This window comes from Halobacillus sp. Cin3 (assembly GCF_947311855.1).
Classification (GTDB): Bacteria; Bacillota; Bacilli; order Bacillales; family Halobacillaceae; genus Halobacillus; species Halobacillus kuroshimensis.
Genome location: NZ_CAMZMV010000004.1, coordinates 288357 through 346027, shown reverse-complemented (window position 1 = coordinate 346027; position 57671 = coordinate 288357). Strand labels below are relative to the sequence as shown.

Annotated in this window: 53 protein-coding genes and 1 riboswitch (1 of these 54 only partly in view); of the genes, 17 read left to right on the top strand and 36 right to left on the bottom strand. The window is 47.5% G+C overall.

The window, feature by feature from the left end; genetic code table 11:
• Window positions 1-394, top strand: partial view of a CAP domain-containing protein gene (locus tag QMA39_RS14815; RefSeq protein ID WP_281659196.1) — the 3' portion only. Its footprint begins 389 nt before the window's first position; only the last 394 of its 783 coding nucleotides appear in the window; its start codon lies beyond the left edge, outside the window; it ends in the stop codon at window positions 392-394.
• A 544-nt stretch (window positions 395-938) separates the two neighbouring features.
• Window positions 939-1202 (top strand): hypothetical protein, encoded by a 264-nt coding sequence (locus QMA39_RS14810; protein WP_027955822.1) that lies wholly within the window; start codon window positions 939-941, stop codon window positions 1200-1202.
• 37 nt (window positions 1203-1239) lie between these two features.
• Here the strand turns inward: QMA39_RS14810 and QMA39_RS14805 are convergent, their stop codons facing one another.
• Together QMA39_RS14805 and QMA39_RS14800 are read right to left on the bottom strand one after the other, a co-directional pair.
• Window positions 1240-2718 (bottom strand): methyl-accepting chemotaxis protein, encoded by a 1479-nt coding sequence (locus tag QMA39_RS14805; protein ID WP_281659195.1) that lies wholly within the window; start codon window positions 2716-2718, stop codon window positions 1240-1242.
• Window positions 2719-2730: 12 nt separating this feature from the next.
• Window positions 2731-3498 (bottom strand): SDR family oxidoreductase, encoded by a 768-nt coding sequence (locus tag QMA39_RS14800; protein WP_206934035.1) that lies wholly within the window; start codon window positions 3496-3498, stop codon window positions 2731-2733.
• Between the two features lie 191 nt (window positions 3499-3689).
• On the opposite strand from QMA39_RS14800, the gene QMA39_RS14795 reads away from it, so the two are divergent.
• Window positions 3690-4793 carry an NADH:flavin oxidoreductase gene (locus QMA39_RS14795; RefSeq protein WP_281659194.1) on the top strand — a complete coding sequence of 368 codons (1104 nt, stop codon included), beginning with the start codon at window positions 3690-3692 and terminating at the stop codon, window positions 4791-4793.
• Window positions 4794-5333: 540 nt separating this feature from the next.
• On the opposite strand, the gene QMA39_RS14790 is transcribed toward QMA39_RS14795, so the two are convergent.
• Window positions 5334-6071, bottom strand: coding sequence for a DUF3784 domain-containing protein (locus QMA39_RS14790; RefSeq protein ID WP_281659193.1), 738 nt, complete (start codon window positions 6069-6071; stop codon window positions 5334-5336).
• A gap of 121 nt (window positions 6072-6192) precedes the next feature.
• Between QMA39_RS14790 and QMA39_RS14785 the strand changes: the two genes are divergently transcribed.
• Window positions 6193-7830 (top strand): DUF2207 domain-containing protein, encoded by a 1638-nt coding sequence (locus QMA39_RS14785; protein WP_281659192.1) that lies wholly within the window; start codon window positions 6193-6195, stop codon window positions 7828-7830.
• Between the two features lie 10 nt (window positions 7831-7840).
• Here the strand turns inward: QMA39_RS14785 and QMA39_RS14780 are convergent, their stop codons facing one another.
• The gene (locus QMA39_RS14780) at window positions 7841-8737 is read right to left on the bottom strand and encodes a LysR family transcriptional regulator (RefSeq protein WP_281659191.1); all 897 of its coding nucleotides are present in this window, start codon (window positions 8735-8737) and stop codon (window positions 7841-7843) included.
• Window positions 8738-8849: 112 nt separating this feature from the next.
• On the opposite strand from QMA39_RS14780, the gene QMA39_RS14775 reads away from it, so the two are divergent.
• The gene (locus tag QMA39_RS14775; protein WP_206934339.1) at window positions 8850-9404 is read left to right on the top strand and encodes a flavodoxin family protein; all 555 of its coding nucleotides are present in this window, start codon (window positions 8850-8852) and stop codon (window positions 9402-9404) included.
• A 440-nt stretch (window positions 9405-9844) separates the two neighbouring features.
• Here the strand turns inward: QMA39_RS14775 and QMA39_RS14770 are convergent, their stop codons facing one another.
• Window positions 9845-11137, bottom strand: a complete 1293-nt coding sequence (locus QMA39_RS14770; protein WP_281659190.1) for an NCS2 family permease — start codon at window positions 11135-11137, stop codon at window positions 9845-9847.
• 59 nt (window positions 11138-11196) lie between these two features.
• A riboswitch (purine riboswitch) is annotated at window positions 11197-11297 on the bottom strand.
• A gap of 224 nt (window positions 11298-11521) precedes the next feature.
• Here QMA39_RS14770 and QMA39_RS14765 point away from each other — a divergent pair.
• Window positions 11522-12316, top strand: a complete 795-nt coding sequence (locus QMA39_RS14765) for a helix-turn-helix transcriptional regulator (protein ID WP_281659189.1) — start codon at window positions 11522-11524, stop codon at window positions 12314-12316.
• A gap of 39 nt (window positions 12317-12355) precedes the next feature.
• On the opposite strand, the gene QMA39_RS14760 is transcribed toward QMA39_RS14765, so the two are convergent.
• The gene (locus QMA39_RS14760; protein WP_281659252.1) at window positions 12356-13123 is read right to left on the bottom strand and encodes a SurA N-terminal domain-containing protein; all 768 of its coding nucleotides are present in this window, start codon (window positions 13121-13123) and stop codon (window positions 12356-12358) included.
• Between the two features lie 396 nt (window positions 13124-13519).
• On the opposite strand from QMA39_RS14760, the gene QMA39_RS14755 reads away from it, so the two are divergent.
• Window positions 13520-13777 (top strand): hypothetical protein, encoded by a 258-nt coding sequence (locus tag QMA39_RS14755; RefSeq protein WP_027955811.1) that lies wholly within the window; start codon window positions 13520-13522, stop codon window positions 13775-13777.
• A gap of 39 nt (window positions 13778-13816) precedes the next feature.
• Here QMA39_RS14755 and QMA39_RS14750 read toward each other — a convergent pair whose 3' ends face one another.
• Window positions 13817-16018, bottom strand: a complete 2202-nt coding sequence (locus QMA39_RS14750) for a Z1 domain-containing protein (protein WP_281659188.1) — start codon at window positions 16016-16018, stop codon at window positions 13817-13819.
• 70 nt (window positions 16019-16088) lie between these two features.
• On the bottom strand, window positions 16089-16523 hold the full coding sequence (locus QMA39_RS14745; protein WP_206934023.1) for a YkvA family protein: 435 nt from the start codon (window positions 16521-16523) through the stop codon (window positions 16089-16091).
• Between the two features lie 224 nt (window positions 16524-16747).
• On the opposite strand from QMA39_RS14745, the gene QMA39_RS14740 reads away from it, so the two are divergent.
• Window positions 16748-18007 carry an ATP-grasp domain-containing protein gene (locus tag QMA39_RS14740; RefSeq protein WP_084163161.1) on the top strand — a complete coding sequence of 420 codons (1260 nt, stop codon included), beginning with the start codon at window positions 16748-16750 and terminating at the stop codon, window positions 18005-18007.
• Window positions 18008-18037: 30 nt separating this feature from the next.
• The gene (locus tag QMA39_RS14735; protein WP_027955808.1) at window positions 18038-19999 is read left to right on the top strand and encodes a hypothetical protein; all 1962 of its coding nucleotides are present in this window, start codon (window positions 18038-18040) and stop codon (window positions 19997-19999) included.
• 44 nt (window positions 20000-20043) lie between these two features.
• Here the strand turns inward: QMA39_RS14735 and QMA39_RS14730 are convergent, their stop codons facing one another.
• Together QMA39_RS14730 and QMA39_RS14725 are read right to left on the bottom strand one after the other, a co-directional pair.
• On the bottom strand, window positions 20044-20355 hold the full coding sequence (locus tag QMA39_RS14730) for a hypothetical protein (protein WP_281659187.1): 312 nt from the start codon (window positions 20353-20355) through the stop codon (window positions 20044-20046).
• 84 nt (window positions 20356-20439) lie between these two features.
• The gene (locus tag QMA39_RS14725) at window positions 20440-21648 is read right to left on the bottom strand and encodes a GNAT family N-acetyltransferase (RefSeq protein WP_281659186.1); all 1209 of its coding nucleotides are present in this window, start codon (window positions 21646-21648) and stop codon (window positions 20440-20442) included.
• A gap of 119 nt (window positions 21649-21767) precedes the next feature.
• Between QMA39_RS14725 and QMA39_RS14720 the strand changes: the two genes are divergently transcribed.
• The gene (locus tag QMA39_RS14720; protein WP_281659185.1) at window positions 21768-22640 is read left to right on the top strand and encodes an arginine deiminase family protein; all 873 of its coding nucleotides are present in this window, start codon (window positions 21768-21770) and stop codon (window positions 22638-22640) included.
• Between the two features lie 139 nt (window positions 22641-22779).
• On the opposite strand, the gene QMA39_RS14715 is transcribed toward QMA39_RS14720, so the two are convergent.
• Window positions 22780-23631: a pirin-like C-terminal cupin domain-containing protein gene (locus tag QMA39_RS14715; protein WP_281659184.1), complete on the bottom strand. Its 852-nt coding sequence runs from the start codon at window positions 23629-23631 to the stop codon at window positions 22780-22782.
• 60 nt (window positions 23632-23691) lie between these two features.
• The gene (locus tag QMA39_RS14710; protein WP_027955798.1) at window positions 23692-24120 is read right to left on the bottom strand and encodes a MarR family transcriptional regulator; all 429 of its coding nucleotides are present in this window, start codon (window positions 24118-24120) and stop codon (window positions 23692-23694) included.
• 241 nt (window positions 24121-24361) lie between these two features.
• Here QMA39_RS14710 and QMA39_RS14705 point away from each other — a divergent pair, with 241 nt between their 5' ends.
• The 3 genes from QMA39_RS14705 to QMA39_RS14695 are packed head-to-tail and all read left to right on the top strand — an operon-like array spanning window position 24362 to window position 26907.
• Entirely contained in the window at window positions 24362-24907 is a 546-nt protein-coding gene (locus tag QMA39_RS14705; protein WP_206934010.1) for a DUF4247 domain-containing protein, read from the top strand.
• 23 nt (window positions 24908-24930) lie between these two features.
• Window positions 24931-25353 carry a DUF350 domain-containing protein gene (locus QMA39_RS14700; protein ID WP_027955796.1) on the top strand — a complete coding sequence of 141 codons (423 nt, stop codon included), beginning with the start codon at window positions 24931-24933 and terminating at the stop codon, window positions 25351-25353.
• A gap of 18 nt (window positions 25354-25371) precedes the next feature.
• The gene (locus tag QMA39_RS14695) at window positions 25372-26907 is read left to right on the top strand and encodes a polyamine aminopropyltransferase (protein WP_027955795.1); all 1536 of its coding nucleotides are present in this window, start codon (window positions 25372-25374) and stop codon (window positions 26905-26907) included.
• 100 nt (window positions 26908-27007) lie between these two features.
• Here QMA39_RS14695 and QMA39_RS14690 read toward each other — a convergent pair whose 3' ends face one another.
• From QMA39_RS14690 to QMA39_RS14620, 15 genes are all read right to left on the bottom strand, one after another.
• A complete protein-coding gene (locus QMA39_RS14690; protein WP_206934008.1) occupies window positions 27008-27415 on the bottom strand; it encodes a nuclear transport factor 2 family protein in 408 nt (135 codons plus the stop codon).
• A gap of 137 nt (window positions 27416-27552) precedes the next feature.
• Window positions 27553-28422 carry a TatD family hydrolase gene (locus tag QMA39_RS14685; RefSeq protein WP_281659183.1) on the bottom strand — a complete coding sequence of 290 codons (870 nt, stop codon included), beginning with the start codon at window positions 28420-28422 and terminating at the stop codon, window positions 27553-27555.
• Window positions 28419-31514 (bottom strand): GNAT family N-acetyltransferase, encoded by a 3096-nt coding sequence (locus tag QMA39_RS14680; protein WP_281659182.1) that lies wholly within the window; start codon window positions 31512-31514, stop codon window positions 28419-28421. The genes QMA39_RS14685 and QMA39_RS14680 overlap by 4 nt, the downstream gene beginning before the upstream one ends.
• 219 nt (window positions 31515-31733) lie before the next feature.
• Window positions 31734-32339, bottom strand: a complete 606-nt coding sequence (locus QMA39_RS14675; RefSeq protein WP_281659181.1) for a sortase — start codon at window positions 32337-32339, stop codon at window positions 31734-31736.
• 27 nt (window positions 32340-32366) lie between these two features.
• The gene (locus QMA39_RS14670; RefSeq protein ID WP_281659180.1) at window positions 32367-33890 is read right to left on the bottom strand and encodes an alkaline phosphatase; all 1524 of its coding nucleotides are present in this window, start codon (window positions 33888-33890) and stop codon (window positions 32367-32369) included.
• A 185-nt stretch (window positions 33891-34075) separates the two neighbouring features.
• A complete protein-coding gene (locus QMA39_RS14665; protein ID WP_035532270.1) occupies window positions 34076-34255 on the bottom strand; it encodes a hypothetical protein in 180 nt (59 codons plus the stop codon).
• 70 nt (window positions 34256-34325) lie between these two features.
• Complete coding sequence (locus QMA39_RS14660) at window positions 34326-35168, bottom strand: cupin domain-containing protein (protein ID WP_281659179.1); 843 nt, start codon at window positions 35166-35168, stop codon at window positions 34326-34328.
• A gap of 101 nt (window positions 35169-35269) precedes the next feature.
• Complete coding sequence (locus tag QMA39_RS14655) at window positions 35270-36718, bottom strand: protein adenylyltransferase SelO (protein ID WP_244877758.1); 1449 nt, start codon at window positions 36716-36718, stop codon at window positions 35270-35272.
• Window positions 36719-36965: 247 nt separating this feature from the next.
• Window positions 36966-37703: an amino acid ABC transporter ATP-binding protein gene (locus QMA39_RS14650; protein ID WP_027955789.1), complete on the bottom strand. Its 738-nt coding sequence runs from the start codon at window positions 37701-37703 to the stop codon at window positions 36966-36968.
• A gap of 12 nt (window positions 37704-37715) precedes the next feature.
• Window positions 37716-38417: an amino acid ABC transporter permease gene (locus QMA39_RS14645; protein WP_027955788.1), complete on the bottom strand. Its 702-nt coding sequence runs from the start codon at window positions 38415-38417 to the stop codon at window positions 37716-37718.
• On the bottom strand, window positions 38404-39240 hold the full coding sequence (locus QMA39_RS14640) for an amino acid ABC transporter substrate-binding protein (RefSeq protein ID WP_281659178.1): 837 nt from the start codon (window positions 39238-39240) through the stop codon (window positions 38404-38406). The genes QMA39_RS14645 and QMA39_RS14640 overlap by 14 nt, the downstream gene beginning before the upstream one ends.
• A 191-nt stretch (window positions 39241-39431) precedes the next feature.
• Window positions 39432-40619 (bottom strand): sodium:proton antiporter, encoded by a 1188-nt coding sequence (locus QMA39_RS14635; RefSeq protein WP_281659177.1) that lies wholly within the window; start codon window positions 40617-40619, stop codon window positions 39432-39434.
• An 89-nt stretch (window positions 40620-40708) separates the two neighbouring features.
• Entirely contained in the window at window positions 40709-40831 is a 123-nt protein-coding gene (locus QMA39_RS14630) for a hypothetical protein (RefSeq protein WP_277988105.1), read from the bottom strand.
• 30 nt (window positions 40832-40861) lie between these two features.
• Window positions 40862-41326 (bottom strand): divergent PAP2 family protein, encoded by a 465-nt coding sequence (locus QMA39_RS14625; protein WP_027955785.1) that lies wholly within the window; start codon window positions 41324-41326, stop codon window positions 40862-40864.
• A gap of 73 nt (window positions 41327-41399) precedes the next feature.
• On the bottom strand, window positions 41400-42386 hold the full coding sequence (locus QMA39_RS14620) for a DUF3231 family protein (RefSeq protein ID WP_281659176.1): 987 nt from the start codon (window positions 42384-42386) through the stop codon (window positions 41400-41402).
• A gap of 283 nt (window positions 42387-42669) precedes the next feature.
• Between QMA39_RS14620 and QMA39_RS14615 the strand changes: the two genes are divergently transcribed.
• A complete protein-coding gene (locus QMA39_RS14615) occupies window positions 42670-44007 on the top strand; it encodes a sugar porter family MFS transporter (protein WP_281659175.1) in 1338 nt (445 codons plus the stop codon).
• 175 nt (window positions 44008-44182) lie between these two features.
• A complete protein-coding gene (locus QMA39_RS14610) occupies window positions 44183-45703 on the top strand; it encodes a BCCT family transporter (RefSeq protein ID WP_340689475.1) in 1521 nt (506 codons plus the stop codon).
• 83 nt (window positions 45704-45786) lie between these two features.
• Here QMA39_RS14610 and QMA39_RS14605 read toward each other — a convergent pair whose 3' ends face one another.
• From QMA39_RS14605 to QMA39_RS14565, 9 genes are all read right to left on the bottom strand, one after another.
• Complete coding sequence (locus QMA39_RS14605; RefSeq protein ID WP_281659174.1) at window positions 45787-47199, bottom strand: ABC transporter substrate-binding protein; 1413 nt, start codon at window positions 47197-47199, stop codon at window positions 45787-45789.
• Between the two features lie 16 nt (window positions 47200-47215).
• The gene (locus QMA39_RS14600) at window positions 47216-48028 is read right to left on the bottom strand and encodes a carbohydrate ABC transporter permease (RefSeq protein WP_281659173.1); all 813 of its coding nucleotides are present in this window, start codon (window positions 48026-48028) and stop codon (window positions 47216-47218) included.
• Window positions 48025-48894 carry a sugar ABC transporter permease gene (locus QMA39_RS14595; protein ID WP_281659251.1) on the bottom strand — a complete coding sequence of 290 codons (870 nt, stop codon included), beginning with the start codon at window positions 48892-48894 and terminating at the stop codon, window positions 48025-48027. Before QMA39_RS14595 ends, QMA39_RS14600 begins: the two co-directional genes overlap by 4 nt.
• Window positions 48895-48968: 74 nt before the next feature.
• Window positions 48969-50096, bottom strand: coding sequence for a sn-glycerol-3-phosphate ABC transporter ATP-binding protein UgpC (gene ugpC, locus QMA39_RS14590; RefSeq protein ID WP_281659172.1), 1128 nt, complete (start codon window positions 50094-50096; stop codon window positions 48969-48971).
• Window positions 50093-50695: a glycerol-3-phosphate responsive antiterminator gene (locus QMA39_RS14585; RefSeq protein WP_281659171.1), complete on the bottom strand. Its 603-nt coding sequence runs from the start codon at window positions 50693-50695 to the stop codon at window positions 50093-50095. The genes ugpC and QMA39_RS14585 overlap by 4 nt, the downstream gene beginning before the upstream one ends.
• Before the next feature lie 274 nt (window positions 50696-50969).
• Entirely contained in the window at window positions 50970-52169 is a 1200-nt protein-coding gene (locus QMA39_RS14580; protein ID WP_035532266.1) for a DUF819 family protein, read from the bottom strand.
• A gap of 206 nt (window positions 52170-52375) precedes the next feature.
• Complete coding sequence (locus tag QMA39_RS14575) at window positions 52376-52837, bottom strand: flavodoxin (RefSeq protein WP_281659170.1); 462 nt, start codon at window positions 52835-52837, stop codon at window positions 52376-52378.
• 3 nt (window positions 52838-52840) lie between these two features.
• Window positions 52841-53224 (bottom strand): hypothetical protein, encoded by a 384-nt coding sequence (locus QMA39_RS14570; RefSeq protein WP_281659169.1) that lies wholly within the window; start codon window positions 53222-53224, stop codon window positions 52841-52843.
• Between the two features lie 482 nt (window positions 53225-53706).
• On the bottom strand, window positions 53707-55896 hold the full coding sequence (locus QMA39_RS14565; protein ID WP_206933975.1) for an ATP-dependent helicase: 2190 nt from the start codon (window positions 55894-55896) through the stop codon (window positions 53707-53709).
• 200 nt (window positions 55897-56096) lie between these two features.
• On the opposite strand from QMA39_RS14565, the gene QMA39_RS14560 reads away from it, so the two are divergent.
• Both QMA39_RS14560 and QMA39_RS14555 read left to right on the top strand, forming a co-directional pair.
• Entirely contained in the window at window positions 56097-56270 is a 174-nt protein-coding gene (locus QMA39_RS14560) for a hypothetical protein (protein ID WP_169516211.1), read from the top strand.
• Between the two features lie 59 nt (window positions 56271-56329).
• On the top strand, window positions 56330-57652 hold the full coding sequence (locus QMA39_RS14555) for a LysM peptidoglycan-binding domain-containing protein (protein ID WP_281659168.1): 1323 nt from the start codon (window positions 56330-56332) through the stop codon (window positions 57650-57652).
• Window positions 57653-57671: the final 19 nt, after the last annotated feature.

Below are 57671 nucleotides of genomic sequence, written 5' to 3'. Positions count from 1 at the left end.
GAACGCCTCTTCTGACGTATCCGCTTTTGAAAAAGAAGTGGTGGAACTGACAAACCAGGAACGTGAAAAGCAGGGACTTGAACCACTGAAGCTTGATACAGCACTAAGTGGAGTCGCTGATGACAAATCTCTGGATATGCAGAACAATGACTATTTCTCCCACAACAGCCCGACGTACGGTTCTCCATTTGATATGATGGATCAATACGGCATTGATTACCGTACAGCCGGTGAAAACATCGCAATGGGGCAGACGTCTCCTGAACAGGTTGTCGAAGGCTGGATGAACAGCCAGGGACACCGAGAAAATATTATGAACCCTGACTTCACCCACATCGGTGTAGGTCACGCCGAAGAAGGCAACTACTGGACACAAATGTTCATTGGTAAATAACAGCCGATAGAAAAAAGCCACCGGATTTCCGGTGGCTTTTTAGCTTATAGAGAAACCTTTTTTCTAGTGACTCCAAAGGGGTGGTCATCAATACTTGGTCATGGATAGGATTTTTCCCACGCAGACGGCAGTAACGCAGCCGGTTCTGGTCTATTGAAACGGCGAAGAAGCTATGCTCAACGTTCACTTTTATCATAGGGTAAAGCTGTTTCCCCACAGGCATCGTCTTGAGGAGCGCTCAGTGGTGACGCCTGCGGGAACAGCGTGAGCCGAAGATCCACTTGGTCCAATGGTTTTCTTGACCAAGTTAGCTGAGGCTGTGCCCGCGGCAGGCATCCACCGATAAGCGGAACGTGTCCCCCTCAACACGACATGCGGACAACTCTAACTGGATGACACGGATTTTTCTATATCTATCGGGTAGGTCTTTCGTCCAAAATGACTTTTTTTCTTTTTTATGGGAAGAAAAAGTATTGCCTTTTGTCAGAATATTTCATAAAATCAATCATACTTTAACTATATCAAATAAGAAGGAAGTGTTCGTTTGAATAAACATACAGTGAGCCACCTCTATCATGTCTGCCCCCTGTGTCAGGGAACAGGGGCTTATAAGGAATATGATGACAGCAAGGCCAATATGATTATGGATCATTACAGCCGCGTCAATCATGCCAGTGAGAAAGCGGCTTGGAAACTGGCCGTCGAGGAAACCAGTTATGAAACCAAGTGCAGCCGCTGTCACGGAAGCGGTCACGTATTGAATGATGAGGGAGAGGAAGTGTACAAGGCACTGAAGCAGTTCGCTTGAATCCTCCACGGAAGACGGGCATGAAGCCCGTCTTTTTTTATAGGTTCTCCTCCAACAGATGAACAGCACGGTCTGTTGTTTCTTTCATGGTATCGGCGATTTTCCCATTATCAGCCGTCAACGACTCCACTGTTGCACTCATCTGCTCCATCCCGGCGCTCGACTCTTCGATGACGGCTGCCAGGTCTCCGCTCCAGCGATCAATTTCCGTACTGCTTTCTACAACCCGGCCCGCCGCTTCATTCGTTTGATCAAAGCTCTGATTGATGTTTATAAGCACGCGGCTCAGCTCCTGGAAGGTGCCGTGTATATCTGTAGAAGAAGATTGTATCGAAGACATCTTCTCTACACTCACCTCCATCTTGGATAAGGTTTCCGTATTGTTCTGGCTGACTTCAAAAAGATTTTCAGTGATTTGATCAGCCGCCCGCTTGGTTACTTCTGCAAGCTTGCGGATTTCTTCAGCGACAACAGAAAAGCCCCTGCCGGCTTCCCCTGCTCTCGCAGCCTCAATGGACGCATTTAAAGCGAGAAGATTCGTCTGCTCTGAAATTTTCTTAATATCTTTAGAGAAGCTGTCGGTTTCCTTTACTTTTTCACTAAGTGTATAGAAGGTTTCTTTCAAGTCATGGATAAACGCGTGAACCTCCTCCACCCCTTTGGTAAACCTATGTACCTTTGTTTTTCCTTCTCCGGTCAATTCCCCTGCACGGCCGGTCTCTTCCTTCAAAGTCTCCATAAGACCGCTCAACTCTTCCATTTCGGAACGCGAGGAACTGGACTGGTCGGAAATGGCTGTAATCTGTCCGCTCTGATGATGACTTCCAGCCGCTACTTCCTGAATGGCATGCCTCATTTCTGCCTGCGATACACGATTCCGCTGTACATGCTCGTTCACTTTGGACAAATCATCAATGATCACACTTACATGCTCTTCCAGTGTACGGCGTTTTTCCAGTTCCACCTTGGAGCGTTGTTCGGCTTCCTGAAGGAGCTTTCTGATAAATGTATCCTGGCGGTTGCCAAGGTAGATCAAGACTCCGAGAAGAAGACCCATGAGGATGTAGACCAAAAGGATTGTCGGTGCCTCCTCAAGAATGGCGTCCTTGTTGACCGTACTTAAAAAAGTGCCTGTAAGAATCGTGACCAATCCGAGTCCATATCCAAGCGCAAAGACAGCCGCCTTGTAATGAACGACAGAAAAGATGGCCAGGAAATAACTTACTAATATAATGGTCCATCCCCCGCCCGTCACCCATATCCCGGCCATTGTAAATACCTGGACGAGAACGACGCTGACGTAAGGGAACCAGCTGTCTTTTTTCATAACAAATGTAAGGACCGTATACAAAAGCGTATACAAAAGCGTTTCTGCGCCGAACATCGCCACAGCCGCCATGTCTTGTTCTACGAAAGACTTCAAAAAAGCAACCACAAGTGAGATCCCGAAACCAACAAATAAAAGGCCGTTCTTCTTCTTCATGTCCTTATGCTTCATTGCTTCTACGTTATTCATACTCACCTCTCCTTATGGCCGGATATCGGACTTAAACACAGTGAACCCGTCATCTGCCATGACCGTTGTTCCATTGATGGAACGGGACGCATCAGAAGCTAAAAAGGCCACCACTCCAGCGACTTCCTCCGGCTCAATCAGCTTCCTCGTCAACTGCTGATGCTCCATATATTCCAGAAGGCCGGCTTTTCTATAACCGTCTACAATTTTCGTATTCACACCACCGGGTCCGATCGCGACAACACGTATGCCGTGTGGAGCAAGTTCTAAAGCCCCATGCTTTGTAAGCGTGACGACAGCTCCTTTTGCTGCCTGGTAGCCGGTAATACCAAGTGTTCCTGTAAATCCGAAAACAGAAGCATTATTGATAATCACACCCTGCACATCAAGCTCTTTCATTTTTTTCGCTGCAGCCAGCATTCCATAGTAGACCCCATGCTGGTTCACATCGACAACCGCGTGATAGTCCTCAGGGGTATGCTCAAGGAAGGGCTTATTGACGCCGATCCCTGCATTGTTGAACATAATATCAATCGTCCCATAGGCATCGACAGCGGTTTTCACCAACGCTTCCACCTGATTATAGACAGTCACGTCCGTTTTACAGAACACAGCTTCTCCGCCTTGTTTTCTTAATGCTTCAACGACCTGCTCTCCTTGGTGCTCATTGATATCCGCCAGCACCACCCGTGCTCCCTGGCGGATCATCTCCTCCGCAGCAGCTTTCCCAATTCCATCGGAACCACCGGTAATAACAGCCACTCTACCTTCTAAATTCATATGCTCATCTCCTAAAAAGTTCTATCTTCTACTATATCGGCAGGATGGAAGATTATTGAAGGATGACTGCCTCTAATGAAAAAAAGAAGCAGGGGTATGCTAGCTTATAGCTGGCTGAGCATTTACTTTGAATTTGAGACAAAAAGAACGTACCCTGAAAGAGCTTACGATAAGGAAAGGTGGCAGAAGAAATGCTTTTTGATTCATTCCATTTAGATAGTAAAACGCTCCAAAACCGTTATGTTGTGGCACCAATGACGCGGATCAGCGCAGAGGCTGATGGCCGTGCCAACGATACAATGAAAGAATATTACCGCCGTTTCGCTAAAGGCGGCTTTGCAGCCATTATCAGCGAAGGCATCTACACAGATCAGAGCTTCAGCCAGGGCTACAACAATCAACCAGGTCTTGCGACAGATATTCAGGCGGATGCATGGAAACCCGTGATAGAAGCTGTTCACGATGAAGGCTCCATCATGATTGCCCAGCTGATGCACGCGGGAGGCCAAAGTCAGGGGAATGCTTATACAGATGAAACCATCGCTCCATCTGCCATAGCCCCTAAAGGCGAACAGCTTGGCTTCTACGGGGGATCAGGTCCGTTCCAGACGCCTAGAGCGATGGATGAACCAGACCTGACGGAAACAAAAATGAGTTTTGTCGACAGTGCCAAACGCGCAAAAGCTGCTGGTTTTGACGGTGTGGAAATCCACGGGGCCAACGGCTATCTGCTGGATCAGTTCCTGACTGATTACTTAAACCACAGAGAAGACGCCTATGGGGGGGCTGTAGAAAATCGGCTCCGCTTCGTCCTTGAGGTCGTCGATGAGGTGCTTGCAGCGGTAGGCGAAGACTTCATTGTCGGTATCCGCATCTCCCAAGGAAAAGTAGCTGATCAAGCCCATAAGTGGGCCGGCGGGGAAAAAGAGGCGGAAGAAATCTTCGGTACACTCGGCAAAACAGGTCTTGACTATATCCACGTCACAGACGGTGATGCTTCTGCTTCTTCCTTCGGTGAGGGAACAAAAACACTGGCCGAAGCAGCAAAAACGTTCAGCGGAATTACAGTGATTGCCAATGGTCAACTCCAGGACCCGGAGAAAGCTGAAGCCCTCCTGACTTCTGGAAAAGCCCATCTCGTTTCAATTGGGACCGGAGCTCTTGCAAATCCGGATCTTCCAAACAAAGTGAAGGACAACAAAGAGTTGAATGCCTTCGATTTCGAGAAAATCCTCCTGCCTCAGGCAGAAGTGAAAGAAGTAGAATTGAACGATGAAATATACACGAAAGAATAAAAAGAAAGGCAGCGGATTCCCCGCTGCCTTCAGCTTGTAGAGAAACCTCTGTTTCTTTACAAGCTTTTTTCTTTCTTGCCGCCAGGAGCGAAATTGACAACGCTCCTTGGGAGTTCTTTAACATCGAAAAAGACTCTCCTTCACCCAGCTCACCCTTACTGGATGGAGGACAATCTTTTTCATGTTCCGGCAGGCGGCCGTGATCAGCGCCTGTTCTTCCCTTTTTGTTTTCCACGCAAGCAGCCATAGCGCAGCTCATGCCGTTCTTTTGAATCCGCGAACCTGCTTAGTGCACAATCTCTCTCCTCTATATTCTAACGTCGGCATGAGGAGCGTTCGGTGGTGATGCCTGCGGGAACAGCACGGACCGAAGATCCACTTGGGCAGGCGATCTTCCTGACCAAGTCAGCTGAGGGCGTGCCCGCGGCATTCATCCACCGATAAGCGGAAAGTGACCCTTTACACGACAAATGGACAACTCTAACTGGTTAACACAGGCTTTTTCTACAGCCAAAAGGCAGCGGATTTCCCGCTGCCTTTTTACTTCCCTTTATTCAGCTGCTCATCAAGGACTTCAACCTCTTCTCGGGTTTCACGACTCAACCAAAGCCCCTCTTCCCCCTTTTGAACATAAAGAAACGGCCCTTCGTTTTGGTCATGAATGAAAAGATGTGCAGGTCCATAAGGTTCCTCCAGACGGAACCGGCCCTTCAATTGCCCAGCTGCCGCAAAACCATTGGACTTTAAGATAACTTCTGGAAGTTCTTCTTCAATCGTAACCTGATCAATATTCTCGAGATCCCATTCCAAGCCGTACATCCCGGAAATCTCAAGGTGTGTTTCCGTCACCGTGACGTCGTTTTCCATCACGCTGAAATACGTTAAAATACCGATGCCTGAAATGACCAGAACGCCCAGTATCGATGTGATCCAAAGACTCCTTTTCCTCTTCCAAGGGACTTCATACATCTGCACGCGGACCGCGCCTCCCAGCACAACGAGGAGGAAGACAGCCAGGCTGATCTCCAATCCGTATGGAACCGGCAGCAATCCCATCAAAAAGACACCTGCAAACAGAAGGAAAAGAAGGAATAGCAGCCGCTCGACCGCTTTCACATACCCATTTTCCATCAGGATACGCTTTTCTTCCTCCGGACGACTGGAAAACCCAGAAATAAGACCATACTCCTTACGCTTCCCTACAAGGAAAGTCAGTCCACCCGTAATAATAAGAGCAAATCCCATGGCTATGCTGAAGGCTATTGTCCCTGTTTCCATTGGCAGGCCTCCTTCTTACGTCTTTTCTTTTATACGAAGCCGCTGCTCCGAACGTTCCAATCCATTTTTTTGAAACCCTTCCCTTTTCTTTTCCGTAACCATAAGAGAAAGCAGGTGACGAATGATGAAAAAGCTGATTGGATGGATGCTTGCTCTGCTTGTTTTTTTCATTCCGCTTCAAGCAGCCGCAGTAGAATTAACCATTGAGGATACGAAGATTAACGCAGACCTTAAGAAAAACGGGGATGTTCATGTAACCGAAGTCCATACCTACACCTTTGAAGGGGATTTCAACGGCATTACCCGGACACTGCTGCCTAAAGAGGGCACATCGATTACGAACGTCCAGGCCGAAGAAAAAGGACAGGAACTTCGTATCGAGCAGGAGGATCATACCTACAAAGTGTTTAGAGACGGTGACAATGAAACCATCACGATTGATTTATCCTACACCATTCAGGATGGCGTCGAGGTCTTTACGGATGTAGCTCAGTTCTACTATGCATTTTTCGATAAGAGCAATGAAAGTGACTACGAGCAGATGTCCATTACCGTTACACCCCCGGAAAAAGCAGAGGTAAGCACAGCGTATGGAGAAGATGCCGCATTTCAAACAGAGACCATACAAGATGATGGGGATGTCCTGTTTGATATGGGCTATGTAAGCAGTGGAACGAACGGAAATATCCGTGTCGCATACCCAGCAGACTTGTTCCCGGAGGCCGAGGCTTCTGACACCGCCATGCTGAGCAGCATCCAGAACCAAAAAGAAGAGCTGGATGAAAAGGCGGCGGCTCGTCAGGAAGCCGTCACCAATTGGAAATCGGCTGCCCCTTTTCTCCTAACTCTAACGGCAGCGGCTGCCATTCTCCTATTAGGAACAGCGCTTGTTAATCGTTCTGCCGTAAGACAGGAAGCTCAGCGACAGAACGTCGGAAACGGCTTTTTTCCGACGGAGGAAATGAGCCTGCCCGCCTTGATTTATTTCACCAATCATGGGCAGTTAACCCATTCAGCCGTTACAGCATCCCTGCTGCATATGATTGAAAAAGGCAGCATCCGACAGCATTCCGAACAAGAATTTGAACTCGTCAGCCGTGAAACAGACGAAGCCCACGAACAGCAGCTGATCACCTGGCTGTTTGATGATATAGCAGAAGGAAATCTGCTTCACGTGGACGACTTGGAAGCTTATGCAGAAGAAGAAAAGAACCAGGAACGTTACCGGCTGGCCTTTCAGAAATGGAAGGAAATCGTACGCCGGGAATACCAAAGCCTCAAACTTCGGAAAGAAAACACCTGGCAGCGGGGGACAGCGTTAGGGATGATATTTGTAAGTCTGGCTCTCACCTTTATCTTCGGTTACTACACACTGCTTCTGTCTATGTCAGTAATGATTGGTTTCTCACTCTTTTTCATCATTTATGCGATAGTGTACAGACCTTTAACTTCAAGAGGATGCCGTGTCCGCGAACAAGCAGAACCCTATAAGACTGGACGCCTGCAGACAGAGGGAGAAGACGAAGGCAGCGTCCCTGCTCTGCTCTACCAGATCGGCTTTGGAAAACAGAAGTCGCAGACAGAGGATCCTTCTTCTTCAACCAATCAGGCTGCTCTATTTCTTATACTGGCAGCAACCTTGGACTCCGGTTTTGACAGGGCGGACACCCACACCGCTGTTTCCGCTGCCTCCACATCAGGAACAAGCGGAGGGGGAGCTGGTGTCGGAGGCGGCGGTGGAGGATCCGGGGGTTTTTAAATCCCCTATCCTACCCTTCTTCCTGAAGAAATTCTCTTGATATATCGATGAAATCCTTTAATGGCGGAGAAAGCCATTTATCTTTATGCCACGCCAGCTGCGTAAACAATGGAGGCTGGGGGATCTTCCATCCCAAATCAACGATCCTTCCTTCAGTAAGTTCACGTTCAACGACCATATGAGGAAGAGCAGCAATTCCAAGACCGGCGATGACACACTGCTTAATCGCTTCAATACTCCCGAATTCCAGCTTATTAAAAGGATAGATTTCCGAAGCGGCACATGCTTGTTCCAGAAGGCTTCGATACGAGCAGCCTTCTTCTGTAAGGAGCAGAGGCTCCCGCTCAATATCACTTAGTTGAAAGGTTTCGTTGTCCTTCAACCGGTAATCCGCACCTGCAACAAGCTTAATATCCTCCTGCAGCAAGGGCTCTATCGTCAAAGACTCTTCCGGCCTGGACGTATCCATAATGAAGGCCGCATCCAGTCGTCCATCCATCAGATCCCTGCGGGCGTGAGCATCGGAGTGGGCAGGCTTAAAGATTAACTCCACGTTAGGATGACGGCTTTTGAAAGCCTTCAATACAGGTGGGAGCCGGTACGTACACTGACTTTCCTGGGCACCGATCGTAAGCCTCTCCCTCATCCCGTCTTCTCCGTTAAGCGCCAAACGGGCGTCCGAGCTGAGTTTCACCATCTTCTCAGCATACCCTTTAAATTGGTGACCGGCCTCTGTCAGCACAAGCTTCCTTCCGAGACGTTCAAATAATGGGCGTCCAAGCTGAACTTCCAGCGATTTAATCTGGGCGGTAACACTGGATTGGGCAAAATTGAGCATAGAAGCGGTTTTCGTGAAATTCAAGGTTTCTGCTGCCGTTAAAAATGTGACAAGCTGCTTTTCATCCATTTTGAACTCTCCCATCGTTTTTTTCGATCATAACCATTCAAATCATCCGTTTTTATGATTGGTAGTTTTAGTATAAGCTAAACGAAGAAGAGAAACAAAAGGAGGTAAAAGAATGAAGATTGCTGTACTGAATGGCGGAAGCCGCCAGGGCGGAAACACAAAAATACTTACGGAAAAATTGGTGAAAGGGCTGGAAGTCACCACTTTTCACCTCGAAGAATATACCATCAAACCCATCATGGACGGCCGGCATGACGAAGGCGGGTTTCACCCGGTGGACGATGACTACGAATCCCTGATGGGACAAGTGATGAGTCATGATCTTCTTATTTTTGCTACACCTGTTTACTGGTATTCCATGTCTGCGGCAATGAAACTGTTTATCGACCGGTGGTCCCAGACAATGCGGGAGCCTGAGTACGGAGATTTCCGTGAGCAGATGTCCAAAAAGCAGGCTTTTGTCTTAGCGGTTGGAGGAGATTCTCCTTATATGAAGGCTCTTCCGCTTCTACAGCAGTTCCAGCATATTTTCCAGTTTGTACACCTGCCCTTTTCAGGCTACGTGCTTGGACAGGCGAATAAACCCGGAGAAATATGGGAGGACCATCAAGCCTTATTCGCAGCAGATGAGATGAACAAAAAACTCCATACTATGATAAAGGCATAAAAAAATCCTGGAGCTGTAATGCTCCAGGATTTAGATTGTAAAGAAGCCCCTGTTTCTGTCCAGTGTCCCAGAAGCTGTCAGAAGCGGTTGTTCACGACCATGACCTTCCCTGGAAAACGACACTATAACTGTTCTATGGAGTCTGGAAAACTGTGCTCAACGTTCTCTTTGATAGATGGAAGAACTATTTCCGCTCTATCTATATGAACGCTGGCACGAGGAGTGTTCGGTGGTGACGCCAGCGGGAACAGCACGGGCCGAAGATACACTTGGACAGGTGATTTTCCTGCCCAAGTTAGCTGAGGCCGGGCCCGAGGCAAGCATCCACCGATAAGCGGAACGTGCCCCTCAACACGACATACGGACAACCCCGACTGGGTAACACGGAGTTTTTCTAAAGCCTGAATCCTGGAGCACCAATGCTCCAGGATTTTTCATTTTTATAGAAAGACGAAATACATGATAAACAATCCGCCTAGTGTGTACATAATCGGGTGAACCTGCTTCCATTCCCTCCGGGCAATCATCGCAAATGGATAAAGAATGAACCCAAGTGCAATTCCTGTGGCGACACTATACGTGAGCGGCATCATAATAATCGTAACAAACGCGGGTACTGTTACTTCCAGTCGGCTCCAGTCGATTTCTTTGACTTCCACGGCCATCAGCGCTCCTACAATAATCAGGGCCGGTGCTGTAACTTCAGGAGTAACGACGCCGAGAAGCGGCGAAAAGAACAAAGCAATAAAGAAACAGGCGGAAATGATGACACTGGTAAAACCAGTTCTTCCTCCGACAGCTACGCCTGCGGATGACTCTACGAAGGACGCTGTCGTCGATGTTCCGAAGATGGCTCCAAGAACACCGGAAGATGAATCGGCAAGCAAAGCACGGCCGGCATTCGGAATTTTATTATCCTTCATCATCCCGGCCTGGCTGGCGACAGCGATCAACGCCCCGGCTGTATCAAAGAAGGCTACAAAGAGGAAAGTAAAAATGACCGCAATGACTTCCGGCTGAAAAATATCCCCAAGGTGCTGGAATACGACTCCAAAGGTCGGAGCCATGCTTGGGACTTCCCCCACAATGGATCCCGGCACATCCACAAGACCGAAAACCATACCGATGATACTTGTCACGACGATTCCGTAGAAAATCCCACCGCGGATACCACGGACAAGCATCATCAGTGTAATAATAAAACCAAAACCTGCAAGAGCCGTCGTCGGCGATGTCAGGTTACCAATGGTAACGAAAGTCTCCTCATTGGAGACGACCAGTCCGGCATTTTTCAACCCTACAAAGGCAATGAAAAAACCGATTCCACCCGCAATGGCATGCTTCAAATCTTTAGGAATGACATTGATAATCTTCTCCCGGATCTTAAACAAACTTAAAATCATAAAGATAATGCCTGCAATAAATACCCCGGTCAGGGCCACCTGCCATTCGATCCCCATACCGATAACAACAGAAAAGGTGAAAAAGGAATTCAAGCCCATGCTTGGCGCGATACCTACTGGGAAGTTCGCCATGAGACCGATCAGCAGGGAACCAAAGATCGCGGATAAAGCCGTTGCTGTAAACAATGCTCCCTGATCCATACCAGCCTGACTGAGTATGATTGGATTAACAACCAGAATATAAGCCATAGACAAAAACGTGGTCACACCGGCCATCGTTTCTTTTTTTATCGTTGTCCCTCTTTCTTCAAACTGAAAGAAGTTTTTCATGGTGTTCCCTCCTATACAAAAAAACACCGGCAGCTGCCGGTGCGTATACCAAGGGAAAGGTCCATCTATTTTCCCCTTGTAGACGAGCTATTTCCGGTAGCTGGTAGAGACGCTCAGGCCGTATTCCTGAACTTATACAAGGTGTTTCGTCAATTAAATTATAGAGAGAATCATAACAACGGAAAAGTAGAGGGTCAATCCTTTTGTTTGATGTTCCATTATTCTCATTTTTCTTATAAATCCATAGTTTTTAAGGTTAAGAGCAGATGTAAACTTCTCGTTTCCCATTTGCAACGGTTCGTTGACAACCTTCCACTCTGACAGTATAGAAAATTATTCCATTGTTTTCTATACTTGATGTAACAAAGATGAAGGAGGCTTTCCATGAACTTTGGAGAAAAGCTGTTTCAATTAAGAAAGGAAAAGGGATTATCGCAGGAAGCGCTCGCTGAGCAGCTGCAGACCTCCCGGCAGGCCGTTAGTAAATGGGAGAATGGTCAGGGATATCCAGAAACAGAGAAGCTGCTGACCATTGGGAGCATTTTCAATGTGTCGATGGACTACCTACTAAAAAAAGAGTCAGAACGAGGGCCTGAGGTGGAACAGGGATATTACGTCAGCCGTGAAATGGCAGAAGCTCATTTCACCTACGTAAACTCCATGGGACGTTCGCTGGCCCTAAGCCTCAGCCTGTTCCTGCTTGGTTTAGTCCCATACTTTCTTTTTAAAGGATCACCCGAAATTCTTGCACTCATGATTGCAGGCATCGCTGCGGCAGGGAGCATCTTCTTTATTAAAGCCATGACGACCAAAGGCGCAGAAAACTATGAAATCATAAGCACCAGGGAGTTGACCTTTGACCCCGGGTTCAAAGCGGAAATCACAGATCGTTTTGAATCCGTTCGAACACGGCTTATCTCTTTTCTCATGCTCGGGGTAGTGCTAGCCGGTACGGGATTTGTCACCCTCGTGCTTGAAGAAAATGATGTGACCAACGGGGCTCTGGCTGTGTACTACCCCGTAATTACCATCATGTCAGCGGCCGGAGTGTTTATCCTTGCCCGTGTCATTGCTGCGTTCACGGCATACGACCTGTTGATCAATCATGAAAAACATAGTCAGAAGAGAAAGGAAAAATCCGCAAAGAAGCTGCGTAGGAAATGGAAGGAATGGATCTAATACGCAAAAAAAGCTGTCCATGTTGGACAGCTTTTTTTCTTATAGATTCACGGTAACGTCGCCTTCTTCACGAAGCTTGTCTACAAGCTTTTGTGTTTCTTCAGACTGCTTCTGAGTTTGAAGGTTCTGTTTAATCTGATCTTTTACATCTTCATACGCAGGAATTTCCTGTTCTGTTTCAGCACTTTCCTGCTGCTCGACGGCTTTGTCATATTCCGCTTTCACTTCATCATCAGTCGGAGCTTCTACACTGACTTCTTCCTCAAGAAGCTTATCGACTTTCAGCTGGGCACGGACCTGGGAAAGAACTTCATCTTCTTTCATACCCTGATTGCCAAGTTCCTCAAGGAATTTGTCCTTGGACTCCAACTGGTTCTGCTCGGCAAGGTCTGTCAGCATTTGATCAACTTCTTTATCTGACACTTCGTAATCCCGGCTTTCGGCTTCCTGCACAAGCAGTTCCTGGCCGACAAGATTGTCAGCGACATCTTTCTTCAACTGATCCTGATCAAGCTCTGTACCTGTCATTTGTGACTGCATAGCCATCTGTTGGAATTGTCCCTGGTACGTCGTTTCAAAATCCTCTTTTGTAATCTTCTCTCCATTGACTTCTGCGACTACTTCCGGAATGTTTTCAAGGTCCGGCTCAGGAGCTTCAGGCTGCTCGCCTTCCGTCTGTTCTTCCTGTGTCGTCTCTGTTTCTTCTTTATTATCGTCAGAGGCTCCTTCATCTTCCCCGCACGCAGCAAGTAAAGCAACAAAGGCAGCCAGCATTAATCCCAATAACCATTTTTTATTCAATGTCATTTCTCCTTTTTCATCTGGTTGTGTAAGCCATTGTAACACGCGACCGGCTTCTGTAAATAGAACGCAGCTGCTTGACTGTCCAGATTTCAGTTTGTTTGCACATCTGAAGACCGGGATTGCAGCTTTTACACGCAGAAGCGTGTGGATGGATATACAAATGTGGAAAGTTTGTAAAAAAACGATGACAATGTGTCACAGACCCTTCATCCATGAAAGGGAAGCCACTCGTTCTTCCATAGTTTAACAGGGATTCATATCTCTTAAAAGTCCTCTCTCATAAATAGGTCCTTTTTCACGTTTGATTTTTTCGAATAGTTGAAATTATCGACGTCCTCTTATAGTATAATGTCTATAAATGGTTTTCTAGTTTTTTGATTTCCGTAGAGGAGTGAGCACATGTTAAAGGAATCTGACTTCCCGACTCAAGAACTAAAAGAGCAGTGGATCAAAGTACGAAATAAAAAACTGGAGGAAATGGCTCAATACATCCAGCGGTACTTCCACCTTACGAAGGTGAGGGAAAATCCAAGCAGCTATGAGGTTCAAGGCTACTTTTACCAGCCTGGATTCGGAGAAGTGAGAATGGCGTTTGAGTTCAGTTACGAAAACGTCGCCAAATTCACGGATCTATTCGACGAACCGATTGAAAAATAGCAGACATTAAAGAAAGGACCTTATAAGAAAGGTCCTTTTTTAATGCTTTCCTTTCACGGTGCGGCCCGCATAAACCGTCGGAGCCGTTTCTGCCGGTACTATGAGGACCGGCCACCAAAACGGTGACCCGCGCCACCCCTGTTCTTTTTTCCCTTCCTGTCTCAGCATAATCAGTGCTGGGAAATTACGAGCAAGACGGCGTGCTTCCGCAAGTTCTCCTTCTCCACGCCCTGGAGTATCCGGGGAATTTTCATAACTGCCATCCTTCTTCAGGCGCTGGATGTTCCTGTTCTTCCTCGCAAGGACCCAGACAAACGCCCTTTTTTCTGATTCTGCGGTTAAATAGTCAAGAACCCCTTCATATTCATCCATGGAAAAGTCATACCCCTCTTCCATTTCCAGCGTCTCGTGAACAAGGCTGAGCAGACGTTTCGCTTCTTCGACAGGAACGAGATACGCTCCGTCCCGTTCTTTTAAGGCGGCCCTTTTCAATTGATCCACCCGATCATCCAGCTGCCGAACCTGCTTTTGTATATGAGTCTTATAACCAGTCTGGAACCCGACTGGCAGCATCCGTTTATGCGGCTTCATGGTGAGCACATTGGAAAGAAGGATTTTGTTCGGGCTGCAGGGGATGATTTCTTCGGTTCCATCCCTTTGGATAAAGACTACTCCCTGATCATGCCCCCCTCTTTCAAACGCCCGCCTGAGCGCTGAGTCGAACTCATGAATCCGTTTCATCACCGTATATATCCGTGCAGTCGTATAAAAACGGGTGACTGCAAGATCAGCAACAGGACGGGCCCCGTACATCCGGGAATGCTGCAGCACCGTGTCCTGCTGAAACGACTTCGGATTTCTTCCATAGAAAAACCCGATCAGATTATGGATGGTCACCCCGCGGTCCAGAATCTGTCCTCCTATAAATATATTCATAGGAGCACGCAGCTTCAACTCTCCTTTATAATCCAGGAGTTCCTGTACATCTTTTTCGGAATTGACCACACTGCTTACCACGTATTCTTCATTCAAAGAACGACGGACTTCCTCATAAACCTGCTTGAAATCCGGCCTCGGCGATTTCTTCAGTTTACTCACGGAACGGATCAAATCGTCATAAGCTTCACGGATCAGCGTTTGAAATGTGACGGTTTCCCTGTCTGCTCCTTCCGTAAGCAGCTTTTCAAAGCCTTCGATCAGCTCAGCCTGCCAGGCGTGGGCACTTTTGCCACGCTCTGTATGAATGATAAAGGAATACTTCTCTTCGCGTTTTCCCTTCAACCGCTGCTGACAGCGCCGTATGGACGCACCAACAATAAAGTTTACAACGGCCATTCGAATGTTGGAAATATTCTTCTGCTCCAGAAGCTGATCCATTTTCACCCTGCGTCCGTCCATCTTCTTCATTACTTCCAGTTCTTTTTCATTCACTTCATGGAAAAGATAGGAAGCCAGATGATCTTCTTTTTCACTCATTTCAAAGTAGACCTCCCCACCGATATACCGGTTATGAACGGGTACCAGTTCGGTAAAGGACGGACGGATCGGTTCAAACACCTTTCCCTTGTGGATTGTCATGTCCTCCGGCTGAAGATACAACGAATATGGAGTGGCAGTTACCTGTAGAAACGCCGTATGCTTGATTTTCTTACGGAGCTCATTGATCTTTGTCGCAATCACGCGCATCTGCTTTAGGTTTTGATCACGCTTATACTCATAAGCAACACTGGCAAAATCCGCTTCATCATCAATGAAGAGAACACGCTTCTCCTTTAACTCCGGATACTTTTCTTCAAGGGCAGTCCGCAGGCGTTCCAGGTTATGTGTCTCCTTCTTCACTATCAGAGCGAGCTTTTGATTCCACTCATATTTTCTGAGATTATCAGGCATGGACGTAATGTCATAGACTCTCATCGTATCCTGGTCTACAGCATCTGAAAATTCTTCATGAAGTCGGGCATACGTCTGGCGGACGAGGGCGTTCGTTCCTTTCGTTAAAAGGATGACGACATCAAATCCGTTATCATACATCAACCCCATGACTCCTATAAAGGTCCGGGTTTTTCCGGACTGCACTTTTCCAAGAAGCATCCCCGGCCGCTGTTCGGAAGTGGCTGATGACGTAAGCTTGGCGGCGGTACGGACCATCGTCTCCCGTACCGGCTGTTTATATTCATTTTTTTTATTCAAATATTTAAAAAAGGCCCCATCTGTCTTGAGGTCCTGCACGCTTCCAGTCATTATGAAATCTCCTTTTCGCAAAACAACATTATTATACAGGAGACTTCCACATAAAAAAAGCGGGGATGCCTTAAACACCGGCTTCCCCATCTTCCTCAGGATCCTTCAATTCATCCTTCGACACATCACGGCCGACAATTGTACTGACTTTTCCTCTTGCCTGTTCCTTCACATCATCATCGATATGGGAGAGGACTTGATAGACCGCATATAAAATGACGGCACTGTCATCAGTAAAACCAACCGCCGGAAGCACATCAGGAATGGCATCCACCGGCAGAATCAAATAACCAAGGGCGCCGGCAATGGTAAGCTTCGCCTTCTTCGGTGTATTCGGACTTTGAAAGGCATAGTATAACAACAGGCTGTAGTAGACGAGCTGAGTACCCAGACGACTGCTGTATGCTTTTAATTTCTTTATCGTTTCTCTTTCTGAAAAATACCCCCGGCTCCGTGCAATCATCTGCTTCGGACGTAGCTTCCTCCAAGAACGTGACTCCGACATGCTTTCTCCTCCTTTTTGTTTACTATTCACGAATTTCTCTTCTCTCAATCATTTCCCGGGAAATAGATTATTTTCGACAGGAAATAAGAGATTTGTAAAACCTTCACTAGTTTTGTCGAACCTCTATCTAACGCTTACAGTTTTCCCTCTACTTTGATACGTTTAACTTACGAATGTCAAAGTTTCCTAAATTTAGATTTACAATGACAAAGGAGAGGAATCGAATGGAATTGGATCAACTGGAATTGAATACATCAATCGAAGAGGCTGAAAAGACGAAGCCTTATTACACTGCACTGGTTGGCTGGAGTGTCCAAGCCATTGAAGCGGCCGCACGGATGAACCGACCGTTTATCGTCGTAGGTCCCGCGGAATTTCAACCGTATGCCGAGAAGCACGATATTCCTTTTGTAGGCTGGGACTTCAATAAACTGAATGAAGGGTCGGATCAATTGTACAAGCAGCTCAGGGACATGGGAGCCGAGCTGGCCGTCCCTTTATATGAAGAGTGCGTCGAGTGGGCCGGGGCGCTGAATGCCAGATTCAGAGAGGACCCTAAAGTCTTCAACCGCTCCCTTCTGCTTCGCGACAAAGGGATGATGAAGCGGAAAGCGCAGATTTCCGGTATTAAAGTCGGTGTGTTTGAAGAGGCAAGGGATAAAGAAGATGTGGAGCGCTTCTTGAAAAGAGTGAATGAAGCGTTATTGAAGCTTGAAGGCGACCACTTTGACCCGATTCACGTGAAACCTCTGGACAAAGCCGGATCTGTCGGTCACTTGGCGGTGTATACAAAAGAAGACATCAACCAGATTCAGGATACAGATTTTCCTCTCTTGATGGAAAGTCACCTGGATGGACAGGAATTCTCCTGTGAAGCGTTCATTCATAAAGGAAAAGTCCAATTCCTGAATATTACGGAATATGTCCGCCTCGGATATTCCAATTTCGTTCCTGCCTCTCCTTCTCTGGAAGAAAAACGCCCATTGATTGAAAAGGCCGTGCAGCAGCTTGTCGATGCCTTTGAAATCGAGTACGGGGTGATCCACCCGGAATATTTCATTACGCAGGATGGAACGCTCCACTTCGGTGAAGTGGCTGCACGTGTGCCGGGCGGACATATTTTCGAACTGATTGAGCGGGCATACGGTTTCAGTGCGTATGAAGCACAGATTTTATGCAGTGACCCAAGCACGACGGAGGAAGAACTTAAAGAATTCTTCCCGGATCCGTACGATTACCAAAACTATGCGGGATGCCTGATGGTTCATCCGAGCATCGAATATGTCGAGGATTTAAAGATTCCGGAAGAGCTTGAGGATCATCCCTATTTTGAAAAGCATGATATGTTCACACCGCCCCAGGGGAAAGTTGCGGAACGTGTCGGGTTTGGGAACCATTATGGAACCATCTTTTTTTTCGGACGTGACAGTGAAGAAATGCGTGACCTTCTGGAAACGTACGAAACGTATAATTTCTACATTTAAGCTCTCTCAAAAAGAGAAAGGAGTAGTCACATGCCTCAAACCACAGGTGCTCTTGCTGAACGATTCATTTACGCCCTGGACCAGCTGGCCCAGGCTCCTTCCTTTGTAAAATCGAAATATCAGACTGATGTCTATCAGGAAGCCAACCGTTTGATTGACGCAGACGATGGATTTGAAAACCTCTATCAGCATGCCGCACGTTTTGAAGAGGCCGGCGTTTTTCAGGATGGTCCATGGGAATCCGCTGAGAAACTTCAGCCTCCCCTCGTAGCCGGATCCTTGAAAGCCAAAGGGCTGCCTATGATTATCGAAGTGTTGAGCGAGCTGCGGATGCTTGCCATAGCTGAAGGAAAAGCTTCCAATACGAATGTGACCCGTACGATGGCTGAAGAGTTCCTAAATGAAGTCATGGTATTGAACCTGAACCTTCTTTTCCCAGATGCCAGCGAAAGTGCGCGGATTGAAAAGCATGAAAATGACGAAAAAGCTGAAAAACTTTTTACGTTTCTTTCCACACATTTATCGTCGACCGCACTCATTCAGACCCTTATTCACGAGATTAAACGGCTGACCGCTCAGCGCCCTATCATGATCAAGCGGATCGTATCCATGATCAGGATGGCCAAAGAAATGGTCAGTCAGGATACAGAGAAGAATGATACAACAGAATTGAAACAGTTCATATCTGCGATTGAAGGTCCCTCACCACTGAGCGGGCAGTTCAAAGATGTCCATGCGTACCGCAGCCAGCTGAAGACGATCCCAAGAGCTGACTTGATCTCAGAAAGTGTCGCGCTTGCCACATCGATGCGGGACACCGGTTTAGTCGCTCCCCATCATGCGACACTGCTGAGATTTTTAAGCAAGCAGAATCCTGGTCTGTTAACGTATGCCCTGAGCCTTAACAGTAAAGGCAGTGCCAACCTTGAAGAAAACCGGGAGTTAGTGATCCAGTTGATTCGCTCGTCCATTTTCCCAGGTACGAGACAAGCCGTTTACGGGCTGGCGATGATGCTTGAACGCGGTGTCCTCTCCCATTCACCCGTAGCTCCGGGACTGCGCAGGCTCATAGAGCTTGATATCCGGCCGGACGTCAGGAATGCACTCTATTCCACAACCAATACCGGGGAAGGTGTTACAGCCAACAGTATTCTCGTCGCCGGCACCATCCAGGTCCTCGGTCAGCCTCTGGGTGTCGGACAAGGATTTAATCCAACCTGTCAGGCTGCAAGAGGAATCAGCTTATGGGCCCAGCATGCCCCTGGATTCCTGCTCGAAATCATTCCACGGGCAGCCAGAGATGGGGACTTGGATTTCACTTTTGAAGGCGCTCAGATCCATTCCAAAGACTTAAAAGGCGGGCTTGCCCCCGACCTTGATAAAGAACTCGACCCTGTTTCCCTCGTACTCGTCCCGCACTTAGATAAAATTTACAGCGAGATGATGACGCGTGTCGCCCTCCGCGGAGAAGACGGCCACCGGTGGGTAAACCCGGCTTTTTACGGCAACTGGGTGCAGAAAGGGTTCAGCTCGGTCTTCGATCCTATCACAGGGTACGTTCTGGATTACAACGGGTTTATCAAGCTCTTCTATGCAACCCATCATCCAGACTACAATGACGACTATGAATTGATTTATCCAAATCCTGTCGGCATATTCATTACAAATGTCCATGGAAAGCTGCTCGGTCTTCATGCCGTTTCCATTACAAGGATCGCAAAAGACCCGCAGGGCATTTACCGTATCTACTTCTACAACCCGAATAACGACGGCTCCCAGAACTGGGGACAGAACATTGAGCCAAGCGTAAACGGGAGTGGAGAACAGGAAGGGGAAAGCTCGCTTCCTTTTGATGCATTCACATCAAGGCTGTACGCTTTCCATTACAACCCTTATGAACAGGGTGATGCCTACGCTGTCGAAAACACGATTGTACAGAATATACGAACGCTTGCACAGGAAAGCTGGGGCAGAGATTATACGTGGGTATAACAAAAACCCGGACTCATTTGATATGAGTCCGGGTTTTTAAGGTTTCATTCCTTATTCCCCTCCGTTCCAGGGAAATACTCTTCAAGTAATTCTCCTAAGGTTATTCCCCAGCGATCCATGATCCTCCGCTCAAATCGGGCAATGGAAAATTTTCTCTTCAAATCCAGCGCATGTTCCGACATGCCCATGAACTCAGCCAGAGCCAGCAATTCTTTGTAGGCAAGCTTTTCAGTCATCATCGTTCCACAAGCCTTACCATAGGCTTCATACTTCACCCGGGCTGCCTCCAGCACATGAATCAAGGGGCGTGTTTTGAAGTAATGAACAGCTTCTGCCCGTCTGTTCTTTTTGTTCACTCCCTCCACTCCGTTCCATCATTTTCCTTAATGTACTATATGTATGCAGAAGGCTCACTGTTCAACACTCCCCTTGCGTCAGAACTAGAAAAATGTCCAGCATTGCGGTTTTTCGGGATGGTTGAAAAGATCGACCGGCTTGGATACAGTGGCTCTGCCTGATTTTTCAAGTGATTGTAAGGACACACACCCCATCATTAAGGAGGAAAAAGAGCCGATATCAAGTTCTATATGAACCTCCGCTTCCTCTTTGGTCGGGGATGGTCTCCCTGCCGCAAACTGCCAGACACCTTCATAGGTTTCTCCAAGCAGACTGTCTTTCACTGTCCATCCCACCCGGATTGTATCTCTGCCGAAGGAATGATAGGTAACAGCATCCAGGAAAGCCGGGATATTCATAATGCGGTACATCAGTCCACGTCCCTGCTCAGCGGTTTTATGGTATATAGAATGAATTAAATGATTCTCTACGTGGACAGGATTATGTAATGTGAAACTGAAATCTTCATCAAACGTCGGAAATCTGACCGATTGGACCTGATCTTTCTGATTGTGCAGCTGTGTTACAAGAGTTTGATAAGCTTCCTTCGTCGTATAGAAGAAGTTTTTTATGTGCAGATCGTTTTCCAGGAAGTGCCCTCCTGCCTCGAATTCAAACGTCATATACCCTTCCAGTCTTCCTTTATTCCGAACCCCGATCGTATGCTGCTCCGGCTTCTCTAAAAAAGTAAAACCATAAGGAGGGATATCCGTTGCGCCGTGGATCCGGCCGGCCCAGGTCTGGTAGCAGGTATGAACGTCCTCTATATGATCGGCAGTGAGCATCTGAACATCCAGGCTCGATTCAAAACTCGGAAGGTGAGCAGGATGAAACTGATAGACAGACAACTCCGGGCCGATCCCAAAACCCATTTTTTGATAGAAGGACGGCTGAAAAGGGTAAAGGTGCGTCACTATACGTCCATCTTTTCTGGCATCCAGTAAAAACTTCGTAATGATCTGCTTGGCGTGTCCCTGTTTTTTGTAAGGAAGATCTACGGCTACTGTGCCTATCCCTGCGCCTTCTACTTTACGGTCATACACTTGAATTCTATGATCGTAAGCAAAATAACCTCCAATGAGGGAGGAGCCGTCGTACAATCCTACTGGATGGACATCTTCATACCCGGAAATTTTCCTGCGATGGGTGGTATAGCGCTCCTGATCCTCCACGGTCAAAAGGTTCATCCCCGGGTAACACCGGCGGGACAGGTCTGTAAATGCTTCAAAGTCCTTTAATTGTTTAAACTCCATCAAATACCTCCTTCATTATTCCACTCTACCATTTTCTCTCATTCCGCCTGGGAAATCTATTGTTTCGGCTGTTCAGAGATGGGGAAACATACAGCAACGAAAGAATGGAGGTTTGTCCCGTGAAAGATACGGCTGCTAGAACAGCATTCAACTGCTCCACTGAATACGGTCAACTGCTGGACGTACTCGTCTCGGAGCCCCGTCATATGAGAATCGAAGCTAAAATCAATGAAACACAGAAACATTATGAGGGAATACAGACGAATGTGGCGTTACAGCAGCACAGGGATTTTGTTCACCTTCTAAAAGAGGAGGGGATTACCGTGCACCAGCTTCCCTCTAAATCCAGCCTGCATGAACAAGTTTTCACAAGAGATATCGGATTTGTCATCGGTTCTCATTTCTATACCAGTTCTATGAAAGAAGATGTCCGCAAAGGCGAAACCAGTGAATTAACGGCCTGGATGAACAGCCGTGACACGAATGACATACGTACCTTTCACCATCCGATAGAGGGCGGCGACGTCCTCGTCGATGCAAATACAATCTGGATTGGTCACAGCGGGCGGACTTCGATGGAAGCTGTTCAAGAACTCAAACAGCAGGAGCCGGATAGAGATGTGAATGCCCTTTCACTTGCGGATGGAACCCTTCATCTGGACTGTGTATTGAATATCCTGGATGCTCACACAGCCCTCGCTTATCCAGAAGCGTTTACAGATGAGGGGTGGCAGTTGATTCAGGAGCGGTTCGAGGTAATCCCTGCTACACAGGACGAAACGTTCCATATGGGTCCGAATGTGCTTTCGATTGGCAGAAACAAAGTGATCAGCCTCTCCCGTCACACCCGGTTGAATGAAAGCTTGGAAAAGAAAGGGTTCGAAGTGCTCCCCGTTGATTTTTCAGAGATTATTAAATCCGGCGGGGCTTTCCGCTGCTGCACCCTCCCTTTGTATCGGGAAGACCCAAGAGATACCGTCGCCCAACTATAGAGGAAGAGCTGTTTTTAAAGAAGCAGAGAAGGTGGTGGTTTCCTTAACGAAACGCGAAAGTATGGTAAACAATCTCTCAGCAGGAACTTCAATAACAAAAGCCTGAGAGGCAGCTGCCTCTCAGGCTTTTTTACGTCCTTTATACAGCTGGAGGTCCGAATTTTCCATTTCGGAAATCTTCAAAAGCCTGCATGATCTCCTCCATGGAATTCATCACGAATGGACCATGCGGGACAATTTCCTCGCGGATCGGTTTTCCAGAATAAACAAGCACTTTGGTGCGCCGTTTTTTTGAACGGATCGTCAGAGTACTATCCTCTTCTCCATTTTCACGAAAAGTAAGCAGACCGGCCTCGTGCTTAGACATTTTCTGTCTCTCCACCCCTATTTCTGCCTCTCCTGCCAGCACGTAAACAAAAGCATTATGGTTTTCAGGCAGGGACATCGTATAGGAAGCCCCTTCTCCCATCGTCCATTCCGTCAACGTAATAGGAACGATGGAATCGAGAGGACCGGTCACTCCTGCGATATTTCCAGAGAACACTTTTACACTGCCTCCGCCAAAAGAAATGACAGGGGCATCCTCCTGATAGACGTTCTGATACAACGTGCCGGATTGCTTTTGATCCTTTGGAAGGTTCAGCCACAACTGAAGCGTATGGGCAATATCATCTTCCACCCCATCTTCTGCGTGACGGGCCGACCACCCGGCATTCATATACTGGACGTCACCGGGTTCAAGAATTTCACGCCCCCCTGCGTTATCAATATGCTCGAGCCTTCCATCCACAACATAGGTAACGGTTTGAAAACCTCTATGAGGATGGTCAGGAAAGGTACCCTTTTTGAACCAATCCTCCGCCATCAGGATGAATGGATCAAAATCACGCCACCGTTCAACAGGAAGCACCCAGCCTTTCTGCACAGCCGGAAACCCCATCTCAGTGTATTCCACTCTCCACTTCTCCTTGAGTTCTCTTTGGAATGTCATTCAACCATCCTTTCCCCCATTTAGTTGCTACACATACTATATCAACAAAAAAAGGGACGCTTACCCTTTTATATTGTTCAGGATTTTTGTCAGCACTTGATCCAGATGTTCCAAATCCTGCTTACTCAGCCCCTCCGTCACATCCGCGTTGAACGCTTCGGAAACAGGGACCACTTCTTCTTTCAATTTCCGCCCGTCCTCAGTCAGATACACCTCCAGGGAACGGCGGTCTCTAGGGCAGAATTTCCGTTCAATAAAGCCTTTCCCTTCGAGATTCACTACCATTCTGGCAATATTCGTCTTATCTTTTCCAAGTTTTTCAGAAAGCTGGTTTTGAGTCAGTCCGTCTTTTTCCCACAACAGCATCATGACTAGATTTTGTTCAGGTGCAAGGTTGTAGGGCTGAAGGCGTGATTTGATCTCACTTGTCAGTTTCAAGTCTGTCTGGTGGAGCTTGATGCTGATGTAGTCTTCTACACGTAAGTTCATGGCATCTCTTCTTTCCCTGTCTAAGCTGCAGTTCCTCTGTTCAGTATAAGGTCTGACACCTCTCGAAGTCAAAAGACCTGAACCATCATGAATGAAACATTATTGAGTCCTCGTTCGTACACAAGTATAATGAAAGAGGATGAAATGGGAAAATGTCCCTGGGCCCGCCTGCTTAACCCGGCTTTGAAACACCCACGGCTTTTTCAACCGAATTTTACTACGGCTGTCAGGAGGTGAACCAATGAAGCGATGGATCAGCTACAGTTTTTTTCTTCTATTGATCATCATGGGCGGTTGTTCCTCCGTGCAGGGAGCGGTTGACAACACGTATCCCCTGGAGGACATCGTCTATGACGACAGGGAAAACAAATCTGAAATATACCGGGCTTCCAATCAAACGGTAACTACGGTCGCCAATCAGATCATGGATACAAACGAACCGATGTACGAAGCCTCAAAAAACGGCCGTCATCTTATGATTTATGATGATCTGCTTGTGCAGGTTTTTGAAGACCCGAAAGATGCCAATGATTCTCTCGTCGAAATGTCTGGAGAAGAATTTGTACGTAACAACTACTCCACCGCCTTCTTTTCTGATTACGGCATAGCCCGTGAGGCTGAAAAGGAGTTTGATATGGATTTTGAATCCAGGGGTGGAGGATTCATATATACCGGGTACATCCTCCGCGGCGGTTATGTGAAGAACAGTGGAAAGCTTCCGACCTTGAGATATTCCTCAAATTCACCGGGTGGTATTCGCGGTGGAGGACCAGGTACAGGAAAATAATGAAAGACAGGAGTGTATGACCTATGTTTGCCTTCGAATTTTCAGAGATCCTTGACGCCACAGAGCTGCTGCTTACCCTTGTCTACTGGGTGCTCATGCTCCTTATTGCCGGGATCTGCATGGCCGTTTTTGAAAAATTCACCCCCTATGATGACCGTCAGGAGCTGCTGAACGGAAATGTGGCTGTCGGTACACAGTTTGCCGGTAAATTGATCGGCCTCGGCATCATTACACAAGCGTCCATTGCCCACAACTTGAGCATCTGGGGCGCAGCAATCTGGATTTTAATCGGATTTGTATTAATGATTGCCGGCTATTACCTCTTTGAACTGGTCACCCCTTTCAAAGCAGAAGACGAAATCCGTAAAAACAACGTAGCGGTTGCAATCGTTGCGGCTGCCGTGAGCATTTTCATCGGCTTTGCCGTGGCAGGCAGCATTACGTAAGCCTGCGGGAGGTACTATATGAACGCCCAGAGATACTTATATTTATCATCAGGAATTGTCTCCATCTGCGGAATCGTCTTTCAAGTTCTCTACGGGGCGGCTGGAAGCTACTTGTTCGGGGACAGTGTCCTTTACTACTGCATTACCATCGGCCTTTTTTTAATGGCCATGGGGATTGGGGCGGCTGTTAGTGAACGTTTGAAAAACCGGCTTGTGACTCGATTCGTACAAGCTGAATTTTTGATTGCCATCATTGGCGGTTTTTCTGTTTTTGGTCTGTTCTTTTTCTCTTCCTTCTTCGATCAGGGAACCGCACAGGTTTATTTGTATATTGTCATTTCCCTGACCGGTTTCCTGACCGGATTAGAACTGCCGATTTTAATCAGGCGTGTGCAGGACATACGGGCGGATATCAGTAAAAGCACGGCCCGTGTTTTATTTTTTGACTATGCAGGAAGCTTGATCGGATCCATCGGGTTCGCCCTTCTTCTGAGGCCTGCACTGGGACTGATCAAAACGGCCTTTTTAGTTGCTGCGATCAACGCAGTCATTGCCTTGTTCCTTACGTTCTATTTTCGTAAAGAAATCCACCGTCCGGCTCTTCATAAGCTGAGTGGTGTGCTTATTCTGCTTCTGCTCGGGTGGGGCTTCCTTTTTGGTGAGAAATACGCCGCAGCCTTTGAGCAGAGGGTGTATGCCGATCCGGTGATTTATGCTGAGGATACCCAATATCAGCGGATCATCCTGACCAAGGAGCCGAACGATGTACGTCTTTATTTGAATGGACAGCTGCAGTTCTCAGAAAGTGATGAGTACCGCTACCATGAAGCCCTTGTCCATATTCCTATGGCTCTTGCCGAACAGAAAAGGAACGTCCTTATCCTTGGAGGCGGAGATGGTCTCGCTGTTCGCGAAGTGTTGAAACATGAACAGGTGGAAGACATCACACTCGTAGACCTCGACCCGGAAATGACGGATCTGGCCAACACCCATCATGAGCTGCTCCGCCTAAATGAAGGGGCCCTCAAGGATGACCGTGTTAAGGTCGTTCACGCTGATGCTTTTCAGTATCTGCAGGAAAATGAAGAATTCTATGATGTCATCATCGGAGACCTTCCCGACCCGAACAATGAGGGATTGAATAAATTGTATACCACTCAATTTTATTCGCTCGTCCGTAACCATCTTGCCCCCGGCGGTAAAATCAGCATGCAGTCCACAAGCCCTGTTTTTGCACCTAAAGTCTTCTGGACCATCCACGAAACGATGAAGGAAACTGGATTGTATACGGACAGCTACCATCTGGATGTACCAAGTTTCGGAAACTGGGGGTTCACGCTGGCCTCACGGGAAAAAATCAATCTTGACAACCTGGAGGTCTCAGACAACCTGTCCTTCTTAAATGAGGAGACCGCACGCGCATTGTTCGCGTTCGGCAATGATACGGATGCTTTGATCGAGGAAGAGAACGGAGAGACCTTTGATATCCCAGTCAATACGTTGAACCGCCCCGTCCTCATCCAGTTGTATCAAAAAGCATGGCAGGATTATTAAATTCCAAAAAGAAGCACACAGCGGTGTGCTTCTTTTTTAATACATACAGTAATAAACGCGGAGGCGTTCCACCAAATGATGACGAATCCGTAGTTCAAAATCAGCTGGAGCTCGAGGGGAGTGGGATCAGGTAGGAGGTAATCTCCTTCAGCCGCGCCTTTTTTCCAGCACTTGTAAACAGATAAACATCGCAGAATCCATACTGCCTGCCGCTTTGCATGAGGATCGTTCCGTTCGCGGATCCGGTGCTTCCGTGCGTAATGATCTGATCAAAATGAAGCCCGCTGACTTTGTATTCCGTCATGGACTTCAGCTCCTCAGCAAACGCCGCTTTCCCTTGGATAACATTAGTTTCTCCAATGATCCTCCATATCACATCATCAGTCACCTGATCCAGAATATAAGCGGCATCTCCTGTTGCGAAAGCCTCGTTAAACGCCTTCAGCCATAGCTTCTTAGGCGCGTTCCCACAGTCTTCCACACCCGTGACGTCAACCGTATGTGTCATAGTCATCCTCCTTTTAAAATCGGCACACCCATGACGATCGCCCGCATTTCTCTTCTCCTCTGCCAATCATCGATAATTTTCTACTATAATAGTAGCATAGAAATCCTTATTCCATTCGAAAAAAACGAACGGTGGATTCACCGTCCGCTTGTTCCATTTTCAATAAAAGCCCGAAGCTTCGGAAATAACCGCAGCGCATTATCGTAAAAGACATCTTCCATATGACGGGAGGGAATCGAATCCCCGATGCATGCCGCATAATCCCCGATCGGCACAAGCGGCCAATCAGACCCGAACAGAAGCTTTTCATAGTGTTCACAGTAAGTGAGCGCATGACGGATGTGATCAAAATGCCTGCCCCGTCTTTTTTCTTCCACTTCCACTCCGGCTCCGACGATCCACCCGGAAAGATCTGCGTACATATTCGGATTTTTATAAACTACTTCCGCTCCCGTCAACACCCACGGATCCCCAAGGTGAGCCATCATAAACTGGACATCTCTTCTCATGACCGCCGCTTCATCAAGGGTAAGCGGATGGGAATATTTCAACAATCCCCGCTCGGAATACGTATCGCCGGTATGCAGGACAACAGGAACTCGATAAGCTGCAGCCAGATCATACACGGGTTGATAAACAGCATCACACGCATAAAAGGGGTAATAGCCTAAATAGATTTTCACCCCCACCGATTCTGGTTTCTGCAGTTCTTTTTCAAGGGCATCAAGCCCTGATCCATCGAGTCTCCATGGGTTAACTCCGGGGCAGACCGCCACTCGACCTGGGGTTTCTTCTAAATCCAGGAGCATCGGTGTCGATGCATGACGGGCAGGGAATTCCTCGTGCTCCGTTTCTGTCACTCCCATCCCGATACAAGCTTCAATACGGTTGTCTTTCATCTCCTTTTCCAATCCATCCGCACTATAATGAACGCGCGAAAGCTTTTCAGCTGTTTCTTTAAAGCTTTCAATGTTGGAAAAATGAATATGCGCATCTATGATCTTCACGAGGGAGAATCCTTTTCTGGAAACACCAGTCCATAAAAAAGGTGATGGGCCTGAGTATTTTCTTCACCTCCGCCGTACAGAAAGGCAGGAGAAGTCTGGAAAATACTACCTTCTACGGCACACCAGTTCTGTACAGACTCCAGGTACATCACATCCTGATTCACGTAGCTGCCCGCTTCTTTACTGGCTTGTGGATGAAGAAACGTCATCTTCTTCTCGTGCTCCTCAGAACCTATCCACACGGCTGATGTATTTTCCAATTCATATTCCTCTACACCGGCGTAATACGTATGGAAAACCCCGCTTCCCGGCAGTTTCAGATAACAGCTGTCCAGTTCCTTCCCTGGCTTGAGAAAAGTCTCAAGATTCACCTTCTCCTCATAAAACGTGCGATGCACAGGCGGGGCGATCTCAGCGAAGACCGCCAGGATAGGCACACCTGGGAGGGTAAGAACATACTGCCGGAGTGTCAGTCCTCTCATACTTTCATGTTCCTGCAAGGTTGTAGATAATAATAGGCCGCTCCACGTGTGGCCGAGTGAGTCCGTTTGGTCTGCCCGTGATATGCGGGTATCCTCTTTCATCATGGAATAAGCACTCACTTCCGGGAGCGCAAAACGCAGCCCGCCGCCCCATGGATTCCACCAGCTTTTCGGTCCCGCCTCCGGGTATTGATGATGAAACATTTCCTGACCCTCATACACCAACGAGTATATGCCGGGATAATACGACGCAGATGCATGGAAAGTAAATCCGCCATTATTCACGGTCCACACATCATTGCGGTTGGTGACCTCTACTGCCTCGTCCCCTGTTACAAGCTGGCAGGTGTGGAGAGCAGCTGCTTGTCCTCTGGAGCGGAAGCGGCCATGGATGGAATGAATCCCTGGAGACGAGTGCTCCATCATGATTTCCATTTTCGTCCGCTTTTGTTCAACTGTGGTTTCCTCGCGGTACGTTTCCCCGTCCTGACGAATCGTTAATGAGCCGTGAAGATACGGAGTCAACAAGGAGCGGAAGGTGTAGGGGACCCGTTCTCCTGCGCGGGATATAAAACGCTGCCCGGATGCTTCCAGCGCGAACAGCGGGTATTCCTTCAGGTGTTTCCCGTCTTCACCTTTAACAAGGGATCGCCAGTCTTTCCAGTCGGCTGTGGCATGGAAGCCGACTTTTATCGGGCCCAGGCTGCGTTTTTCCTGTTCCCCCAGCCCGCCTGTTTCATACACGATGGCAAAACGCCAGTCGTCTCCTCTTCCTCTGGCTTCCTCCGGCCAAGCAAGAGCTTTCGTGTCTCCGCAGGAGTTTTTTGAAAACAGCCATGGTTCCGAGATCTCTTTATCACGCAGGTATTCGGTAAAAGGAATCGATGCTTCCCTATTCACAGCGACTCCGTCTCTATAAGGAATGACCAGCTGCTTGTACATCGGGTAAACCGGAATCTGCAGGTGAACGCTTTTCTTCGCTGGTCCCTGGTTGATGATTTCGTGATGGACCTCCACCACACCATCGCCAAAAATTTTGATATACGTGTTGAGCAGAAGGCCTGTAAACGCTTGGGATTCTAGTGTCGTTTTCAAAACAAAAGCTTCTGGAAGTTCGATGAATTCCACTGTGGACGCTTCTTTTTTTGAAAATTCCTGACTGAAGGGTCTTCCCAGGTGAGGAGTCATCAGCTTCACAGGATCTTCGTTCGACCGAATCGATCCGACTTCAATAAACTGGTTCCGCTTCTCCATTTCTGCATAGTACGGACCATTAAAGCCAAACCACTTCGTTTCTGTTTCTCCTCCGAATTTAGCTCCATGGCCCGGGAAGGCGTAGGAAAGGATGGCGGTGAATTCAAAGGAAGGCCTGCCCTCTTCTTTGACAGCTACCGAAATCTCCTCCTTCAAAAATCCGTTTTTCCGAAGGGTGATGGGTACAGGAACGGAAGCACGAGAACCGCCGTCCACATCCACCTGTATGCTGGGTGTGTGCCACTCCAGCACGTTCTGATCCGGAAGACGGAGGGTCCATATAGAAGGCTTTTCCAAGTGACTTTCCAGATCCAGGTACAACGAATCCTCCTGTCCCGGTCTCCAGCTGGGCTGAACCGTTCGTACCGTGACGTTTCCTGCCTTGATTGGATACACGCCCATTTTCAATGGAACGGACCAACCGTTTATGTGGACGACCGCTTCAACTACAGGGTGGGTTTTCCAAGGACTCGGCTTCTGTTCCGGGACCGTCACCCCGACCTCCCCGTTCACCGTTACTTCCTTCTCCACCGTAGTGATCATCGGGACGCGATGGTCCACGAGTTCTGATGAAACCCCTTCTAAATGGAACGTGGCTGGGGCTGCCTGTTTGTTGACGACATGAATGCAGGTGGCGTATGTTTCATTTTCCCGTAGTTTAAAGTCAGGAAGATCCATCTGAATGGAAAAATCCTCTGTTTCAATCAAATGAATGCCTCGGCCTGTCCGTTCAAACTGGACCCTGACAAAACGGCCGTCCGGTGCCTGCCATTTATATTCATAAACGGTATGCCTTCCAGCCTTTTGTCCATCCGGCTTTACTTCAATCGGGCGCTGGCTGGTGCTGTACCAGTCATGCTCCTGAAAGAATGGACGGAGGACCTCCATTTGCAGCACCTGTGGAATGAAGTTCATCAAGTGAGTCGTATCATCCCGCTCCTCCCAGAAAAATCCGCATTTTTTATAGAGAGGGACCGCCTTAGTGTTGCCGGGCCATGTAAACAAGTCCAGGCGCGGCCATCCATAGGCTACCGTTTGATCGATCGCTTTCTTCAAGAGCTCCCGCCCGATCTTTCTTCCATGATAATCCGGATGAACGTTCAACAACGGGATATATAAAGCTTCCTGATCTTCCCTGTACTCCGACAGGCCACAGTAACCGACGACTTTATCGCCGTCGAGCGCAAGGAACAGGTTCAGGTTCGTAGAGGCGTTTTCCTTTTCCTTCACATCCTCCGCCGTCGTAACGACCAGGTCTCCCCCCCATTCTCCACGACTTTCGTTCCACATCTCAGCTGTACTTTCCGCCAATCCATCATGATATTCAACAATGGTTAGATCACCTATAGTCTTCAATACCGACTCCTCCAGTTCATGATTGATTCAAGACAATAGAGACGATTTACCTTCCTTGTCAAAGGGAGTGAGAATGTTCCTCATACGCATCAGCCTTTCTGTTATGTAAGAAATCACGATCTCTTTTAGTGTATGGTTTTCCATGCACAGAGTAAAGAATATTCAGAAAGGTTAACAAAAAGAAAAGCCTCTTCCCGATGGAAAGAGGCAGCGCTAAGTTTAAGGGAGTTCGTGTCTTTTTACAAACTCAGCCTGCACGATAAAACGTTCAGGAGCTGAGCCGATGAAGTCAAAAGGATAGCACGTCGTCAAGGTTAAAGTGGGAGAGTCTTTTTCTACGATGACAGACGTATCTTGTTCATCTGTCACCCAGACCCGGTTAATCTGGTACTCGTATTCATAGTCCCCTTCTGTAAGGTAAAGGAAGTCTCCGGGAACAAGACCGTCCAGGCCGCGGAAGACCGTTTCTCTGTGGCCAGCAAGCGCAGTATGCCCCTTTTCAGACGGAAGAGTCGTATACGAGGTATCATACAGGCCGACGCCTTTTTTCAATGTGCCGGCCTCTGTCCCGAAAAATACAGGATAACGCCTGCCGAGTTTAGGAATCGTAAGCTCTCCGATTTCCCCGCCTTCTTGATAGCTTTCAAGAGTTTCTGCTGCGACGAAATCTTCGGATGGAGACGATCCGCTCCCCGGAGAATAAGGAGCATCCTGCATCTCTGCATCATAAACAGCGGCACGGCTTTCCGACCACCATTGGAAGCCATTCCAAAATACCAGCACCAGTCCCAGCAGCAATAAGGCAACGCTCAGCTTTTGAATCATCGGATCTCTCCTTTATCCCGCAGTTTGTTACGCTTTCAGCTGTTTTCTTCTAAAGAAAAGAATGACACCTGCTGCCCCGGCGGCAACTGCGCCCGCCAGCAGACCCAACGGATAGGAAGTGGCTGTATCAGCCAGAGGGGCACCTTCTTTTTCCTCTTCCTCACTATTCAGCAGTTCAAAAATGATTTTAGCATTGTCCGTATTGTCAATAAATCCAGAGAAGCGATCCGAGGCCGGACCATAGGCATATACCGGAACATCCACACCTGTATGACCGTCTGTTGTCCACCCTGTACCGGACCGCTTGTTGAAGATGGCCTCGATTGCATTATCCACTTCTACCATTTTTTCCTCATCGTTTCCGTTATTTACAGCATCCTGAACGGAGGTGATCTCTTCTTCTGTTAATTCGAAATCGATAGACTCTGTCAAGGTTTTCTCTACGTCATCCCCTTCTTCCACAATCTGTCCGGCCATATAATCAGGCGTATGGGAAGCGGCATGAATGACATCGGGATCCCACTTATAAGGACCACCTTCTCCCAGGGAAAACCCGCCTGTAGAATGGTCCGCGGTTGTAACAACCAGTGTTTCTTCATCCTCTTCAGCAAAAGCCATCACTTCCTCGAAAGCTCCTTCGAAATCTTCCATTTCACTCATGGCAGCTACGACATCGTTATCATGTCCGGCCCAGTCAATCTGGCTTCCTTCAACCATAAGGAAGAAGCCTTCTTCATTGTTTTTCAGCTTTTCAAGAGCGGTTTCGGTCATATCAGCCAGAGAAGGCTGCTCTTCCGGACGGTCGATAGCTTTATCCAATCCGACAGGAGCAAAAAGGCCAAGCACTTGATCTGCTTCAGAATCTTCCATCTCCTCGGTCGTTGTCACATAGTCATAGCCGTCTTTCTGAAATTCTTTTGTCAGGTCACGGTCTTCACGAATAAAATAATCCGTTCCACCACCGAGAAGCACATCAACCTTATGAGCTCCATCAATCTGATCATCGAAGTAATCATCGGCAATGTCATTGTAATTCTGGCGGGACTCATCATGTGTTCCGTAAGCGGCTGGTGTAGCATGATTGATTTGGGAAGTAGCCACAAGTCCTGTGGACATCCCTTTTTCCTTGGCTGCCTCCAGCACTGTCTTTGTATCATCCTTCTCCAGATCTTTGGCAATGGCTCCGTTGTACGTTTTCACCCCGGAGGACATGGATGTAGCCGTCGCTGCGGAATCCGGAATATTCTCCTTTTCGTCCTCTTCCCCGCCATCGTGATAAGGGTCATGGGAATAGACCGACTGCATTCCAACAAGATAGGGATCAAAAGCCGTCGGCTCCATGTCCTTGGTGTCTGGATCATCTTTAAAGTAACGGTACCCGGTCGTATAGGCAGGTCCCATCCCGTCCCCAACCATGAATATGACGTTCTTCACTTCTTCATTGTGGTCTTCAGCACTTATGTATGATGGATAATCCACACTGCCAAAAAACAAGCAGGACAACGCTGTCACTGACAATACTTTCTTTGCAAGCTGTTTTTTCAAAATCATTCTCCTCCGTTCATGTGATTACATGGTTCATACTAGTAGCCTTATGTTAATAACAGAATAAGTAATGGTAAGAATTAGTTAATGCCATGTAATAATTATGTAAATCCTTTTTCCTAGTGTACCCGGAATCCATCCCTCTACTTCCGCATAAAAAAAGTACGTTCCCATACGGGGAAACGTACCTTTTAATGGTCTTTATGACTGGAATCTGCTGGTTTCACCGTTAAAGCGGTTGCAATGATAAAAAGACTGGTATTGATCCAGAGCATCACACCGTTCCAGTTGTTTTCAAAAAGGGTGACATTCACTAATGCCGTCCCCTGCATCATGAAAATAATCAGCAATAAAAAATACGAGAGCTTCATTTTATCCCCCCTGTTTATTTCAATTATTACAAAAGGGGGATCGAACCTCAAGGTTTCTCATGACAAACCTTTATTCTTCAGCCTCCGCAGCCAACGCATCCGCTTTTGTCTTATGAACCGTGCCGAATGGATGCTCTGGAGGGGCGTAGATGGAATACAGCTTCATGGGAACGTCCCCGGTATTTGTTACGTTATGCCACATTCCTGCTGGAATCATGATTGCATAGTCATCCGAAACTTCCCGTTCAAATGTAAGCTGGTCTTTTTCAGGTCCGATTTGTACTTTCCCACGTCCCTGCTCCAGACGGAGAAACTGATCAACATCCGGATGAATTTCAAGGCCGATATCATCTCCGACACCGATGCTCATTAACGTAACCTGAAGATCGTCCCCCGTCCAGATGGCTGTGCGGAACGTATCGTTTTGAACGGTCGCTTTTTCGATATCCAGCACATAAGGCTGACCGCCGAAGTCCACTGTAGATCCTGAGCCTTCCTGACGGTTCAACAATCTGTACCATCGGCCTGCTTCATCGGCATTGCTTTGACAGGCACGCTGAAGACACGGCTCACATGGGGTGCCCTGCAGTGCCCTGAACGCCTGCTGATCATAATTATAGTGATTGAGCTTCATTTCGTATGCTTTCTGCAGCCCATCCTGATAGGTCGTGAAAGCTGGCGGTGCGGCCTTGAGAGAAGGCTGTCTTCCTGTCACCTGGGTATAAAGGACAGTCTGCTCATTCAAAACAGCTGATTCTTTTTCAAAAGCCTGCCTGATGAGGGATTGATCTGCAGCAGGAGCATACGAAAAAAGGCGCTGATAAAATTGGGCGGCGGCCGCTTTGGAAGCGATGCTGTTCTGCAGAATATCTCCAGTCGTCTCTTGCCTGTTCATAGGTGGGTATGGATACACATGGATCTTCCCTTCCTTACAATCTCGCCCTATCTTATGCAGAGAGGGTCAGGAACGTACATCCATTAAAAAACCGGTCTCAAAGAAGAGACCGGTTTTCTTTATGTGCCGCAATACGTGCGGTACGGCTGATCCGACGGCTCTGGAGGCTGGGCGTAATCCACCTGCGCATCGGAATAGGCGTAAGGATTTTTCAATTGTTCCATCAGCTGATGCATCACCGAATAGTCATCCTCTTGAATGACTGCTTCCAACGCTTCTTCAACTCTATGGTTCCTGGGAATAATGGCAGGATTGGCCTTCTTCATTGTTTCAAAGGCGAGGTGCAGCGGCTGCTCCTGTCGTTCGAGACGTTTTTTCCATTGATCATACCAGCTTGAAAAAGCGACAGAATGATACATCGGCAGCTCTTCCGGTCGATCAAGAGTCAACGCTCTGAAGGTGTTTGTATAGTCTGCTTCCTGCTTTTTCATGATATCCAGAAGATCATCCATCAAAGCTCGATCCTGGCTTTCTTCACTTAAGAATCCGAGCTTATTCCTCATCCCGTTGACCCAGTATGTTTGAAAATAGGATCCATAGCGGCTGAGGATCTCCTGAGCCGTTTCCACAGCGGATTCTTCTTCGTCATCAAGAATCGGTATCAAGGCCTCCGCGAGACGGGCAAGGTTCCACTGACCAATAGGCGGCTGGTTTTGATAGGCATACCGCCCCTGAGCATCGATGGAACTGAATACTGTTTCCGGGTGGTACACGTCCATAAACGCACAAGGTCCGTAATCAAACGTCTCCCCGCTGATCGCCATGTTATCAGTATTCATCACCCCGTGTATGAAACCTGTCAGCTGCCATTTGGCAATCAGAGCCGCCTGTCTTTCCACGACCTTCTCATAAAAAGCGGCATACCGATTTTCGTCTCCTGCCACTTCAGGGTAGTGGCGCTGGATGGCGTAATCGGCCAAAAGCCGAAGCGCATCCACATCACCAAGGCCGGCAGCATACTGGAACGTGCCCACGCGGAGATGGCTGCTGGAAACGCGGGTTAAAACCGCTCCTGGAATTTCAATTTCCCTTTGGATATGTTCTCCGGTTGTCGTGACAGCCAGACTCCGATTCGTCGGAATACCAAGTCCATACATGGATTCACTGATCATGTATTCCCGCAGCATCGGGGCAAGTCCTGCACGACCATCGCCACGTCTTGAAAACGGGGTGCGTCCGGACCCCTTCAGTTGGATATCAAATCGTCTTCCCTTATTCGTGACCTGTTCCCCGAGAAGGACGGCCCGGCCGTCCCCGAGCATCGTGAATTGACCGAATTGGTGACCGGCATAGGCCTGGGCAATCGGGTCAGCTCCGTCTGGAAGCTCATTTCCGCTCCATATTTCCGGGCGTTGTTTGGAATCATCCGGAAGGCCGAGTTCTGCGGCCAGATCGTCGTTAAAAACGACGCAGGCCGGATTTTTGACTGGTGTCGGTTCCACTTTGGCATAAAAATGTTCGGGCAGCAGTTGATAGCTGTGCTTTAAGTTCCATCCTGTCTGTGTCATGGAATCTCCTTTATTCATAGTAGTGTTATCGTTAACCCTAACATAATTCTTCCCTTGATGCTTAAGATCTTTCATGTGGATAGTCACGCTCCTTTGGTGCCGTGGCAGGAGGCGGACAAATCCTGTGACTTGACCAATTGATGATTGAACAGGGCAGCGGTACGTCCATTTTACAGGATCCATCAAAAAAGACTGCCGAGAATTTTCTCGACAGTCTGCAGCTCTACTCAAAAAGCCGGATTCTTGTTTATTGTCCGATCCGCTGAAGAAACTGCTGGGTCCGCGGTTCCTTGGTAGAATGAAACACCTCATCCGGTGTCCCCTCTTCCACAATGGTTCCCTGATCCATGAAAATAACACGGTCCGCTACCTCTTCGGCGAACTTCATTTCGTGGGTGACGACGACCATCGTCATCCCTTCTTCCGCCAGTTCCTTCATGACGTCAAGAACGTCCGCTACAAGTTCAGGGTCAAGAGCAGATGTCGGCTCATCGAACAAGATAACCTCCACACCTGTCGCCAGAGCGCGGGCAATTCCGACACGCTGCTGCTGCCCTCCGGAAAGCTGGTGGGGATACACATCCAGTTTGTCCCCCAATCCAACCTTGTTCAAAATATCAGCCGCTTTTTTCTTCGCTTCTGTTTTAGGTGTCTTCTGAACCGTTACAGGACCTTCCATCACATTTTGGACAGCGGTTAAATGAGGGAAAAGATTATGGTTTTGGAACACCATCCCGGTCTGCTTCCTAAATTCCACCAGCTGCTTTTTCTTCTGGGGACGGCTGAAATCAAGGGAGCGTTCCCCAATGGTGATTTCACCGGATTCCGGGGTCTCCAAGATGTTCAACGAACGAAGCAGCGTCGTTTTCCCCGACCCCGAAGGTCCGATAACAACGACGACTTCCCCGCGGTTCACGTTCATATCAATATCTTTCAATACATGAAGGTCACCGAAATATTTATTAAGTTGATTTACTTTTATCATTGTATCAGCCTCCTACTTTGCGACATATCTTTCCATTCGATTTTCAACCCGGTCCTGAACGAACGACAGAGCCACACAGATCATCCAGTAGATGAGGGCTGCTTCGGAATAAACGAGTAGAAATTCGTAATTTTGAGCAGCAATTTCCTGAGATTTCCGGAACATTTCCGTGTACGTGATGGTTGAAGCGAGAGACGTATCCTTGATCAGACTGATAAACGAGTTGGAAAGCGGCGGGATGGACACCCGCGTCGCCTGCGGCAGAATGACACGCTTCAACGCCTGTGCGGTTGTCATCCCGATGGACTCGGAGGCTTCCCACTGTCCTTTCGGGATGGATAGAATAGCTGCTCTAATAATTTCAGAGTTATAAGCCCCCATGTTCAGGGAGAAACCGATAATCGCTGAATAAAAAGGACTGATGGTCACGCCAAGAGACGGTAGACCGAAAAAGATTATGAATAACTGCACGAGAAGCGGGGTGCCGCGAATGATGGAAACATAAGCGCGGGCCACGCCCCGGAAAAACTTCACGTTCGACAAACGCATCAATGCTGTAATAACGGCAAGCACGATCCCAATGGCAAAGGTGATCAGCGTCAAAGGAATTGTATAATATAAAGCCCCTTTCACCAAAGGGAGAAAAGAGCTTGTAAAAATGTCCAGGTATTTTTCCTGCATGTCAGGGTTGGTGAATAGATTACTTAGATACATCTTCACCAAACCACTTCTCGGAAATTTCGAGGTATGTGCCGTCTTCCTTCATTTCTTTCAAGGCTTCATTGACAGCTTCCACAAGCTCCTCGTTTCCTTTTCTGAACAGCAGGCCGCTTTCAGAAGCTTCATCCGCACGAGCGGCAATTTTCACCGGAGCCTCCGGGCGCTGCTGCATATAGTCCAGAACAGACAGGCGATCATTGACCGTTGCTTCAATGCGGTTGCTCGCAATCATCTGCATGGATTCGTTAAAACCTTCCACACCTGTAATTTCAGCCTTGTTGGCCTCCGCGATATCACGGTAGTTACTTGTCAGAGACTGAGCTGTATTGACGCCTTCCAAATCTTCGAAGGATTGAATGGAATCATTGTCTTTGTTGGTCACCACGACAGCTGAGGTCTGAATGTAAGGATTGGAGAAATCATATTTCTCCTGACGATCTTCCCTGATTCCGACTTGGTTGGCTACCATATCAAAACGTCCGGCATTCAATCCAGCAAACATGGAATCCCATTTCGTTTCATTGAATACGGCTTCTACTCCGAGACGGTCTGCGACTTCCCTGGCGATTTCCACATCAAAACCGGTCAATTCATCATTATCATCATGGAACGTATACGGACGATAGGTTCCTTCTGTTCCAATGACGAGTTCCCCATTGTCCTGGATTTCTTTCAGTAGGTTTTCATCTCCGTTCCCTTCTGTTTCAGAGGACTCTTCCCCTTCCGATGCACTTTGGTTTTCATCCTCACTTGTTCCGCAGGCAGCCAGAACAAGGGCAAGAAAACCGATCGATAATAACCATGTAATTTTTTTCATTTTATTTTCCCTCCGTAAAACCAAGTAAAGTTGTAAGTTTTAATGACTTACGTATCATAATTCAGATGATATGTCGATGTCAATCGATTGAACTCTTTCTTTTATCCTTTTCCAAATGCCGTAAATTAACCAGTATCCATCTTGTTCCTAAAGCATAAACAAACCGGGATCCTGGTGGGATCCCGGTTTATTTATGCTTTCAATAATTTTTTGGAAATCGGTGCAACACCTACGCTCTGAAGAATAAGCGAGATGATCACAACAGCGAAGGCAAGCGCTGTAAAGGAACCTCCCCCATCCACTTCAGCTTCAAATGATAAAATCAGAAAAATGGACATCGTTCCTTTTAGACCAGCCCATGTCAAAAGAGCAGACTCGCGCCAGCTGATTTTCCTCCGCCAGTTGGGGAACAGCTGCGTGGATCCGGCAATGACGATGAACCGGACCACTATGGACAGAAGAAAAACGACAGCAGCCAGCCCCCAGAGCGTGGAAACGAGATAACCTGCGGCTTCGACACCAATCAACAGGAACAATAAAGAGAGGGCAGACGTTTCTACAACTCCCCAGAAACCATCCAGAGTTTCTTTAAAGTGCTCTTCCTTAATCGTTCTTCCGTATTCAAAGGACAGCATCAGACCGGCGGATACGACGGCCAGCACACCGGAAACCCCGATATATTCAGCAAGGTTAAAAATCCCGTAGGCCAGGACGATGCTCAGCATGACCTGATATTCACGGTTGTGCGTGTAATGGACCCCTTTACTGATCAACCAGCCAAAGGTCACCCCGAGAGCGATTCCCCCGAGGGAAACGAGTAGAAACTCACCAAAAAAGGACAGCAGGGAGACATCGGACTTTCCTGTATACATCCCCATCAGAACAGAAAAAATGACAATGCTCGTTCCGTCATTTAAAAGGGACTCCCCTTCCACAACATCCGCCATCTTGTCATCACTTGTCGAGTTCTTCAAAATCGACACGACAGAAACCGGATCTGTCGGAGTCAGAACAGCTGCCATCAGCATCGCCCCTGTCAGGGACAGGGAAAGAAATGGACCGCTCACTGCATAAATCGCAGCTCCAAGAATTCCCACAGTTACTATGATGCCTATGGAAGCTAGAAAGATGATCAATTGACTGTTTCTTTTGAACCCTTCCGGAGAGAAGCGGTACGCGGATACAAATAGTAAAGCGGGAAGAAATACATGATAAATCAGATGCTCCGTTACCTCAATGGTTGAAAAGTAGGGAAGAAACGACAAACCGATCCCAATAAACACAAGGATCATGGGAACAGGAAGGTTTTCCTGCTTTTTGTCCAGGGTGAAGATAAGATAACCGATCAATAACAGCAGAATCGTTTGATTGATTGACATAGGATCCCCCTCCTTGTTCTTTTCATCTCTCCATTTTCCGATGTCCCTAAACATGAAAAACCCGGCCATATGCCGGGTCTTTCCATAATTTATGACTTATGGCTCTTCGCCAGCCTTTCTTTGATCTGGTTGTACGAAAGGCCGGACAACGCATTCAATCGCTTCACTTCATCCACGTTCGTCCGTGAACGTGAACCCGTTGTTTTTCTCATAAGCTCCACCTCCTTACATGAGGGTGACGCTTATCCTTCCACGCGTGCAGAAGCATAACCGAGCGCAATACCTAAAAGGGCCCCTCCCAGGACTTCAACAGGCTGATGCCCAAGCAGTTCTTTCAATTCTTTTTCACGCTCTACAAATTCAAGGCTGGGAAAATCACCGGATATTTGAGCGACATTATCTTCAAGGTCGTTAACCAGCTGGGCGATTTCTCCCGTATGTCTGCGGATGCCCTGAGCATCATACATCACGATGACACCAAAAATAACGGCCAGGGCGGTTTCTGTATGACGAGACCCTTTATTCGCTGCAATATAAGAGGCAAGCGCGGCTACACCGGCAGAATGGGAGCTTGGCATCCCGCCGGTGGTCGCCACCTGTTTCACGTCCCACACGCCGTGCACTCGTTTATGTGTGACAATTTTCAATGCCTGCGCGATTCCGATCGCTGACAGTGCTGTAACAATTCCTCGGTTCATTTTGTTCATGGTTTACACCCTCCCATTCAGACTACCATGTACCTTCCCGTTAAAAAGCCTCTTTATTCAATCAGGAAGATGATTAATGTTTTTCTGTCTGGGGAGGCTCTTCCATCCATCCGTGTTTAATCATCAATTTTGCCCCTTTATGGGCATATTCAAAAATATCCTTCATGAATAAGGAGAGTTTCGCCGGCAGGTCATTCCGGAGACTGAAAGCTGTCCCCAGCGAATTCCCTCCTAACGAGAAGCTGCAGAACAGACTGACACAATAAAGCATCATTTTATCTGAGAATGGGGAGAGATGAGACTGGGTGACATTGCCGCCCGGGGTCATCGGCGCAGGCGTATCATTTTCAAACATGATCGTCGTCAGCTGCTTCACAATGCCTTTAGCCAGCTCCCCACCTTCATGGAAGTACTTTCTCGCTTCAGGTTCTTTGGCCACCTGTGAAAAACCGTAAATCATCTGCATACCGATGATATTGGACTCTATCGCGTGATGGATATGGGTCATTTCCACTGTATTCAATGCGCGCCTCCCTTTGACCGGCTTGAACATTTTCAGGTAGTCCTTATCCTGTACATGCTCCACCGGCTTTTGGATGGAGACATAAGGAGCCTGTGGAAGAAGTCCTCTTTCAAGCAGATACTGGGTGCACTTTTCATAATATTTTTGTGTAAGGTAGGTTAGTTCACGGTACATTTCAATAATATCCTTCTGATAGGACATCGTCAGGTTCAGCGTATGCATCCCCATACTGATTTCTTTCACAAGCCGGACGAACATGATATCAAAACCATTATCGTAGAGTTTTGGAACCTCTTTTGTCACATCGTCCTTCGTAAATCCAACCGGCACTTCAAGGCCATGCTTTTCAAATATTTTTTCCATCTTCTCCGCATAGGGTTCAATGTCCTTCTGCAGATGGACCATAATCTTTTCCGCATCCCGGTCATCCGCTTTCTCTATAAAATAGTCCAGCATCCTGAGGATCATGGTCTTTTGCTGGTAGGTCATCCATAACGTCCCGATTTCGGCAGAAGAAAGTTGAGAATTGACCGCCATACTGACTCCTCCAATTTGGATTGCACTAAAAACCTTTTGTAGCAGCGTGCTTTTCTTTTAGTCTGAGCTAAATCCCGTTTTTCATCCTTGACCTGCTAAAAAGACGAAGCCCACCTCTATCCACTAATATCAGAAAAAAGCATCAATATTTTTCACTGATCCAAAACCCCCATACCAGAGGAACATGAAATCGTTATCATGAAAAACAAGGAAGACGGCATTGTTTTTAACAAAGGATTTCGTGGTAGAACCCATTTAGCAGATTAAAAAAGGTGGTCATGTTATGAATCGTTCAATAAGCAAAGGGTGGATTTTCTTTTTCGGTGCCCTTGGCGGATTATTATATGGATATGATACCGGTGTCATTTCCGGAGCTCTGTTATTCATCAGTGATGATATCCCACTGACAGACTTCCTGGAAGGGCTCGTCGTCAGTTCTCTCCTCGTCGGTGCTATTGTTGGTGCAGGTTTGAGCGGCTACGTTTCCGACCGATTCGGACGAAGAAAAGTGGTATTTACGATCGCTTTGATCTACATAGCCGGGTCTTTTGTCCTTGCGTTTGCACCGAACGTTCCCATGCTCGTCACAGGCCGGGTCATATTAGGACTGGCAGTCGGCGGTTCAACAGCCATTGTACCGGTCTATCTATCGGAAATGGCCCCGACGGATTCTCGTGGTGCGCTGGGGTCGTTGAACCAGTTGATGATTACCATCGGGATCGTCCTTGCCTATCTCGTGAACTATGCCTTCGCACCTGTTGAAGGATGGCGCTGGATGCTCGGTCTAGCTGCGGTTCCTGCCGTCGTTCTTGCTGTAGGCGTCATCTTCATGCCGGAAAGCCCGAAATGGCTCCTTAAACAGAATCGGGAGAAAGAAGCGCGCAAAGTGATGGGATTGACAAGAGACGAGAAAGAAATCGAGAAAGAAATGGAACAGATGAAGAAAATCGAAGCGGAAAAAGAAGGCACATGGGATGTACTAAAAGCTAAATGGGTCCGCCCTATGCTTCTTGTCGGAAGCGGAATCGCTATATTCCAGCAACTGATCGGGATAAACGCGGTCATCTATTATGCTCCTACCATTTTTACAGAAGCAGGACTGGCCGATTCCGCATCCATCCTTGGAACCGTTGGAATTGGAGTATTAAACGTATTGATGACGCTCGTGGCTATTGCAACGATTGATAAACTTGGAAGGAAGAAACTGCTGCTGATCGGGAACGCCGGCATGGTCACAAGTCTTGCTGTTCTGGCTGCCATCTTGTTCACAGCAGAGCTTACCACAGCCATCGCCTGGCTGACGGTCGTTTTTCTGGGCTTGTTCATCATTTTCTTCTCCGCCACATGGGGACCAGTCGTCTGGGTCATGCTGCCGGAGTTGTTTCCGACTAAGGCGAGAGGGGCTGCTACAGGCTTTACGACACTGCTCCTGTCCGCTGCCAACTTGGTCGTCTCTCTCTTCTTCCCGATTCTACTCGGTGCCATTGGAACCGCGTGGGTATTCGTTCTATTCGCAGTCATCGGTATACTCGCGTTCCTATTCGTTTACACATATGTACCGGAAACGAAAGGACGAAGCCTGGAAGAAATCGAAAATGATCTACGGGGAAGCACCAGCTGAATCCCCTTAAACTCCCTGTCTTAGGACAGGGAGTTTTAATATTACGAATATTTCTTCTTTTTGTGAACTTCTGGATTTTATGTTTAGCGTCGTATATAATTCTGTTTATGCACTTTTTATAAAGTTTTTTCTGAACGAACTATACGAACGAGATAAACATTTCAGGAGGAATAACGTGAATAAACTTTCACCCATGTATTGGATTGCTTTAGCAATAGGAATTGTGTTTGTAAGCTGGGGAGCTATTTTCCCTGATCACCTTTTAAATACGATGATGACGATTCGGAATGGAATCCTTGACCGTTTTGGCTGGTTCTATCAATTCGCCGTCACCTTCATGCTCATTATTTCTTTCATCATTGCCTTCAGTAAATACGGGAGAATCAAACTTGGTAAAAAGGATGATAAACCCGAATATACTACTCCGACCTGGTTTGCGATGCTGTTCAGTGCCGGTATGGGGATTACCCTGCTGTTCTACGGATTGACAGAACCGGTCACCCACTATGCCAACCCACCCGTGGGAGATGCACAGACGATCGAATCAGCTAAACTCGGTCTTGAAATCAGCTATCTGCATTACGGGCTGCACGCCTGGGTCATTTACGCGATTGTATCCCTCGTGCTTGCCTACTTTAAATTTAAAAAAGATAAGCCGGGGCTTATGAGTGCTACCCTTACGCCACTTTTCGGTAACCGTATGAATGGTGTTGCCGGTTATATCGTCGATATCATCGCTGTTTTCGCTACCATCTTTGGTGTCGCCATCTCACTCGGTGTAGGTGCCCAGCAGATCAACAGCGGCCTTGAGTATCTATGGGGTGTGCCGAACAACTACGGCGTCCAGCTTATCATCATGGGAGTAACAGCCGTGCTGTTTATCTATTCAGCAGCTTCCGGCCTCTCTAAAGGTATCAAATACATCAGTAACATCAACTTGATTCTGACTGTCGTATTATTTGCAGCTTTCCTGCTGCTCGGACCTACAGGTTTTGTACTGGAAACGTATTCCACAACTCTTGGAAACTATATGCAGAACTTCGTTCAGATGGGGATGCGCTTCAGCCCGTTTGATGCAGAAAACAACCAGTGGGTAAAAGACTGGACGATTTTCTACTGGGCCTGGTGGATTTCCTGGACACCATTTGTGAGCTCCTTTATCGCCCGTGTATCCAAGGGACGTACCGTACGTGAATTTATTGTGGCGGTTGTTATTGCTCCTGCTCTTGTCTGTACCCTTTGGTTCGGCGTCTTCGGTGGAGCCGGCATCTACTTCGACTTTGTGGAAGGCGTCAACGTAGCCGGTCAGTCCATGGAATCTTCATTGTTCTATGTCTTTGACCAGCTTCCATTCAGCGGCCTGCTTTCCTTTGTAGCGGTGATCTTGATCATGACGTTCTTCATCACATCTGGAGACTCCGCCACATTCGTCCTTGCGATGCAGACATCGCGCGGAAGCTTGAACCCTCCATTCTTTATGAAATTGAGCTGGGGAATTATCCTGACAGCAATTGCCATGATTTTAATGGGAGCCGGGGGACTCGATGGTCTACAGGCCGCAGCGATCATCAGCGGGTTCCCGTTAACCATCATACTGCTGTTGATGATCGTCAGTCTGCTCAAGTCGTTTAGAGAAGAATTTAATGAAGCGGCTGAATCAGATTCTGAAGAAGAACAAGAAGAAAAATCTGCCTAACTAAAAGAAGCTGCCGGTATGGCAGCTTCTCAGACTGTCGAGGACTTTCTCGACAGTCTTTTTTTATGGTTTCGTCTGTTTTATTATTGATTGGAACGATTGGCAATTTCGATGGCGCGGTCCGTTTGTTCTGCTGCTTCATCAAGGGCGTCTTTTGGAGCTGTTCCCTGGTAGAGTTTTTCCAATGCTGTTACAACGTGCTGACGGGACTCCGGGAAAACTGAAATTAATGCTCCCTGTGTAGCTTTTGTTGATGTTGTATCTTCCAGCTGATTGACTGTAACCTGAAGCTGTGGATATTTCTCGTACTCTTCCTGTACAAGAGCTTCTTCGTATGCAGCCGGGTTTATCGCAAAATAACCTGTTTCTACATGCCATTCCGCCTGTACTTCCGGTGTCGTCAAGTACTTCATAAACTCCCAGGCCGCCTGCTGTTGTTCTGTTTCCATGCTGTTCGTCATCCAGATGGAAGCTCCACCGATCGCCACTCCTTCAGGCTCCACATCATCCGGGTGAGGGATGTAGGCGACGCCGACTTCAAAATCAGAGTTGTCAATAATATCACGGACACCCGCAGAGGAATCCATGTACATAGCTGTCTTCCCGGATTGGAATGCGGCACGGATATCATCCCAATTGGATCCGAAGTTCCCGAATGAACCAGCCTGGTTCATTTCATCAAGGAATGTAAAGACATTCTTCCCTGCTTCTTCATTGAAAACGGCTTTTGCAGGATCGCCGGAACGTCCATTTTCTTCATTAACGTAATATGCCCCCTGCGTGTATACAAGCTGTTCAAAGAACCAGCCATTATTCAACATAGAAAATCCATACTGTTCTACATTTCCACCGCCTTTTTTCGTCAACTTTTCAGCGGCATTCTTAATCTCACTATAAGTGCGTGGAGCGCTTTCCGCATCCAGTCCTGCTTCTTCAAATGCATCTTTATTGTAAATCAGGACTGGTGTGGAGGAATTGAAAGGCATGGAATACATGTCTCCATCAACGGCATAGTAATTTGTAATGTTTTCCTCAAGCTGAGAAGTATCATAGTCATCATTATCAATAAATGTCTGTACAGGTTCGATAAAGCCACTTTCAATCATGTAGCGGGTACCAATTTCATAGGTCTGTACAATTGCCGGCGCGTCCTTACTTCCGCCGACACTCCGGAACTTTGTCAAAGCTTCATCGTACGTACCTTGAAACTGAGGAACGACGTTGATTTCCGGGTTCTTCTCGTTAAAATCAGCGACAATCTCTTCCAATGCTTCTTGAGGACCTCCACCCATGGCATGCCAGAATGTAACCTCAGTGGCCTCATCATCTGCCGCTGCTTCCCCAGTTTCAGCATTTCCCGTATTGGACTGTTCCTCTGTAGAAGCTGTATCCTCTTCTTCGTTGTCTGCAGCCGCTCCTGTATCATTGTTACATGCAGCAAGTACCATAAGGAATAGTGCGAATACAAACAGACCCCAGCGTTTCGATTGTTTCATTATTGAACCCTCCCTATTATTTTAAAGCTCCCTGCGTTAAGCCTTTCTGAAGCTGCTTCTGCCCTGCGAATAATAACAGCAGCGTAGGAATCACTACGATGATAACCCCCGCCATGACCACCCCCCAATCTGTGGAGACTTCTTTCGTCTGCATCTGTTTCAAAGCGATTTGTACTGTCCTTACCGTTTCATCATTCGTAACAAGCAGCGGCCAGAGATACATATTCCACGTCGTGAGAAAACCATAAATACCGAGCGTAACTAAACTGGTTTTTGACACAGGAAGGACCACTTTGTAGAAAAATTGAAACCGACTGAGCCCTGCCACCTGCGAAGCTTCTTCCAATTCTTTCGGAATCGTTTTGAAATGCTGCCGCAGCAGGAAAGTCCCGAATGCGAGCGCAAAAAATGGAACGGTCAAGCCAAAGTAGCTGTTGATCCAGCCAAGCTCCTGAATGGTGACGAAGTTTGGAATCATGGTCGCTTCCCATGGCACCATCATCGTTGAGATAAATAAAAAGAAGAGTGCATTCCTTCCTTTGAATTTTATAAAAACAAAAGCAAAGGCTGCGAGACTACTGACAATCAGCTGTCCTGCCATGACGGCTGCGGAAATGACAAGACTGTTCCATAAATAGCTGAGAAGCGGAAGACTTCCAAAGGCTTTTTTATAGTTGTCCAAAGAAAAGCTGCTGGGAAGAACAGCCCCGGAGAGCACTTCTCTTCCATTCATAAAGCTGACCATCAGTGCATAGACCGTCGGAAAGAACAGGATGATGGAGGACAAAATCAGCAGGATGTACAAGGTAATCCGTTTCCTCATTCTCATTGATAATGCACCTTCTTTTCACCGAATTTGAACTGCAGGATAGTCACAATCAGAATACAGCCGAACAGGATAACCGCCTGGGCACTCGCTGTACCAAACTGATAATTGACGAAGGCTTCACGGTAAATCGAATAGACAATCAAATTCGTTGATTCAGCAGGCCCCCCCTGTGTCAGAATATCCACCTGTCCAAATGTCTGGAAGGCATTGATCAGGGAAACCGTGACGATAAAGAACATCGTCGGTGACAGCATCGGCAGGGTGATCCTCCTAAGCTGGTACCAGTAGCCGGCTCCTTGAATGCCGGCATTTTCATACAAATGCTCATCAATGTTCTGGAGGCCTCCAAGGATTATGAGAAAAGCGAAACCCGTATTCATCCATATCGTCGTCACAGAAACGGAAATGATCGCCCAAGTCGGATCAAGCAGCCACTCCACCTGACTCAGCCCGAGCGTGCTCAGCATCTGGTTAAGAGCTCCAAGACTCGGGTGGAACAAAAACAGCCAGATGACGGAAGAGGCTGCCACCGACATCCCCATGTTTGAGGAAAAGATCGTTCGAAAAAAGCCGATTCCCTTTAACTTTTCATTGGCAATCAAAGCTAGAAACAGTGCAAGGATTACACCCGCTGGAACTGTAATCAGGACAAATAGAATGGTAGCCCGCAGACTTTTCAAAAATTCATCAGAGGTAAATATGTATGCATAGTTTTCCAGACCTACGAATACGGAAGGCATGCCATCATAATCGGTAAGAAAGAAGCTTAAGTAGATCGTCCGGAACATCGGGTAAAAGACGAATACAGAGAACAGGACAAAGGATGGCAGCAGATAAAGCATCGCCTGCCAGAAATCCTTACGCAGTGGGAACGCTTTTTCCGAGTGCTCTGGAAGATCACCGCCCTCATATCCGCTCTCCTTTGTCAGAGGGGCGCTGTTCATAACAGGACCTCCTTTCTGCTTATTTCAGCTGCAACATCCGGACTCTGTCCATGCTTGATACTCTTTTCAGATGCTTTATCAAACAAAGCGACGTCCGCATAATCAATCATGACCGGAATCCGATCCCCGGGCTTCACCGGCCACTGCCCGCTCCATCGGGCGTACCAGTCCCGGCCGGCTGCGGTGAACATAAGAACGGTCTCATTCCCCAGTACTTCGACGTTTTTCACTTCGATCAGACCCGACCCCTTTTCCCTAACTGGATCATGGACGAAACGAACAGCCTCAGGACGGATTCCTGCATACACATGCGTCTGGTCAATGGCTTCTCCATTTGGAAGTGGTATGGGAGCAAGCCCCTCAATGAACAGCTTGTGATCCTTGATTTCCCCTTCCGCTATGTTCATCGGAGGGGAACCAATAAACGTAGCTACGAAGGGATTGGCCGGCTGGTTATAAATTTCGAGGGGTGTTCCGATCTGCTGCGTAACCCCTTTGTTCAGAACCATGATCCTGTCTCCCATCGTCATGGCCTCCACTTGATCATGAGTCACATAAATAATTGTCAGTCCAAGCCTTCTTTGAATCTGTTTAATTTCAGCACGCATATGTGCTCTGAGCTTAGCATCCAGATTGGAGAGCGGTTCATCCATAAGACACACAGGAGATTCGTCCACAATGGCCCGGGCAAGGGCGACACGCTGACGCTGCCCCCCCGAGAGCTGTCGGGGTTTACGCTTTAAGTAGTCGGTCAAACCGAGCATTTCCGCTGTTTCCCTGCCCCGTCTTTTTCTCTCTTCCTTCGGTACTTTTTTTACGTGCAGCCCGAAGACGATGTTATCGAAAACAGTCAGGTGCGGGTAGAGAGCATAATTTTGAAATACCATGGAAAGATCCCGCTCACTCGGCATAAGCTGATCCGCCCGCTTGTTTCCAATTGTAATCGCGCCCCCATTCGTTTCCTCCAGACCGGCAATCATCCGAAGCAGTGTACTTTTTCCGCAGCCGGAGGGACCGACAAGTACAAAAAATTCCCCTGCTTCAATGGTGGCATTCACATTCGATAAAACCGGCGTTGTGCCGTCATACGTTTTATAAAGACCATCCAGCTTTACCTGTTTCATTGAGTTCCACTTCCTTCCATTTTCAATCGGGAGGTATTCCATAAATCAGGGTTTCCTGTAGAAACCGCTGATGCGCCATGATCAAGCGCCATTCTCATCTGCTCATACTCCGCAAAGAGCCCACCCGTAACGATAGGGACATCAACATGGGTTTTCGCCTTTTCAATCATGGATGGAATCAATCCGGGCATCATTTCAACGGCATCAGGGCGTCCTTTGTTAATGGAATCCAAACCATGTTGGAATGCATCCGAATCCACCATGAAAAGACGCTGAATCGTAGATAGATTCAACTTCTTAGCTTTTTGAATCAGCTGACTCTTTGTCGTTATGATTCCATCCGGGTCTGCAAACCTGTGCAGAAACTTCAGTCCTTCCGTATCCGGGCTGATCCCCTGGATTTTATCAAGATGAATATACACTCTTCGGTCATGGTTCTTTAAGTGCCGGACATATTTGCCGATCATCGACAAATCTCCAAATAATAAAAAGGCTGTACGGAGATCCGTTTTCAGGAAAGCGTCCAGCGCTTTCGGACTTTTAATTGATGCAATGAGACGATCATTCTGCAGTGCTTCTATAAGTGCTCGATCCGCCATGGCAGTATCCCCCTTTAGTCCAAATAAAAAAGACCATGAACAAACTCAGCCCCTCCCATTCCACTCCCGGAAAGAAACTGTTCTTGTTGATGGTCTCTCTGGTCTCATCATAAAAAGCTATCCACTTGTCAATTGCTATAGTAAACAGAGAATGTTAATTCAGTATTATAGTAAGGTAGCTGTCTTGTAAATTCACACGACTCATTTTTCTTCAGCGCATGGACAGTAAAAAAAAAGCCTGGCTCCTTACAATTGTAAGGAGCCAGGCTTTTGATCAACCCCCGGCAATCATCCGGGCGAGCTGGCCGCATAGGAGGGCGGCGTACATGCCGACGACATTCCCGAGAATTCCCATGAGAAGACCGACAGGCGCAAGAGCCGGCTGGAATACGGACGCTACAATCGGCGCAGAACTTGTCCCACCAATATTCCCCTGTGAACCGACAGCGACGAAGAACAATGGAGCACGAAGCAGACGGGCAGCAGTGAAAATAAAGAGTATGTGAATAGAAAGCCATACCACTCCCATTAAGAGAAATTCAGGAGCTTGAACAATATCTGCAAGATTCGCTTGAGCCCCTATTCCGGTAAGGAACAGATAAATTCCCATATACCCAATTTTGCTGGCACCGTAGTATTCAAGCTTCCGCACCTTCGTAAAGGAAAGCAGAATACCAACAGCGGTAACAAGCAGGAATGTCCAAGTAGATGTGCTCATCACATCAGATTTAGGGATGAATGACAAATCAGCAAACAAACGGATCAAGTATGAACCGGCAAAACCGACCGCCAGAATCGCGAACAACTGTGGCAGCTCCAGCGGTTTAGCGTTGCGTGCTACGTCGGTAGCAATATCTTCGTTGATTTTTTTAATTGTAGAGTTATCTGCCTTGTTCCACTTATTGAATCGATCCTGGAAGTTGGCCAGGGAAATCATGACACCCATCCAGCCGATTCCGACGAGTGTATCGGTCAGAATAATCGGACTTAAAATATCATCCGGGGTCTTGAAGGCTTCCATCATGGCACCCATGTTGCCGGTACCACCAATCCAGCTTCCGGCAAGCGCTCCGACTCCGCGCCAGGCTTCATCAGGAAGCACACCTTGGAACAGGGCGAAAGCAACCGGGCCGCCGACGACGACTCCGAGAGTTCCTGCCAGGAAAACGAGGACCGCTTTTCCGCCGAGTTTCAAAGTGGCCGGAACGTTCGTACTGATCATAAGAAGCAGCAGACCTGCTGGAAGCATATAAGTACTTAAGAAGCTGTAAAGGTCAGAACTCTGCGGGATAATGCCGAATGTCGTCGACAGCATCGGAAGAAAATACATCCAGATCAACGGCGGCAGATAGCCGAAGAACTTTTTCAGTGGTGCATAATCAACCGTCGCTAACATGAAAACAATGCCGACGATGGCTATTAAATAGGCGAAGACCGCCATAGGCTCTTGGATAAGGGCTTGTGTGAAAATCATGATGATACTCCTTTTCTACGTAATCCTTTGAATTATCAAATAATTTATGGTCTATAAAAGCCACATTGAGGGAGTATAGCACAGGAAAACCCCGTGAGAAATAAAAAAGTTCTGCCATTAATTTTCCAATCCATCCTATAAAAAAGAAGCTTCCTACAGGGGCGCGCATGTAAACGCTCCCCTGTAAAAAGCCACTTTTGAAAAATTTATTTCAATTGTATCAATCGTCCAAGATGTTCGATGATTTCGTCTGTAAAAACCTGCAGACGTGTCAAGTCTTCTTCCTTATCGGGATGCATATCCACTTTCCATCCCTCCGTCATCCGCTCACCACCGACTGCCGTTAACCTGTTTTCAAAAAGGGACACAGCTTCACAGAACTGCGGGTAGGAGGTATCCCCTGATCCAAAGGCAGCAATACACTTACCTGTCAGATCGATGTCTTCCAGATCTTCATAGAAATCTTCCACTTCATAAGGTAGATCCCCATCATTCCATGTATAGGATCCTAAAAGGACCGCATCGAAACCGACGAGAAAATCAGGCTCGATTTCTTCTATTTCATCCAAGTGGATGTCGTGATCTCCCTCAAGACGCCCCTTGATCAAGTCCGCCATTTCCTCCGTATTCCCGGACATGCTGGCAAAGCCAATAAAAATTCGTGCCATGGGTTACACACCCTTTACGAGGCTGTCTTCAAGGTAACCGGAAAGCCGGGCGTGGAGACGTGCATGTGTCCGGAAACTCTCCTCATCTTTACATTCCAAAGCCTGATTGATTTTATACGTGTGATAGTTGAGAGCAAGCTGGATATCCATCTTCGTAGAGACTGCACGGCGGTCGTAAAGGTCCTGGACAAACTGGGCGGACATTGGAAAAGCGCCCCCCTCATTTTTTCGCACGAGCACATACCAGCCACGGTTGGCAACTGTGTATGGATTTTGAACAATATGTAAACGATCTCCCTTTTCAAACCGGATCGTTTGATGACACGAGCATTGACGACTTCCTTTTTCATACGTAAAGGATTTGACAACAAACAAACATTCCTGCATTGTCTTCTCTCCCTTCCTTATTCACACTTACATCATAATTGATAACGATTATCATTGTCAATAAAAATAAAACGCACAGTCCTCCTGTACGTTTGTTCCGTATGAAAGTGTCCGTCCTGGAGCTGTTTTTTTTAAGAATAACGCTTTCTTCCTGAGCGCCTGCTTTTTCTCTTCCTTCTGCTTATGATACGACTCCAACGCCGCCTGAGTCTTTTTGTTTATCTTATGGTGATGACTGCGGGAAAAGCACGGGCCGAAGATCCACTTGGGCAGGCGACCTTCAGAAAGGGAAGGGACTTTCGCTCCTGGCGGTAGAAAGAAAAAAGCTTGTAAAGAAACAAAGGTTTCTCTACAAGCTGAGGGAGGGTATCCTTTTCATGCTGTCAGGAAGACTCCCGGCAGATTTTGAAAATGATCATTATGGAAAGAGAGTCGTTCGGTTTTTCAACTTCCTCTTTTTCACTCATAAGGATCTCCGGCATCTACTCTTTTTTCAACAATCCGTTCTCCAGACAGAACGCCAGCAGCAGCTCCTTATATCCATGCTCCTCAAACTGGATTCCAATTTGATCCCCGCCATATTCGGAAATGATGCCTGCTCCGAATTTCCGGTGGGACACCTTCAACCCAAGCTCCATCTCCCCTTCTTTTAGCAGCGATTCATCCGATAAGTCGACAGCCGGACGGACCGGCGCCTTTTTCTTCTTCTCCCCTTCCGGCTGGATAATGCGGCGGACATTCATAAGAAAAATGGACTCTGTAACCCTCTCACTGCCTTTATAGTTGTAGGAAAGGAGTTCAAGATGCGAGCGTGCCCGCGTCATGCCGACGTAAAACAACCGGACAGCTTCCTCCATAGGTGCGCGGTCTTCACTTCGATACCGTTCCATGTCATCCTTGGACGGCACTACCCCGTTAATGAGGTCGATCATATAGACATTGTCGTATTCCAGCCCCTTAGCGCTGTGGAAGGTCGTCAGAGTCAGGGGGGCTTTATTTTTGTTGTACTTCGACGTCTGAATCAGTTGTTCAAGATGCTTCAACCTGTCTGCAAAGCCCTTCAATGAACCAAGACCGTGGGCAATTTCCTCAAGGGTGTCCAGAATGCCGAATAGATGCTCCGCATTGAAGCCGAAGTTCTCACACATTTTCGTGACCGCCTTGTCATAACCGAGCTTACCTCGGATCATACGAATGGCCTTGCCGGGCTCCATGGTGTTCATTTCATGAAACATCTTTTTTGCCTGAGCGAGATTTTTGTCTTGATACGAAGGAATATCCTCTTCTCTCAACACATCAAAAATGGAAGTTGAGATATGTGTTCTTTTCAAAAAAGCGATCTGCTTTTTCGTGATATAGCCGTTGAATTTCGTATGAATCCGCTCCAGGATATCCACCCGCTGATCGTTATAGCTGAAGCGCATGAAGTTCAATATATCCTCAACGATCCAGTGCTTGAAAAACTTGGCGTCAATATCCTTCATATAAAAATCGATGCCTGCCTTATCAAGCTTATCTGCCAGTGGAACCGCTGATGAATTGTTCCGGTATAAAACAGCCGTTTCCTCCCCCGGAGAGGCCGCTTTCACAGCTTCCGCGACATAGGTCAGCTGCTGGTCATAATTACTGAACGTCTGCATCTGGATGGGCGCATTGGACGGATTTTCCGTAAACATCTGCTTCGGATAGCGGTTTTTGTTCCGTTTAATAAACTGATTGGACGCCTCCACGATTTCCTTGGACGACCGGTAGTTCTGTGACATCGTCATTACGGCGGCATCCGGATAAACCTTCTCGAATTGCAGCAGCTTCGTTACGTCGGATCCCCGCCACATGAAAATCGACTGATCATCATCCGCAACGACGCACAAATTGTTGTGCGGACGTGCCAGAAGCTCCACGATTTCATGCTGGACCACACTGTTATCCTGACTTTCATCGGTGAGCACATATTCAAAGCGGCGCTGATAACGGCTCAGCAGCTCTGTGTCTTCCAAAAGGAACTGATGAGCATACGTGAGCATATCGTCAAAATCGAGCAGAAGCCGATCAGGAACATGCTGTTTTTTAAACCGCTCGTACTCTTTATACATATCAGCAGCCTGTTTCACCTGACACGAAACTTTCTCCAGCTCCTTCCCTGACAGCATCCGGTTTTTCACAAAGCTGATGTAAGTCATCAGCTCATCCATCTCATCCTCGGACATCTGTTTCTGATGGATATCCTCATAGATCCTTTTCAAAATAAACTTTTTGTGAAGCGGGACATCCGGTCCATGGAAACCCTTCTTCAGTTCTTCATCACTGACATTACCCTCTATCAGCTGGAAGGGTTCTCCTCTTTTCTGCAGCGTCTCCCGGACGACTTGAAAGGCGAAACTGTGAATCGTTGAGAAGTGGACCTTTTCATTCGTGAGGGAAGAAAAAAACCGGTCAAAACGCTCAGACATATCCCGGGCTGATGCTTTACTGAAGGTAATGGCCATGATCCGCTCCGGCTTCACCTTTTTTTCAAGAAGCAGGTAGCCGATTTTCATATTCAGTGTCGTCGTCTTCCCGGATCCCGGCGAGGCCAGCAGGAGCAGCGGGCCCTCCGTGTGAAGAACCGCCTGCTTCTGGACATCGTTCAGTTTTACTCCCGTGTGTTGTTCCATGTTTGTGAAGAAATCCATATGTTCGTCCCTTTCTGTTCAAGAAAGAAAAAATAGATGGAAAAAGGCCCGTCCGTCCCTTTTCCATCTACATTTTCCATCATCATTGTTGTTCCATTATACCTGCTTCATCCAATCGATTCCAGATGATTTTCTTCCCTCTTTTTACATGAGATCACACCAAAAGATTCATACTAACGATGACAAGGAGGTGGAGAACGATGGCGAAGAAAACAAAGAAAAACCAAGCTGAACAGAAGAATAAAAAAGGCTTTGAGCCAAAACAGGCCGATGTAGAGTTTTCTGAGGAGTTCGGCAGCGCTGCTGCGAATGAAGCTCATCAGAAAGAAGCGAAAAAAGCCCGCAAATCCAAAAAAGCAAAACAAGATAACTAAATGAATGTAGAGGATTTCCCTTTTTCAGGGAAGTCCTCTTTCTATAGCTGGAGGTTATGATGAAACGTACAGGTCTACTTACCATCATTATTTTTTTCTCTCTTTCCACATCAACTGTCTCTGCAAGCGTCCTGTATACCGTGAAGCCCGGGGACAGCTTATGGGAAATCGCTGCACAATATGAAACAACGACAGACCTTTTGAAAACCATAAACGGCATGACGGACGGTTCGCAAATCATGCCCGGGCAGTCGGTGATCATCCCCGGGAGTGCGTACCACGTAACAACAGGGGATTCGCTTTGGAAAATTGCCCGGATTCATCAGACGTCCATCCATGCTTTGAAAAAACAAAACAGCATCAGCGGAAATGTCATCACGCCCGGGCAGATGCTCCATATCCCGCAAAGCCGGAAACAACCAATTACAGCTGGAGCATTTTTCATCCCGGGCAGCCCTGTAAAAAACCAACAGTCCATCGACTATTATGGGGAGTATTTATCTGCCCTCGGCCTGTTCGAATACCGGCCGGATGAGAGTGGAAAACTCAGCCGACTGAACGGTGAAGACTCCATCTCCCGCACATGGAAAGAAGGCTTGATCCCCCATGCCACCATCACCAATTTAACAAAAGAGGGCTTCGATCCAGACTTAGCCCACCGTCTGCTGTCTAATGAGAAGAAACGAAAAGCGTTGATTGAAAATATCGCCGGCCTCGTGGACGAAAAGCAGTACAAAGGTGTCATTATTGACTTTGAAAGTCTGCACGAAAAGGACAGGGCTTCTTTTAATACATTTGTTCAGCAGCTTTCCACCCGGCTCCATAAAATAGGAGGAGAAGTCGGAGCCGCCCTGCCTCCGATGACCGGTGCCTACACCCCTGCCCACCACAAAGCCTATGACTACAAAACCATCGGCGAGGCCGTCGACTTCGTTTTTCTCATGACGTACAACTGGCACTGGATGGGGGGAGCTCCAGGAGCTATTGCTCCAATCAAGAAAGTTGATGCCGTTATGAATTATGCAGTAACAGCCATACCGAAAGAAAAAATTTTCTTAGGAATCGCCATGTACGCCTATGACTGGAATACAGAAGATCCTGAAGATGTCCAAGCCTATTCCCAGCAGCGGGCCGTCGATACAGCGATGGAGCACCAACGTCCAATCTATTATGATTTTGAAAAAGGAAGTCCGTGGTTTTCCTACACCGACCCTCAAGGCGACATTCATGAAGTGTGGTTCGAAGATGCCCGGTCCATTCTGGCCAAATACAGACTCGTAAAAAAATATGATATCCAGGGTGTCGGCGGCTGGAAAACCGGTCTTGATTTCCCTCAAGCCGGCTTCCTGCTTAAAGAAGAGTTCACCATAAAAAAACGGTGAACCGCCGCGCTTCCAAGCT

Bases quoted from the DNA above. Each gene is read 5' to 3' on its own strand.
- QMA39_RS14805 (WP_281659195.1), bottom strand. From the start codon at position 2,718: ATGAATAACGTAGAAGCAATGAAGCATAAGGACATGAAGAAGAAGAAC.
- QMA39_RS14800 (WP_206934035.1), bottom strand. From the start codon at position 3,498: ATGAATTTAGAAGGTAGAGTGGCTGTTATTACCGGTGGTTCCGATGGA.
- QMA39_RS14795 (WP_281659194.1), top strand. From the start codon at position 3,690: ATGCTTTTTGATTCATTCCATTTAGATAGTAAAACGCTCCAAAACCGT.
- QMA39_RS14790 (WP_281659193.1), bottom strand. From the start codon at position 6,071: ATGGAAACAGGGACAATAGCCTTCAGCATAGCCATGGGATTTGCTCTT.
- QMA39_RS14785 (WP_281659192.1), top strand. From the start codon at position 6,193: ATGATGAAAAAGCTGATTGGATGGATGCTTGCTCTGCTTGTTTTTTTC.
- QMA39_RS14780 (WP_281659191.1), bottom strand. From the start codon at position 8,737: ATGGATGAAAAGCAGCTTGTCACATTTTTAACGGCAGCAGAAACCTTG.
- QMA39_RS14775 (WP_206934339.1), top strand. From the start codon at position 8,850: ATGAAGATTGCTGTACTGAATGGCGGAAGCCGCCAGGGCGGAAACACA.
- QMA39_RS14770 (WP_281659190.1), bottom strand. From the start codon at position 11,137: ATGAAAAACTTCTTTCAGTTTGAAGAAAGAGGGACAACGATAAAAAAA.
- QMA39_RS14765 (WP_281659189.1), top strand. From the start codon at position 11,522: ATGAACTTTGGAGAAAAGCTGTTTCAATTAAGAAAGGAAAAGGGATTA.
- QMA39_RS14760 (WP_281659252.1), bottom strand. From the start codon at position 13,123: ATGACATTGAATAAAAAATGGTTATTGGGATTAATGCTGGCTGCCTTT.
- QMA39_RS14755 (WP_027955811.1), top strand. From the start codon at position 13,520: ATGTTAAAGGAATCTGACTTCCCGACTCAAGAACTAAAAGAGCAGTGG.
- QMA39_RS14750 (WP_281659188.1), bottom strand. From the start codon at position 16,018: ATGACTGGAAGCGTGCAGGACCTCAAGACAGATGGGGCCTTTTTTAAA.
- QMA39_RS14745 (WP_206934023.1), bottom strand. From the start codon at position 16,523: ATGTCGGAGTCACGTTCTTGGAGGAAGCTACGTCCGAAGCAGATGATT.
- QMA39_RS14740 (WP_084163161.1), top strand. From the start codon at position 16,748: ATGGAATTGGATCAACTGGAATTGAATACATCAATCGAAGAGGCTGAA.
- QMA39_RS14735 (WP_027955808.1), top strand. From the start codon at position 18,038: ATGCCTCAAACCACAGGTGCTCTTGCTGAACGATTCATTTACGCCCTG.
- QMA39_RS14725 (WP_281659186.1), bottom strand. From the start codon at position 21,648: ATGGAGTTTAAACAATTAAAGGACTTTGAAGCATTTACAGACCTGTCC.
- QMA39_RS14715 (WP_281659184.1), bottom strand. From the start codon at position 23,631: ATGACATTCCAAAGAGAACTCAAGGAGAAGTGGAGAGTGGAATACACT.
- QMA39_RS14710 (WP_027955798.1), bottom strand. From the start codon at position 24,120: ATGAACTTACGTGTAGAAGACTACATCAGCATCAAGCTCCACCAGACA.
- QMA39_RS14705 (WP_206934010.1), top strand. From the start codon at position 24,362: ATGAAGCGATGGATCAGCTACAGTTTTTTTCTTCTATTGATCATCATG.
- QMA39_RS14700 (WP_027955796.1), top strand. From the start codon at position 24,931: ATGTTTGCCTTCGAATTTTCAGAGATCCTTGACGCCACAGAGCTGCTG.
- QMA39_RS14695 (WP_027955795.1), top strand. From the start codon at position 25,372: ATGAACGCCCAGAGATACTTATATTTATCATCAGGAATTGTCTCCATC.
- QMA39_RS14690 (WP_206934008.1), bottom strand. From the start codon at position 27,415: ATGACACATACGGTTGACGTCACGGGTGTGGAAGACTGTGGGAACGCG.
- QMA39_RS14675 (WP_281659181.1), bottom strand. From the start codon at position 32,339: ATGATTCAAAAGCTGAGCGTTGCCTTATTGCTGCTGGGACTGGTGCTG.
- QMA39_RS14670 (WP_281659180.1), bottom strand. From the start codon at position 33,890: ATGATTTTGAAAAAACAGCTTGCAAAGAAAGTATTGTCAGTGACAGCG.
- QMA39_RS14665 (WP_035532270.1), bottom strand. From the start codon at position 34,255: ATGAAGCTCTCGTATTTTTTATTGCTGATTATTTTCATGATGCAGGGG.
- QMA39_RS14655 (WP_244877758.1), bottom strand. From the start codon at position 36,718: ATGACACAGACAGGATGGAACTTAAAGCACAGCTATCAACTGCTGCCC.
- QMA39_RS14650 (WP_027955789.1), bottom strand. From the start codon at position 37,703: ATGATAAAAGTAAATCAACTTAATAAATATTTCGGTGACCTTCATGTA.
- QMA39_RS14645 (WP_027955788.1), bottom strand. From the start codon at position 38,417: ATGTATCTAAGTAATCTATTCACCAACCCTGACATGCAGGAAAAATAC.
- QMA39_RS14640 (WP_281659178.1), bottom strand. From the start codon at position 39,240: ATGAAAAAAATTACATGGTTATTATCGATCGGTTTTCTTGCCCTTGTT.
- QMA39_RS14635 (WP_281659177.1), bottom strand. From the start codon at position 40,619: ATGTCAATCAATCAAACGATTCTGCTGTTATTGATCGGTTATCTTATC.
- QMA39_RS14630 (WP_277988105.1), bottom strand. From the start codon at position 40,831: ATGAGAAAAACAACGGGTTCACGTTCACGGACGAACGTGGATGAAGTG.
- QMA39_RS14625 (WP_027955785.1), bottom strand. From the start codon at position 41,326: ATGAACAAAATGAACCGAGGAATTGTTACAGCACTGTCAGCGATCGGA.
- QMA39_RS14620 (WP_281659176.1), bottom strand. From the start codon at position 42,386: ATGGCGGTCAATTCTCAACTTTCTTCTGCCGAAATCGGGACGTTATGG.
- QMA39_RS14615 (WP_281659175.1), top strand. From the start codon at position 42,670: ATGAATCGTTCAATAAGCAAAGGGTGGATTTTCTTTTTCGGTGCCCTT.
- QMA39_RS14605 (WP_281659174.1), bottom strand. From the start codon at position 47,199: ATGAAACAATCGAAACGCTGGGGTCTGTTTGTATTCGCACTATTCCTT.
- QMA39_RS14600 (WP_281659173.1), bottom strand. From the start codon at position 48,028: ATGAGAATGAGGAAACGGATTACCTTGTACATCCTGCTGATTTTGTCC.
- ugpC (WP_281659172.1), bottom strand. From the start codon at position 50,096: ATGAAACAGGTAAAGCTGGATGGTCTTTATAAAACGTATGACGGCACA.
- QMA39_RS14585 (WP_281659171.1), bottom strand. From the start codon at position 50,695: ATGGCGGATCGAGCACTTATAGAAGCACTGCAGAATGATCGTCTCATT.
- QMA39_RS14580 (WP_035532266.1), bottom strand. From the start codon at position 52,169: ATGATTTTCACACAAGCCCTTATCCAAGAGCCTATGGCGGTCTTCGCC.
- QMA39_RS14575 (WP_281659170.1), bottom strand. From the start codon at position 52,837: ATGGCACGAATTTTTATTGGCTTTGCCAGCATGTCCGGGAATACGGAG.
- QMA39_RS14570 (WP_281659169.1), bottom strand. From the start codon at position 53,224: ATGCAGGAATGTTTGTTTGTTGTCAAATCCTTTACGTATGAAAAAGGA.
- QMA39_RS14565 (WP_206933975.1), bottom strand. From the start codon at position 55,896: ATGGATTTCTTCACAAACATGGAACAACACACGGGAGTAAAACTGAAC.
- QMA39_RS14560 (WP_169516211.1), top strand. From the start codon at position 56,097: ATGGCGAAGAAAACAAAGAAAAACCAAGCTGAACAGAAGAATAAAAAA.
- QMA39_RS14555 (WP_281659168.1), top strand. From the start codon at position 56,330: ATGAAACGTACAGGTCTACTTACCATCATTATTTTTTTCTCTCTTTCC.